Consider the following 57671-nt stretch of genomic DNA (forward strand, 5'->3'; position numbering starts at 1 on the left):
CATCAAAATTTACCTTGGCCGTTTATCCAACGTCAACTTATATAATTGTTTAATTTGTAATTTAAGAATTCTCCAACAAGGCGATAAGGGTAGGATCTCCCTGCATTTTAGCATGGTCTAGTGCGGTATGGCCCCTAAGATCCTTAATATTGGTATCCGCACCCTTATTTAAAAGAAGTTTTGCTATTTCTTGCCTGTTGAAGGTAGCCGCATAAATAAGGCAGGTGGCCCCCATGGTATTTCTCTCATTGATACTGGCACCTTCATCTATTAATTTATTGACAACATCCGTGTACCCCTTAAAACAAGCTCCCATCAGTGCCGTATTGCCAGAAGCGTCCTTTGCATCAATTTTTGCCCCTTTTTCCAACAACAGGTCTGTTATCTCATGCTGATCATAATAGGTAGATAGGATCAGCGGGGTGGAGCCCCTTTGATCCTTACTGTCCAACAAAAGGGGGTTCTTCTCCAACATGGCCCTTACCTCTGCAAAGTTGCCATTCCTTATTTCATTAAAAAAGAATTCGTTCATACTATCTTTCCTTTAGTTAAATGTATGAAAAAACTAGTAAAACCTTATTCTAAAATAGTACTTTGAAATTCAATCCATTACAAGCTTAATAAGTTACAAAAACGAGGAGACCTGTTAAATTTTATTGAATATTTTAATCATTCATTATTGAATTTTACCATTTTTGCGTATTTTACTTAAATAGTGATTTTTTAGTTTAATGTTCCCCTAAAATAAATAAGTTGGATACAACAGCGCACACCATACCCATTCAAGAGGCCCCTATTGCCTTAGCTACCGTGGATAGGAATTTTTATTTTGTAAATTGTTCTGACCAATGGTTTGAAGAGTTTGGCCTAGTACACAAAAACGTAGTGGGCAAGCCAATTCATGAAGTTATTCCCAACACCCCTGTACAGCTTAAAAGCATGCTGGAAAATTGTATGGCCACGGGAAAAATGCAGGAAGATGAATTGAGGCACCTGTCCCCAGGAGGTAGCAGTGCATGGTATAAATGGCGCATAAAACCTAGTAAAACAGACAACAATACTACAATAGGTTTAATAATAACCTGCTTAAACACCACAAAATCCAAAAGAGCCAAGGAATTGCTCAGGGACGCTGAAAATGTGGCCAAGATGGGGGGATGGGATCTGGATTTGATAACGAATACCGTCTATTGGTCCAATGTTACAAAATTAATACACGAAGTCCCTTTGGACTATGTGCCTAATTTGGAAACGGGAATAAACTTTTATAAGGAGGGAGAAAGCAGGGAGACCATAACCAAATTGGTAAACAATGCCATAATGCACGGGGAGCCCTGGGATACCGAGTTACAGTTGGTTACGGCAAAGGGTCGTGAAATATGGATAAGGACCAAGGGAAAGGCCGAATTTATAAACGGGAAATGCATCCGTGTTTTTGGCCTCTTTCAGGACATAGATGAACAAAAGAGAGCTGAAATTAAAAGTGGCCAAATCCAAGAGCGGTTGGATTTGGCTACCTCTGTTGCCCAAATTGGCATTTGGGAATACAATGTACATGAAGATATTTTGGAGTGGAATGAGCAAATGTACGAGCTCTACGGCGTTAAAAAGGAAGACTTCAACGGCGTCTATGACACTTGGAAGGCCTGTGTTCACCCTGAGGACAAAGCTCGGTGCCAACAGGAATTTGATATGGCTTTGGCCGGAACCCAGGAATTTAAAACACAGTTTAGGATAATACATCCGGATGGAAGTATCAAATACATCAAGGCCAATGCCGGACTTTTTAAGGATGCCGACGGAAACATTACTAAGATGGTAGGGACCAACTGGGATATCACCGATCAGATAAATGCCCAGTTGAGGTTGGATATAAACAAGGAATCTTTTAAAGGGTCTTTTGAATCATCGGCCGTTGGGATGGCTCTGGTAGCCAAGGATGGTTCCTGGATGGATGTAAACAACAGTCTATGCGTAAGTCTGGGATATACCCGCAAAGAACTATTAAGCCTTACCTTTCAAGACATAACCCACCCAGAGGACATAGACAATGACCTAAACCATTTACAACCTTTATTGGAAGGCAAGGGAGACAGTTACCAAATTGAAAAGCGATATTTTCACAAAACAGGACGTATTGTTTATGTGGTACTAACCGTTACAGCAGTTAAGGATATAGAAGGGAATTTATCCCATTTTATATCACAGATAATGGACATTAGTCCTAGAATAGAAGCTAAGAAGAAATCTGAGCAGTTCTTGGAAATTACCAAGAATCAAAACAATAGTTTGTTGAATTTTGCCCATATAGTTTCACACAATCTCCGCTCACATTCTTCCAATCTTTCTATGCTATCCAATTATTTATTGGAGGAAGAGGAGGAAAATGAAAGGAAAATCATCGAAAAAATGATCTTTGATGCCTCGGACAGTTTACACGAGACGGTGGAGCATTTGAATGAGGTGGTCCAAATCACTACTGGGGCCCAGGAACAGATGCGTGAGGTTAACTTAAACAACACCATAATGAACGTGGAGAAGAACATTAGTGCGCTACTAAGCGAAAAAAATGTTGAGTGTGATATTGCCGTTGACCCAAAACATAAGGTAAAGGCGGTACCAGCCTATTTGGATAGCGTACTATTAAATCTTTTTACAAATAGTATAAAATACAGTAGCCCCCAAAGAAAGCCAAAAATTACCGTGTCTTCCAAAAAGAAGGGTAAAAATATCATTTTGGATTTTAAGGATAATGGCCTGGGAATAAACATGGAAAGACACGGCGAAAAACTCTTTGGCATGTATAAAACATTCCACCAGCACGAAGATGCCAAAGGAATAGGACTCTTTATAACCAAGAATCAAATAGAAGCGATGGACGGTAAAATTGAGGTTGAAAGTGCCGTAGACAAAGGGACTACTTTTAGGGTCACCTTAAATGCCGAATAAATAAAATATAAACCTAACACTATTGCATTATGGGCAAATTTAAAAACAGTTGTATTATTGATGATGATCCCATCTCTGTTTTCGGTATAAAAAGATCTATGAAGGAGACGAACTTTACTGATGATGTGGTAGTATATACCAACGGCCAGGAAGCCTTGGATGGTTTAACAAAAATGCTTAATGAAGGTAAGAAATTACCATCCATCATTTTTTTGGACCTAAATATGCCCATCATGGATGGATGGGAATTTTTGGACGATTTTATAAAGATCCCCAATACCAACACCGAAAAAGTAATAATTTTTATTGTAAGTTCCTCCATGGATCCACGGGATATGATTAAAGCCCAAAGCTATAGCATGGTAAATAATTACATCCTAAAGCCCATTTTAAGAAAAGATTTGGTAAGATTAATGTCCGAGCTGGACATAAAACAACCTTAATGTTCTCCTGGGGTAAAATCTTCAGGGGCATTTAGCGGGCTGTTTATAGTCCCCTCGTCCCCTGAATCATTATATATCGTCCATTCAGAAAATGTAAATACTGGGTTGGCCTGCTTTATATCATTGTGCCGCAAGGCCTTTCCGTCCTCAAATTCATGATTGGTACCAGAGCCATCTTCACCTACAACACCAAAAACATCTATTATAGCGCCAAAAGGGTCTACCAACTCCAGGTTATCGTCCCCATTGGAATCTGCCGGACCATTGATAGAGACTCCCAAGTCTGGAGCGAAGCCGTAAACAGTCTCAAAACTGTTGGCATTTGGAGAGATCACAAAAGTACTTTGCCCTTCAATTACATTGCCCGAAAGGTCTATGGTTGAGCTTACATCCGTGTTGCTATTGGTATACCTTCTTAACGTCCAGCCCTTTAAGCTTAATGGCTCATCTTCTGCACTGTACAATTCTACAAATCTTGCGGCCGTATTGTTATCCGGATCGGCCAATTCCGAGATAAATATTTTTGTAGAAGTAAATTCATCTACTACATCCTCGCAGCGTATTTCCGTAAATTGAAGATCTGTAGTGTCCCGTACCACCAGCTGATACCCTTTGCCATCCTTTACCAATACCCCTGTTATGGTTCCGTTGCCCTGGGGTAAGGGCGTGCCTTGAAAATCGGAATAGCCGCTGTTTAATAATCGTAGTTCCTCACCGTTACAATTGACCAACGTTCTAATAGTTTCCTCTTTCTTTAATGCATAGGGCAACCCAACCTCATCGCTTACTAGTTCTACTGCCTCCAAACGAACCAAAGTGCCTAACATTGAATCGTTCAAATTCGCAAGAGTTGTAGGCAGGGGCTCCAGGACTACCCCTGAATTGCATGGGGTTACAAAATGCTTTTTTACGTTGGGAGCGGGGAGTCTGCCTACGGAGAGATTTCCAAAAACGTTAAATGCACTTCCCATGGTATACATGCCAATTCTTTTTCCTAAATACAACCCCTTGGTTTTAATCAATATCCTTGACCCCATCTCATAAAACAAATGAGCATCCCTGAGGTCTATTTCCAGTTGCAATCCCCCTGTTGGATTTGTTGGGCTATCTTGTATATATATAACTCCAAAGAAGTTTCCAGACCTATCGGAGGACACAATACAGCCTTCAACAATCCAATCTTCCTGAATCTGTACGGTTTTATCCACATAAAGGGCTTTAAGTTCGTTAAGGCTCATATTGGGACTAGGAACCGAATAACAATCCGGGGCAGGGGCGTTAAAATTTTTGTTCTTTACACAGGCCGATAAAACAATTAGCCCTAAAAGAAGAATACATACTCCACTACACTTATCCTTATAGTATCCCATAGTCGTAGTAATTACCTGTTTGATAAGCCCTCTGCCTAAATGCATTAAAAACTAATAGCAAAATTTATAAAATAGGTCCGCCCATAGCCATACCAGTATTTAGGAGCAAAAGAGGGTGTTCCACTTAAATTATCCTGCTGCAATTGTCCAAAATTGCCATTCCTGCTCTGTTCATACCCTCCGGTCCTAAAAACAGCATCAAATAAGTTGTTTACACTGGCAAAAACACTAATGTACCTGCCGTTTTTTAACCATGATTTCCCCCCTATCAGATTCAACAAATAAAAATCGTCCAATTGCTTTTGCGCCAATAGCTTCTCTACATTTTCGTCGGTAGCATCAGGAAAGGGAAGTCCGGTTTCGGGGTTTAAATAAAAACTTTGGGTGCGGGTAATGGTAGAGATCCCTGCATAGTTATTGCCCATATAATTTGCCGTGGCACCAAGCCACCAATAGTTGGGGGCCCTATATTCTGTCCCGATAGAAAAAGCTTTCTGTGGCCCTTGTGCCAATTTGTTGTCCTTTATCTTGGCCACTCCCAAATCTATGGTCCCTTCCGGGGCAATGACTTCCTCCTCGGCCCCTGCTGTGTCAAAATTAATGCTTACCAAGGGGTCACTGGCGTACAGATATTTCCCTACGGCCGCAACAAAAGATAACTTTACCGCGGAAGAAAGCTGGTATTCCAGCCCTAATTCCATGCCGAGGTGCAGTTTGTCCAGTTGGGTTAGCACCTCTTGCACAAAGTCGCTCCCTACCCCTGCATCAACAAAGAAAAAATTAACATCGGTAGTATTTTGAAAACGGGTGTAATAGCCCGTTACCCTTCCCTTGAGATCTGCCAGGCGCAAATGGTAATTTATATCGGTGGTAGAAATTTTTTCACTTTGAATATTTGGGACTACTAGGTTATTTTCCCTAGGGTTTATATATACATTTTGATAAACCGGGGGTTTGGTCAGATATGCCCCATTTAGGGATATCCAATGCCTTCCATTAAGTTTATGTGTATACCCTGACTTTAACCCGAAATTTGAAAATTGTATCTTTCCCCCTTGTCCATAAGAGGTGTTGAGGTAGCGTTGGTTCCTAAAAAGACCGTTTCTGCGATAATTGGTGGAAGTGTAATCAAATGTTAGGAAACCCTCCCATTTGGGATAATTGGCTCCCCATTGTACAAATGCGTTAAAGACCTTGGCCCCTGTATGATAATAATAGCCAAATTTATCACCGGCCACCTTCTCTATATTTCCATCCATGTCATTTTGGGTATTGGAGAAAGGGTCAATATCTGCATGGTATTCCGCTCCTAGCAAATCCTCTATTTCAGCATAATTATCAGAATCCAACTGCAGGTAATGGCTACCAAAATCTATTCGCAGCCTATCATTGAAACTAAAATTTCCTGTACTTACTGCACTCAATTGTTTATCATCCGAATTATCGCTATAATACACATAGGCTGCCCTTCCCTGGGTCATGGTATTGCTATTAGCCGTGTACAAACTTTCCCAATCTAGTTGGGGGTTATCCAAAAAAGCTGTCTTTGCCATATTGGCTCCAATAAAATTGGCTCCTATGGGGCTATTTATATAAAAGCTGGGCAAATAGCGGTAGTAGGTAGGATCCGGATTGGGGGCGTTATAGTAACCCAATCTACTTTTGGCAGTGTTTCCAAATTGATAGGACACTCCTGTGTTGAGCTGTAATTTGCCGGCATTATAATAATGATTCAGCATAACAAGGGGCTCCTGGATTTTTCGCTCCCTAGCATTGCGAATCTTATCATTTTGGTACCCCCAATAGGGATTATAACGCTTCCCCTGTAACTCATAGACCTCTTGGGTAATAGCCGAGGACCTCCCCCTTCTGTTAGATGTCCAAAGTGTGGTTAGATTGATACTGTGCTTGGGGTTCAATTGAAATTCCAAGGCCCCGAAGAAAGAATAGGCATCGTATAAACTGCCATCTATATAACCTTCCTTTGCCCATCTTTTGGAAGAAGATACACTATAGGCTATTCCCTTTTTGGAGACTCCTGAAGAGTAGGTAGCCATTATTCGGCCAGCATAGGTGCGATTGGAAGCTGAAGTAGAAAGTCGTAGCCCCTTACGGAACAAGGATGGTCTGGTAATAATATTGGTAGTTCCCAATATTCCTCCAAAGGCATAATTGGAAGGTTGCAAGCCATGGGTAAATACCTGATTACGGGTGACGTCGTTTAATCCTCCCCAGTTGTTCCATTGTGGCCTGCCATCTACCAATTTATTCATGGGTATACCATTTAGCAATATGCTGCCGTTTTCGGATCCGTAGCCTCTTACCCTAAAAAATGCCTGGCCAAAATCGAATGCAGCCCTGTTGAGAAAGATGTCCCTACTTGCTTGTAGCATTCCGGAGGTCATGGAAACACTTTCGTCTTCCAATAACTCGGTTTCCGTTAATGTAATTAGGTTATCGGTCTTTTCTTGAAGCACGTCCCTTTCAAGATAAATTATGCCTAAATTCAAATCTGTGTTTTGGACCGTAATCGGCATACTTTTGGTAATATAGTCTTGGGCTGAAATGGTTAAGATATAATTGCCGGAACGGTTTAAGGTAATTTGAAATTGCCCGGTAGAAGAATTAGTCCGGACAGGAGCAAAACCTGTAACTTTCACCTTGGCAAGGCGAACCATTTCCTTGCTGGCCAAATCCTTTACAATTCCTATAAGCTTTTGTTGTTGCTGTGGAAATACACAGAAACTGTTGAGTAGTAAGAAGGGTATTGCTAAAGCGTTTTTCATTGATCAATATGAAATATTTTAACAATTTTTATGTAATATATTAAAATTTGACCGTATATTCTTAAATTACCGAGAGAAAAATATGAGTTCCCTTGCTTTTTTTAGAACTAAAATGTAATCCATGAGGAAGCTCAACACCCTATTGGCATTCTTTCTAATTGTTGGTTACAACTTGGCCCAGGAGGGCAAAACCTATAAAATTAGAACTATTGCCTTTTATAACCTTGAAAACTTATTTGACACCTTGGATGATCCCGAAATCTTTGATGAAGACCGTACCCCAGAGGGCAAGGATGTATGGACCCAGGAGCGCTATAATCGTAAAGTGGACCATATGTCAAGAGTCTTGTCCCAAATAGGGGGTGAGGCCACTAAAACCTCACCTGATATCATTGGCATCTGTGAAGTTGAGAATAGACAGGTAGTGGAAGATTTGGTAAACCATCCCTTTTTAAGGAGTAAGAACTATGGAATTATTCATTTTGATTCTCCTGACGAGCGCGGTATAGATGTAGCGCTTTTGTACAAAAAGGAATCTTATATCCCTTCCTCGTTCAGCAGTCACCGACTTCTGCTGTACAATTCTGAAAATTTTAGGGACTACACTAGGGACCAATTGGTAGTTGGAGGCTATATGGACGGGGAGGAGATACATTTTATTGTTAACCATTGGCCTTCCAGAAGCGGGGGCGAGGCAAGAAGCAAACCCTACAGAATAGCCGCAGCCAAACTCAACAGGCGGATCATAGACTCTATTTTGAGCATTAGCCCCAAAGCCAAGATCATTGCCATGGGCGACCTGAATGATGACCCTGTGGACGATAGCTTAAAAAAAGTTTTAAAAACCAAGGGGAAACAGGCTACCCTGACACAGGACGATCTATACAATCCTATGGAAAAACTTTTTAAAAAAGGTTGGGGATCTTTGGCCTATAGGGACCAATGGAATCTCTTTGACCAGATATATTTTACCGCCAATTTTGTACTGGATTCCTATGCGGGATTTCGGTTTTGGAAAGCAGGCATCTTTAGTCCGTACTACCTTTTGGACCAGGATGGAAAATACAAAGGCTACCCCCTGCGCACCTATGCGGGCGGAAGCTACAAAGGTGGCTATAGCGACCACTTTCCCGTATATATTTATGTAATAAAGGAGGCGAAATAAGGTTTTACTGCGGCAGTACTACCTTTATATTTCTCCATTTCACCTTAATACCCCCTCCATCATGGATCTGCAGGGCAATGGAACCTTTGCCGTCCCCTATTTTCTTGTCAGTAATACTTACCATTTCCGTTCCATTGAGCCAAGAGGTTAAATTGTCCCCGGAAAGTTTTATTTTCATGGTATTCCATTCACCTTCTTTTAGCACCTTATCCTTTTTAGGATCTGGCTTAATTAACCAACCTCTGCCATAGGATTCATAGACACCACCGGTATTGTGTCCGGGAGGGGCAACTTCTACCTGCCAACCGCTCACTTTGGTACCGTCTACAGTAGAGCGTACAAATACGCCACTATTGCCATTGGCCTCTTGCTTAAATTCTAGGGTAAGTTCAAAATCGTCATAATATTTATCGGTGGCCAAATATCCATATTGCTTGTCCGGACCGCTTTCCGAAATCAATAATCCATCTTCCACGTACCATTTTTCTGTACCGTAAATGGTCCAACCCGTTAGGTCTTCCCCATTAAATAGGGACATTTCTTGCGCTATTGCCGGTAAGGCGAACAGTGCCCAAAGAACTACTACTATATTTTTCATATTGGTCATAATTTTGATTTATTAATTCAAGGTCAAAGCCATTCCTCTCCATGCCATTCCAGGATGGAACAAATTCTTTACCCCCTATAAACTTTGTATTCCAGGTGTTAGTTGAGCCACTGTGCCCAAGGGATGCGACTAAGGATAAGCAACAATCCCAAACCGTAAAAAATGGTTATGGTCTTAAACTTCTTTGGACCCTCCATTACCTTTTTATGCTTGGACCAACCTATGGTAATGAATACCAAAGCAATTATATTGATAAAGGGATGCTCCACGGCCAGCAAACGGGAAGCCGAGTTTAGTCCGCCCATTCCCAATGTCTTTATAGCATTTAAGCCATTGGAAGACACAAAATAAAGTACCAGTCCCACAAGGAGTTGTAGATGGGATAAAATAAGGGCAAAGAGGCTTATCCTAAAATCTTTGGCCAAGGTAAAGTCTTTTTTTCCTGTCCAACCCAAGATGCCATTGGCTACTGCTAAAAACAGTACCGCCAATACCACGTAAGCAAAGTAAGAATGTAATGAGAGTATCCATTGATGCGCTAATCCGTAATCTTCCATAGTTTTGTTTTAATGTATAAATGTAAGGATTTTTGGGAATAAAAAAACCGAATTACTCCCTATAAACTCCACAGTTTAAAACTAGAAGAAAAAGCGCAAAAAATGTTGGGCGTTAAATGGATTAACATCAATTAATTAAGGGCTATTGAATAAAAAAAAAGTTTATAGATCTATAATGCCAGTTCCTAATTCATCATAAATGGTTTTTAATTATTGTTATATGTAGGTTTTTACTTGACTCCTCCAAATGCTCCAAAGCACATGTTTTTATGCAAAATTTCAGTTTTTTTAAAGCCTACTTTTTTCATTAGTTCCAACTGATAAGTCATTGACCTTGGAGAGTCTTCTTTTTCTATATAATCAAACACTTTTCTTCTATAACCTTTCCCATCTACACTTTCTAAATAATCTCCATACCGTTCCCAGGTGTACTCATTTACAGCATTTATTTCTTGAGTTATCAAATCTGAAATCATTAAACATCCACCTGGTTTTAATAAACTATATAATTTATTAAATGCAGTTTCCCAGTCTTTGTCATCTCTTAAATGATGTAAAACGGCCCCAGCCAATATAATATCGAAACTATTTTCTTTCAAATCTATTTTCCGAAAGTCTCCCTGAACTGTTTTAACTGGTTTATTCGTTTTTCCCGACACTCTTTCCCGTGCTTTATCCAGCATAGGTTTACTCAAGTCTACCAAAGTGCAGTTAAGATCAGTAATTTTAGATAACATCTTTAAACTATAATTTCCTGCACCACAACCAATGTCCAATAAATTTTGAGCGTTGGGTTTTATTCTTTTTGCGGCTTCTGTTGAAAGTTCTAGAGATATTTTTGCATCAATTGTGGCTACTTGACCAGTATCTAAATTTGAAAATCTTTCTACATCTTTATCAAATCGTTCTTTTATTTCCCTGATGGATGATTTCTTCATTGTTATAAGTTGTTATTTGCTATTTCAAATGTATTATTCTTTTAATTACCTTAAAAAGACTTATTTTGTCATCTAATGATACTTTTAAGGTATAGTAATGGAGTTGAGGCATATAAAATATTTTATAGCAGTAGCAGACGAATTAAACTTCACAAAAGCTGCTGGGAAGCTTTGTATTTCCCAACCACCACTAAGTAGGCAAATAAAGGAACTTGAAAATGAACTTGGAGTTAGGTTGTTTGAAAGAAATAATAAAAAAGTAACTCTAACAGAAGCAGGCAAGTATTTTAAAAATGAAATAGTTTCTCAATTACAAGGTTTAGAATCGATAGTTTTAAAAACTAGAAAAATTTCTGAAAATGTAAATGGTGAATACAGTATAGGATATATTAGTTCCACCTTTTCAGTTAAGATTTCTGAACTTGTTCAGTTCTTAACTGAAAAATATCCGTTTTTAAAGATAAAATTATACGAGGTATCTTCAGCCAAGCAGATTTTGGCCTTAGAACAAAATAAACTGGATTTAGGAATAATAAGGGCTCCTTTAATCTCTACTAAAATTAACTCTAAATTATGGTTTAAAGACTCTTATTCACTTGTTTTTAATAATAATTTAATTAAAAATGTAGAAGGTTTAGCGGAAGTGAAAGACCAAGTTTTCGTGTTTTTCAACAAAGATTATGCTCCTGTTTATTACAATTCTCTTGTTCAAATTTGTTCACAATACGGGTTTATCCCAAATATTGTTCACGAATCCAATAATATTAATTCCATAATTCAATTAGTAAGAAATGGATTAGGTGTTTCTATAGTTCCAAGTAGTATAAAAAATTGTCATAGATACTCTGAATTGTCATTTTTAGATTTAGGCAGTACTCTCACGACCGATGTCTTAATTACTACACCTAAGAAAGTGGAATCAGAAATATCTGATTCAGCTATATCATTTTTATTGGAGTGATTTAAAATTTACACATAACCTAAGCATATAGACTACCAATTATCAAGTTGCTATTAATATGGCACGAGAATGTTGCCTGTCTGACTGGATAGGCAGGCTGGCTACAGGTAACTTTAATGAGCCTAATACAAACCCATTTAAAGTTATTTTTTAGTATTGCGTTAAGACTTATCCATCAAACTCACATATTCCTCCAAAATTGGTTTTGCCTTTTCTATATCAGAATTTTTTATTTTTAAGCGTATGGTGTCCGTGGTTCCTCCATAAAAACCAGCTAAATTTCCTGAATTGAAGTCGTTTTGAACTATTCCATAAACTCCGATCGATTCTAGTTGATTTTTAAGACCAATAATAGCAACTTCGGTTCCCGAATAAAAATCAACGTATTGATTACCATTTTCCATTTTAAATGTTTTTATTTTCAATATACTCTATACCCTTTTCTTTCAAGTATTAATTTACACCCCATAAGATAAATAAAATTGATAATAAGGATGATACCTTAACTCGTTTTATAACTGAAGATTCCACTCTTCACTATTTGGTAACATCTTTTGCCCCTATAAAAAGATATAGGCATGGTCTTGCCAATTGGATAATAGTAATCGTACGGCACCGGTAAGATGCCAGCCTGTCAGGATAGGTAGGCTAACTCCAGCTGGGGATTCTTCTTTAAACTGTTACTTTTTAGAACCCGCTTTTGAGCCTGAAGAAGAAACTTTTGAGCTTCCTCCAGATTTTCCTGGTGAGTTACTTCTTCCTCCACCGGAAGGTTTACCCGATGTTGATGGCCATCCGCCTGCATTTCCCTGTCCAGATTGTCCAGTTTTTCCTTTTCCCATAATTCAAAATTTTATTGATTTATATTATGTTTCTCTATTTTTAAAATTCGTTTGCAGTCCAAGGGTTGTATGAACCAAAATTCCATATACAGCCTTCAGTATCCTTGCATGTATAGCCACGTCCACCGTATTCTTCATCTTTAATTTCTATTAGAATTTTTGCTCCCGCAGCAACGGCTCTCTTATAATGTTCATCAATTTTCTCAACTACAACATAAGATGCTTGAGTGTTATTTCCGTTGAGGCTTTCGGGTGTATTTACTAATTTTCCATATTCGTTTTCATTTTCAGAACTTAGCATAATCATAGAATTACCATATGTCAGTTGCGCGTGCACAATGGTATTATTCCTTCCTTCCACTATAAGATGTTTTTCAAATCCGAATGCGCTGCAAAGCCAGTCAATTGTAGTTAGGGCATTTTTGTATCGCATTGTCGGGATAATGTCTGCTTTGTTTTCCTTCATGCTTTTTTGATTCGTTTTCTACAACTTTAAGTTACAGAAAAGTGGTTGCTTTCTTCCTAACCTATTCTGGAAAGTTCAGTTTTTAATTTGCACAGAACATAGGTACAAAGTGGCTCCTTTAACAGTTACCATGACGCACTATTAATCGTTTAATTTCCATAAAAGTTTTTATAGTATACAGCGGAGGGAAAACACCAACCAAGTGTTTGTTTACATCTTCTCTAAGATAACGAAAATTGATAAAAAGGACAATATCTGAACAAGTTTTATTGGCATTATTTCCCGTCTTTCTTAACTGGCAGCCATCGTTTTCACATATAAAAAACAGACATCTGGACGGTCGATCATGAAGTTGCTATTGTTATGGCACATGCAAGATGCCTGTTTAATGGGATAGGCAGGCGCGCGCCAGCGGAGGGTTTGTATATAGCAACAGTCCCTTATAATTGTAGATTACTGGATTTACACTAGTGACTTTCTATGAAGAACGGGACTAGTCTTTTCATAGGATACATTGTTAGCTGCTGGACTATCCGTCTTCTATTTATTGCCGTCAATTAAATCCAATTCCATAAACAACAAATAATTCTTAAATTCTGCTGGAATTTCCATTTCTGGATAAGGTTCAATGTCCCGAAATCCAAAACTTCTATATAAAGAGTGAGCAGCTTCCATAAACTTCGGGCTGTCGAGTCGAACTTTCTTGTAACCAGCTTTTTTCGATTCGACTAAAAGCCCTTCAAGTATTGCTCTTCCTGCACCAATTCGTCTGAAAGTTGGGTCAACAAACATCCGTTTTATTTCTCCAATTTCGGAACTTATGCTTTTAAGGCTTCCAAGTCCGCATATTTTAGTTTCACAAACAGCTATCATTAGTTGTCCGTGAGGTGGTTGAAATTTACTGATTTGTTGTATATCTTGTTCAACCGCTTCTTTTGGATTATGAGGATGAACACCATAAAGTTCTTGCATTTTGTCATTACCCCAAACCAAATAGTCAAACCATAATTTTCTAATACTCTCAATATCGTCAGGAAATCTAGCACATCTTACTTCGACATTCGATTTTTTTGTCATAGCTACTGTTTTTCGGTTTTGTCTGTTCGCCTTGCAGACAATGTAGATATAAAGTAACTTCTAACTATATTTCCATATTGTTATTCTACATTGTTACCCTTAAGCACTACTAATCTTTAATAATTAAATTAATATTCTCTTTGGAGTGCAGCGGAGGGAATACTACAACCAAGCGTTGGCTTATGCCCATCTAAGATAGTGATTTTATGGAGGTTTATACAGCATACCGACTAAGTGAAAAAAACAGCCAAAATACAAGGCGCTGCGTGCTTGCCACAGAAGAGCCGTTGTAAAACCTTTCTCAAATGCCATTATTTGACGCCCAACCAATGCGGTATCTCTTGGGGCCATAGGCTATTCTAAACTTTATTTCTTAAATTAAGACCTCAAATATAACCACCAACTATTCCAGTAGAAATGAAAAAAAATCTCAGCAATATTTTTGCGGTCTGTATCCTAACCCTTACTTGCACCACTTCTTTAACATCCCAGGACCTCCCCAATATTCTATGGATTACCAGTGAGGACAACAGTGCCCTTTTAGGATGTTATGGAGACCAATTTGCCTCCACCCCACATTTGGACAACTTAGCAAAGGAAGGTTTTTTATATACCCATGCCTATGCCAATGCCCCGGTATGTGCCCCTGCACGTAATACCATTATTACTGGCATTTACGCCAATTCCGGAGGTCACTCCAATATGCGCAGCTATTACCCTAGGGGCCGGGAAGTTGAATTCCTCGTGGAGGCAATGAGAGGCCTAGGCTATTATTGTACCAATAACAACAAAACAGATTATAATACCAATGTAGGCACTGAAGTTTGGGACGAATCCAGTTCCAAGGCCCATTATAAAAATGCACCCCAAGGAAAACCCTGGTTTGCCATATTTAACACTACCATAAGCCATGAGAGCAAAATACACCAACAATTACCGCTGAGTGAACTTGGCCCCGATCCTAAAAAAGTACCTATTGCACCCTATCATCCTCGTACCCCGGATATGGAAAGGGACTGGGCACAGTACTACCATCGCATTCAGCAGATGGACTCTTTTGTAGGGGAACGCCTAAAAGAATTGGAAGCCTCCGGCATGGCCCATAACACTATTGTAATGTACTATGCAGACCATGGCGGTGTATTGGCACGTAGCAAACGATATGTATACGAAACGGGAACAAGGGTCCCCCTTATTGTCCGCATACCTGAAAAGTATAAAGACCTTTGGCCAACTAAGCAACCTAACGCCAAAGTAGACCGCTTGGTGAGTTTTGTAGACCTGTACCCCACCCTGTTAAACATTATAGGCAGCCCTATACCACACCGCCTACAAGGGACACCTTTTTTGGGCAACAATACTGGACCAGACCCACAGTACGCCTATATGTTCCGTGACCGTATGGACGAATGGTATGATATGAGCAGGGCCGTTAGGAGCAACAAATACCGTTACATCCATAATTATATGCCTCATCGTATATATGCCCTGCCTATAGAATATTTGTTCAGGGCCAAATCCTTGCAGTCTTGGAAAGCAGCTTATGAAAATGGGGAATGCAATCCAATTCAGCGTGCCTATTGGAACCCCAAGCCTGTGGAAGAATTATATGATACGGAAAATGACCCTTGGGAAATAAACAACCTTGCAGAAGATCCAAAATATGCCGATATCTTGACAGAAATGCGCAACGCCAACCACAACTGGCTGGTCAACATTAAGGATACTGGTTTTATGCCCGAGGACGAGCGAAGTATCAGGGCCGGGGACAAGGCCATTTACGATTACTTTCAAAGTGGGGAAGTGAACATTGGCAGTATTATAGAAGCAGCAGAGATTGCCTCTTTTGGCAAAGTAGAAAACAAGCAAAAGATGGTAACCTTCCTAAATTCTTCAGAATCCGCTATTCGGTATTGGGGTGCAATGGGGCTATTGCTCCTTGGGGAAGAGGGAGCCTCCGAAATAGCAGCCTTGCAAAAAGCTGTAGGCGACCCATCGGTGAGTGTTGCCGTGGTAGCGGCCGAGGCCCTTTACCAATTAGGGGAAAAGGAAGAGGCCTACAAAGGCTTTTTAAGGGCTTTAAAAACGGATAGGGAGTTTGCCCAGACACAGGCCATGAACGCAATTTATTTGATAGATGACAACAGCCAAACCCTACAAAAGGAAGTCCTTGCAGTTCTGCGAAGAATGAAAAATCCAGACCGCAAAAGCTACAACTACAGGGCGGCCATGAACTTGTTGAACAAATGGGGTATTACACAGTCATAGAACCAAAATTAACTTTTTGCGAAATAATTAATGGAAAGAAGCATCAGGCAACTAGCTGTACAGCAAATATGTTTGTAATGGTATTCAAAAGAAATTCTTGTTTAAAATAATTGAAGATCATGCTGTAAATGATTTGAAACAGAAGAACTATTATTTTTGAATTCTAAGGAAATTGCGTTTAACAATATAGGTAATGAAAATAGAAGAAAAGCTAAATCAGTTGGGTGTTGTTTTACCCGAACTACCACCTAGGGGTGCTGGCAACTATGTATCTTGGACCATTTCCAACAATACTATTTATACTTCTGGCCAATTACCCTGGAAAAATGGCAAATTTGGGGATTTGGCCTATGCCGGTAGGGTAGGCAGCCAATTGGATATTGCCCAAGGCTATGAGTGCGCCAGAATATGTGCCATTAACGCTATAGCCCAATTAAAGGATGCCGTAAAAGACCTGGACAGGATTGGCAAAATTATTAGGTTGGATTGTCATATACAGGCCGCGGAAGGGTTTAAAGAACATTCAGATGTCCTGGATGGCGCTTCAGATGTTTTCAACCAGGTCTTTGGGGAAAAAGGCCTCCACACCAGATCGGCATTGGGCATTAATCAGTCTCCCATGGATGCCCCAGTTATAGTATATGTACTGGCGGAAATAATATAGACTTCTATTGATAGTAGCTTCAGTTTAAAATACAGCTCCTAAAGACCCTACCCAACATACCCCTTTTGGTTTTAAATTTATCTAGATTTTAAGCTTTTTAGGGTACAGGTAAATTTACCCAATAGCCTTCAATTACCCCAAAACAATGGAAATCTATTGCTAATTTCCTTCCATCCCTATTAGGAAGCCATAAAAATTTGTCTTCCAATCTTAACAACACCCCAAACTAAGTTGTCTATATTTTTAAATGGCATTTTATATTAAACCAAAAAAAATTCCCAATTATTTTTACCGACCTCCCCTCTATTGACCCTATAAATCGCAGTATCACAAAATCCACAAAAAAGAGTTCAAAATTATTTTTAGCAATATGAAAAATCATACTTCCGAAAAATGACATAAAACCATTTTCACCTCGTTTTATTATCATATTATTAGTGTTTTTTGCTAAATGATGAATTAAATTTACTGAAAGCAATATTTAGAAGGACAAAACAGAGATTAATGCAATGAAAAGCTTGTTAAAATCGGACTATTGAAGGTCTCTACAATCTAAAATTGAACAATATGAAGGATAGAGTAGATGAAATGGATTTCAAAATTTTAAGCTTATTGGCAGACAATGCACAAATGCCCTATACGGAGGTTGCCAAAAAGGCCGGGGTTTCACCTGGCACCGTTCACGCCAGAACAAAAAAAATGAAAGATCTGGGGCTGATAAAGGGAGCCACCCTTAGTTTGGACTATAGTAAGATTGGCTGGAAAATGACTATTTTTTTAGGAGTTTTCTTAAGGGAAAGCATTATGTACAAGCAGGTTATTGAGGCTCTGAAAAAAATTCCTGAAGTGGTGAAAATACATCACAGTACAGGCAAATACGATATTTTCGTGAAAATGCATGCTAGGGACAGCATGCACTACAGGGACGTGTACCAAGATACCATACTGTCTATTGTAGGAATAAAAGGTATAGAAACATTTATGTCGGTCGAAGAAAATATGAGCCGCCATATTCTATTTGATTAATTCAGCAATACAGGGAGGCCAACCGCACAAGATTAATCCTCCCAAGTCTTTGTTCAATTACAACCCATCCCTTCACTAATTCCCCCTACAAGGCACTACATATTTTTTAATTCGGCCACCAACTCTGTCAATGCGGCCTTTGCATCTCCAAAGAGCATAGAAGTCTTGGAGTTGTAGAACAGTTCATTCTCTATTCCTGCATACCCTGCATTCATACTCCGCTTGTTAACAATAATATGTTTGGCATTTTCCACATCTAAAATAGGCATACCAAAAATAGGGCTCGCCGGATTATTGTGTGCAGCTGGATTTACCACATCATTGGCACCAACCACCAAAACAATATCGGTATTGGCAAACTGTGGGTTTATATCGTCCATTTCCACCAGCATATTGTACTCTACATTGGACTCTGCCAATAATACATTCATATGCCCGGGCATACGTCCAGCTACAGGATGGATAGCATACTTTACACCAACCCCTTTTTTAGACAGTATTTCTTCCAACTCATGAATTACATGTTGTGCCTGGGCAACGGCCAAACCATATCCAGGAACTATGACCACATTGTTTGCATAATTCATCATAATGGCCGCATCACTGGGATTGGTATTCTTAATAGACCCCATAGTTTTGTTTTCACCCGCTGCAGCGGCAGTTGCACCAAAAGCCCCAAATATCACAGATCCCAAGGTCCTATTCATGGCCTTGCACATGGCCACGGTTAAAATAATCCCTGCAGAACCCACCAGGATACCTCCTACCAGCATCACCATATTGTTGTACAAAATCCCTGTAATGGCCGCGGCAATACCTGTCAGTGAATTTAATAGCGAAATAACCACTGGCATATCGGCGCCCCCAATAGGGAGCACAAAGAGAATTCCATAAACCAGGCCGGTAGCCAAAAGTCCGTACAACAACAACTGGCTATCCACCCCTGTAGCCACCATAAAGGCCGCAAAAATGACAATACCAATAACCACAATATTGTTTATACTATTGTAATAGGGTATCCTTACCACACTTTTTAAGGTACCGTTTAATTTTCCCCAAGCAATTAAACTACCGGAAAAGGTTATGGCGCCGATGATAATCCCCGAAACTATGGTTGTAGCCTGGGTGGCATCATTCACATTTTTACCGTATTCCACCAATCCTATCAATGCGGCACTGGCCCCTCCGAAACCGTTGAACAATGAAACCAGTTCGGGCATTTTGGTCATTTCTACCTTTATGGCAATGAGCCAGCCAATAATAGACCCCACTAGAATGGCAGCTGCAATTAGCATATAAATCAGTGGAGAAACCTCCAAATCATGGACCAAAACAGTGCCTATAATGGCCAAACCCATTCCTGCAGCCGCGATAAGATTTCCCTTCTTGGCCGTTTCTGGGTGCCCCAGCATTTTAAGGCCAACAACAAATGTAACCGTAGCGATCAGATATATAATATTCAATAAAATCCCCATTATTTTTTTCTTTTAAACATTTGTAACATTCTATCGGTAACGGCAAAGCCCCCCACAACATTCAAAACCCCCAACACAACAGCAATAAAGCCCAAGGACAAAGCCACATAATCTGTAGGGTCTGCATGCAACATCACCAATATGGCCCCTACGATCACCACACCACTCAAGGCATTGGCACCAGACATCAATGGGGTATGCAATACAGCTGGAATACTTTTTATAACCTCTACACCTACAAAAATGGCAAGGATAAGGATATAGGTAATTTGTAAGTTGTTATCTATAAATTCCAAAAATTCGTTCATTGCTTTTAAGTTTTAGTTTTTTCTGATTTCTCCGTCGTGGACAATCAAAGTTTCATCTGTAATTTCTTCCTCCAGATCCCACTCAAAAGTAGTTTCCTTGGTTAGGTGCATAATATAATTGTAGATATTTTTTGCGTAGAGGTCACTGGCGTTAGTAGATACACTTCTGGGATCTATACTGGTCCCTATTACCTTAACACCATTTTCAACAATGGTTTTATTGTTTTCGCTTATTTCACAGTTTCCACCTTGTGCCGCCGCCAAATCTATGATTACGGCACCGTTCTTCATCTGCATCAACTGTTCCCTAGTAATGAGTACGGGTGCCTTTCTACCAGGTATATTGGCCGTGGTTATAACCAGATCTGCTTGAAACAAAGATTTGTTCACCGCTTCTTTTTGCTTTTTTGCATACTCTGCCGAAGCCTCCTTGGCATACCCTCCTTCCGATTGTTCTCCTTCATTATCTACCGAAATAAATTTTGCTCCCAGGGATTCTGCCTGCTCCTTGGTCTCGGACCTTATATCTGTGGCCTCCACCACCGCTCCCAATCGCTTGGCAGTTGCAATAGCCTGTAAGCCGGCAACGCCAATACCATAGATAAGCACTCTTGAAGGCGCAATGGTCCCTGCCGAAGTCATCATCAAAGGAAAGATTTTGGTCATTTCAAAAGCTCCCAAAATCACGGCCTTATAACCGGCCAGGTTGTTCTGCGAACTCAATACATCCATATCTTGTGCCCTGGATATCCTAGGTATGGCATCCATGGAAAAAGCCGTAGCGCCCTTATTTGCAATGGTCTGGATTAATTGGGGGTTGGACTTATGGTACAACTTACTGATCAGGATCTGTCTTTTGTCTACCAATTTTAAATCTTCCTCGTCAAAAGGGTTGATCTTTAGGAGAACTTGCCCCTCGTGAAAAACAACTCCTCGCTTCTCTACAACTGCATCCACCTCTCTATAATCCGAATCCTTAAATGAAGAGTGCTCTCCCGCTCCCTCCTCTACCAGAATTTCAAATCCTGCGGCTATTAGCTGCTTTGCAATGTTGGGGGTTATGGCAACCCGTCTTTCACCATCAAAGGTTTCTTTTAATATGCCTATTTTCATTATGGTCTGTGGTTTGGTTAAATGTGGTTTTGTATTCGCCTAGATGTACACAAAAGCCTCAAAACTAGCGAATAAGTAAATTATTTAGATCTTTTTGTGAGAAAGTTGACAATTTTTCTGTCAATTGTTGAATAATTTACAATTCATTCCTCGTGTCATGGTTCTTGATATTTTCCTGGCCCTTTCTTTTATGTCATTAATTTTGTATGCATTACATATTTCAATATTAAGATTGTTTTTGGATATGGGCATCCTGCAGTGTCTGCCCTTTTCCATTAAGGCCTTAAGGACCCATGCAGCTCCACCGGAGTGGTAGTCGTCAAGGTTGTTTTAAACTAATATGCCACCGCCGTTGCCTTAAGCCTGTTCTGCCATCCGTTGTATAATTATAGTAACTGGGCCATTAGGAATAAACACCTTTACAAATAGGCTTTTCTAGCGCATATGTACAACTCACCCATATGATATTCATCATTTTAAGCCATATGCTTTCATGCTATCTTTGAGTTAATGGGCCTTATAATTGTTTATGGATATGAATAATGCATCAACAAAATTTAAAGGATTAAAGCAATTTTTTATTGAAGTTGGTGACCTCTCCTATTTTGCCGGCCGATTCTTTAAAGAAGCCCTAAAGCCTCCCTTCGAATTTAAGGAACTCTTGCGCCAGTGTTATCAAATGGGCAATCGTTCCCTGGTTTTGGTTGGGGTAACAGGGTTTATTATTGGCCTGGTCCTTACCTTGCAGTCCAGACCTACCTTGATACAGTTCGGTGCCGTTTCCTGGATGCCCAATATGGTTGGTATTTCTATAGTACGGGAAATAGGACCTGTTATCACCGCCTTGATCTGTGCCGGTAGGATTGCCTCCGGTATTGGAGCGGAATTGGGCTCTATGCGGGTAACGGAGCAAATAGATGCCATGGAGGTTTCAGGAACAAATCCATTTAAGTATTTGGTGGTGACACGGATTATGGCCACTACGCTTATGCTTCCCATTTTGGTGATTTTTGGGGACTTGGTCGCACTATATGGATCTGCATTGGTAGAGAACTTTAAAGGCAATGTTTCCTTTCTCTTATATTTTAATACCGTGTTTGATGCCTTGGCCTTTGGCGACCTGATTCCGGCAACGGTAAAATCCTTCTTTTTTGGTTTTGCCATTGGATTGGTAGGATGTTATAAGGGGTATTATTGCAAAAAAGGAACAGCAGGGGTAGGTATTGCCGCAAATACCGCAGTGGTTACCGCCTCCTTGCTATTATTTTTTGTTGATTTTATAGCCGTATTTGTTACAGACATTTTTTATGACCTTTAACATGATAAACCACGACCACACAGTACAAAGAAAGGTAAACGCAATTATGGGAACCCCAGTAATTGAAATAAAGGACCTATACAAAAGCTTCGGCGATAATCATGTGCTCAATGGTTTTAATCTGACCTTGATGGAGGGAGAGAATTTAGTGGTCATGGGGAAGTCCGGATCTGGAAAATCGGTAATGATCAAATGTCTCGTAGGCCTTGTAAAACCGGATAGCGGTACGGTGAAGGTACTGGGTAAGGAAATTAATGAATTAGACCAAAAGCCTTTGGACGAATTGCGATCGGATATCGGTTTTCTTTTCCAGGGAAGTGCCCTTTACGACTCCATGACGGTCCGGGAAAATTTGGAATTCCCCATGCGCAGACACAAGGAACGCCTAGGAGCGGTAAGCGATACCGAACCATTGGTAAGGGAAGCTTTGGAAAGCGTAGGGCTGGCAAAGGCCATAGATCTAATGCCGGTTGAACTCTCTGGCGGCATGAAAAGAAGGGTAGCCCTGGCCAGAACACTGATACTAAAACCCAAAGTTATCCTTTACGACGAGCCCACTAGTGGACTGGACCCTATAACTTCCAAGGAAATTATAGAACTAATGCGCTCTATTCAAAAAAAATACGGCACTTCTTCCTTGATCATTACCCACGATGTGGATTGCGCCCGTGTAATATCGGAACGGATGATCTTATTGGTAGATGGCATTAATTATGCCGAAGGTAGCTTTGAGGAACTGTCGCGGGCCACCGATCCGAAAATAGAGGCTTTTTTTAAAAAATAAGGTTATGGCAAAGACAAAATTGGAAAACTTGAAACTTGGAATATTTGTCATCTTCGGCAGTGCTCTGTTGGTTGTGGCCGCTTATTTAATAGGCAACAGGCAAAATATGTTTGGCAAGACCATCCCCATAAGTGCTATTTTTAAAAATGCCAACGGACTCCAAAATGGTAATAATGTTCGTTTTTCGGGTATCAATGTAGGAACGGTGAATAAAATTGAAATGCTAAACGATACCAGTATTAAAGTGCATATGATCATAGCCGAGAAAATGCAAGATCATATTAAACAGGATGCCATTGCCACCATAGGCTCGGATGGTCTGGTAGGCAGTATGCTCATCAATATTGTTCCTGGCTCTGGAATGTCGCCCCACATTGGCCCGGGAGATGAATTACAGACCTATAGCAGGGTGGCCACACAGGATATGCTCAATACCCTTAACCAAACCAATGAAAATGCTGCATTGCTCACCCAAAACCTACTTATGGTTACCCGCTCACTAACCCAAGGGAACGGGACGCTTGGCCGATTATTAAATGATTCCCTTATGGCAAATGAACTATCCAATACCATTACCAATTTGAAACATAGCAGTAGAGAGGCCAATGAAATGATTGGCCAATTAAACCAAATGGTAGGACATATAGACCTAGAACAAAGCACTGCAGGGGTTTTATTGACCGATTCCATTTCGGGCAAAAAAATACAGAACATAATTGCCCATTTAGAAAGATCGAGCATAGCCCTGGAAAAAATGTCGGCCAATCTCAACGCCACTTTCAGCGAAATTGAACAGGGAAAGGGAGCTTTAAACTACTTGGCAACCGATACCGTTTTGGTAGATCAACTGCAGGCCAGCATGAAAAATGTTTCGGAGGGTGTCAAAAATTTTAATGAGGTTACGGAGGCATTGAAATACAATTTTTTAACAAGGCGTTATTTTAAAAAACTTAACAAGAAAAAAGAAAAAGAAAACAAGCTATCGCAAGAACCGCAATAATAAATGGCAATGACAGCTGTACTAAAAGGCAATCCGCAACCCAGCAATCCAAACTTTCAAATTATGAAAACCCCCTGTTTATATAAGAAATGTGGGTATTGTTGCCATGACCCTGATGCCTGATTTTAAGAAAACAATAACGCTCACTTTTTTTCATTCTGCCCCTATAATTCTAATTTCACTCAACAAAAACGAAATATCATGAACGATTTAAAGAATAAAGTAGCTTATATTACTGGTGGTTCCAAAGGAATAGGATTTGGGGTAGCCGTGCAATTATTGGAGGCAGGCATGAAGGTTGCTATCAGCGGAAGATCATTGGAATCTGCAGAAAAGGCCGCGAAGCAACTGGGGCCGGAAGATAGGGTATTGGCCATTGCCTCTGACGTATCCAAGATGGCAGATGAACAGAAAGCAGTACAGAAAATATTGGAAAAATGGGGATCCTTGGACGTGGTCATTGCCAATGCTGGTGTAGGACATTTTGCAGCTGTAGACGAAATTTCCGATATTCAATGGCATGAAATGATAAACACCAACCTCAATGGAGTATTCCACACGCTTAAGGCTTCAGTAGAAGCTTTAAAAGAGTCCAAAGGCTATTACATTACATTGGCGAGCTTGGCAGGTACCAACTTCTTTGCCAAGGGAGCGGGTTATAACGCTACCAAATTTGGGGTTGTTGGTTTCACCCAAGCCGCTATGTTGGATCTAAGGCCCTATGACATTAAGGTTTCTACCATAATGCCAGGTTCCGTGGCCACCCATTTCAACAATAATGAGCCTTCTGCAAAGGACGCATGGAAAATACAGCCTGAAGACATCGGGGAGTTGGTGTTAGACCTTTTAAATATGCATCCAAGAACCCTACCTAGTAAAATAGAGGTACGGCCAACACGACCTGATAAAAAATAATCCCTAAACCTCTTTTTCTACAAATGGTATTTGGGGATTAGCAATTTCCAATATCAGGGTTTTTAGGCAATGCATAAAATGGGCAATAGTTTCTTGGGTAATCAAAATATCCTTGTTTCTACTGCCCTTTTTTTCCTTTACGGCAAAATTGAGGAGTCCGCCACTTAAATTTTTAAACGAAATAATCCCTGCTTCTATAGTATCTATGGGGCGACTGTCGTTGTACATCGCCGCATAACACAGCAACTGAAAGGCTTTACTATAATCATAATCGCCAATACAATCTTCCCAGTCCACTATTTCCACATTAGGACTGGTAACCTTGCCTGTCTTGTAATCAATAATTCTAAGTCTTCCGTCTTTTTCATCAATCCGATCCAGTTTTCCCTTTAACACCACCGGAAAATCCAGTTCTGGAATGTTTATGTTGATACGCAGCTTCTCTTCAATACCTAAAATCTTGATCTTATGCTTTTCAACTTCCCTCAACTCCAATTTTAAAAAATTTTCCACATAGCGCACAACAACATTAAAGGCGATCAGATTTTTGCCCCGACTAATATCGCCATCCGCAAAACTCTTGGCGAAATGTCCAGTTACTGTCGATTTCACTGCGGCTATCATTTGCTTGATGATGGTGGCATCCAAATACCTGCCCAGAAAAGGCTTGTAGAGGTCCTCCAAGGAATCGTGAACAATTGTCCCAAAGGTATTATGGGCAACAGTTTCCTCAACTGCCACTACATCATCTATTCCCAAAAGGTTCCGCTTGTAGAAGTCCAATGGATTTCTAATATAGTTGCTAAGGGAGGTTGGTGAAAAACCATTACCGGCATGCTCCTTTACCAATTCCATAAGGCCAGAATCCTTATCTATGCTCTGTAGGGATTTTACAGAAGGGACAATTTCCGGGGCTGCAACTATTTCGGTGATACTCCCCAATATATTCCCATCTGTTAGGAGCTGAGTAAGCAGTCTGCTTTTCTCTCCCCCTTCCAAGGCATCGGGTTCTGTATTATAAACCAAATAAACGTTTCTTGCCCGTTGTAAAAGTCGATAAAAATGATACGTATACACAGCATCCTTCTCCTTGTAAGTGGGAAGCTTGTAGTATTTTTTTAGGTCGAACGGAATAAATGAATTATTGGCCTTTCCCGAAGGCAATATACCTTCGTTAACAGAGGTGAGAATAACCGTTTCAAAATCCAACACCCTGCTTTCCAACATTCCCATTATCTGCAAGCCCTCCAATGGCTCGCCTTGAAAATCAAGGGTTTCGTTACGTATCAACTCGGCATATAAACTTTCCAGGGATTTTAGATCGTTCACAAAGGAATACTCATTTACCATCTCCCTAAGCTGATTAAAATGGGTATGGAATTTATACAAATACTCCAGCCCCAATGCATCTTTTAGCTCCAAAAACCTATCCCGTAATAATTGGATAATGCGTTCACAGCAATCAATAAACGTATTACTGTTTACCGCCTCTCTAAAAAACAACAATTCCAATAAATCCTGGTTTCCCTGTTCTATAGACTGTAAGTTCTTGGTGGTAATAAAGGCCCAATTATTCTTTTTAATTGCCTCGCTCAACATAAAAGCCGTATTGCGGCCATTCTCCGTGCAAAGGATTTGTATATATGGATGCGATAAAAAGTCTAACAATTGTTGATAATACCAGCCCTGTTGATCTTTTTTTATATGAACGGAGAAATATTGGGAGAACAAACTTGCAAGTGGCGTATTTTTTAAGGGATAGCCCATGGTAATATTTACGCTATCTATTTCGGTTGGTATTGCGTTCAGCAAGGGGTTCAGCAAGGTCTCATCCCCGAGGACCACGGCAGTTTTTTTTAGATCGGAATTGCTGTGGGCTTGCAGTTCCATCAACAGCTTCCCCACGTATTTGGTTTGGGAAACATTCTTGGGCACTCCTACAATCCTAATATTCTTTGAAGACAGATAGTTACTCTCCACCCCCTTCAATGTCTTGCCCTTAAGCCAGTCCCATGTATTTTTGTGTTGCCTAATAAAATATCCTGCATCATGAATGGGATCGTCCAAAAAGTAAGGATCTATATCCCAAAAAATGTCGGCATTTCCTCCTTTAAGAATTTCCTGAATGATATAGGATTCGGCCGTATTTAGGGCATTAAAGCCTATAAATATATGTGTTTTGTCTGCCGTTTGTGTAATGTACTCCTTTAACTGTTCACAGGCCGTCCGATAGATCAAGCCCTGATGTCCAAGCCTTTTGGCTTTCAATAAATCATTAAAAGTGTTGTACAACAATTCCAGACCGTTCCAGAATTGGATGTAATTTTCAACCATCTCGGACTTTTCCTTCTGCAGGGACCAATGACTCATTTCCTGTATGTCGGCCAAATAGGAAAAGATATCCTTGGAATCTATTAAATACCTGTCTATTTCATTAAAATCCTGTAATAAGGTCTGGCCCCATTTGGAGAAGGTAGCAAAACTATCCTTTTCCATGGGCCCAACGGTCATATAGGCTTGGTACAGGGTAAACAGCTGTTCCATATTGGAAGCCCCTTGAAGGTTGCTGATCTCTTCTACAAAACCCTCTATACTGGATATTTTGGGTGAAAACATGGTTTTATTCCCTGTTTTGGCCAAAGTGGTCCTCAGTATTGTGCCTGCCCTTTTACTGGGAAGAACAAGAATTAAGTCATCAAAGGAGTCGTAGGTACCCAATAAATCATGAACTACCTTTTGTAGAAAACTCTGCACAAGTCTAGGGTTTAAGAATTAAGTGGCAATAAAAATTGGGATAACAACCCATTCCAGGATCACCATACCAAAAATAAAAAAAGCCCCGCAATTGCGAGGCTTTTAATTATGTTTTAAAATTATCCGGGAATTACTTCACCAAGTTAATTTCAACTCTTCTGTTTTGAGCTCTACCAGATCTAGTGCTGTTAGAGGCTATAGGCTTATCTTCACCGTAACCTATAGCAGATAATCTAAACTCTTCAATACCTTTTTCAACTAAGAAAGTCTTAACAGAAAGTGCTCTGGACTCTGAAAGTTTTTGGTTCAAAGAAGAACTACCAACGCTATCTGTATGACCTTCTACCGTAAATTTAGAATTAGGGTACTCTTTAAGGATAGTGATAATATCAACCATTACAGAAGTAGACTCTGCTTTGATAGAAGACTTACCAGTATCGAACAAGATAGTTCTAGCGTATTCGTTCAATTGCTTTTGAACTTCTTCGGTAACTTCAGGACAACCTTGGTTAGCAACAGTTCCGGCAACATCTGGACAAGTATCATCTTTGTCCAAAACACCGTCTCCGTCAGTATCAGGCCATGGGCATCCTTTGTTTGCAGAAGGACCTGCTTCGTTAGGACAAGCATCATCTTTATCGGCAACACCGTCACCGTCAGCATCTGGACAACCAGCTAAGGCAGCAAGACCAGCATCGTTAGGACAAGCATCGTCCTTATCGGCAACACCGTCACCATCAGCATCTGGACATCCGTTCATTTCCTTGGAACCGGCTTCATTAGGACAAGCATCTTTACTATCCTCTATACCATCGCCATCAGCATCTGGACATCCGTTGAACATTTCCAAACCAGCAACCTCTGGACAAGCATCGTCTTTATCGTATACTCCGTCACCATCTGTATCAGTACCACCAAATTTGATAGCAAGACCGGCCATATGTTGGAAATGCTTAGCCAAGTAATCTTCAAAAGCATGCTTATAAGAAGACTGCAAGGTTAAACCAATATTTTCTGTAAACCAGAAGTTAAGTCCAATACCTCCATTAACGGTTCCGGCACCAACTTCATCAATCCAAGTATAACCACCACCTATTTCAATGAATGGATCAACAACTGTATTCTGTAGGAAATTATATTTGATTGTACCATCAACAGCATAGTGCGACAAGTCGTCCACGCTTACATCTCCCAATTTGTCAATTCGGTTCAAAGAACCTCTTGCTCCAATAGAGAAACCACTACCTACATATTTGGATACCCCAACATAGGAAATAGAAGGAAGAATGTTCCAATGGTCCGTTGCATTAAAGAACTCATTTCCAAAGCTGCTAACATCTTCGGTAGGGAAAACGTCTATTGCGTTTGCTCCGAAACTTACTTGCCATGGGTTATTCTCGTCCTGCGCTTGTACGTTGTTAAAACCTACAAATAGTAAGGCAACAACCAATAATTTGCTAAGATGTTTCATGTTCAATTTTTTTAAGTTTAAGTGTTTATTAGCTACAAATGTAGGTTGTTAAAAACTATTAACAAAATTGTTCTGTTAATTTTTTTAACGCATTTCGTGCGAAAAAAAGCGCATTTAAACGACTTTTAGTTTCTTTCCAACCTCAATAAATGCTGCGATTGCAAGATCCAAATGTTCCTTTTTATGTGCTGCTGATAATTGAACGCGTATCCTGGCCTTACCCTTTGGAACCACTGGATAAAAGAAACCTATTACGTATATCCCCCTTTGCAACATCAATTGGGCCATTTCTTGTGCCAGTTTGGCATCATGGAGCATTATGGGGACAATTGCAGTGTCCCCGTCAATAATTTCAAAACCGGCCTTTTTGATTCCTTGCTTAAAGTACTGGGTATTGTACGCCAGTCTATCACGTAGTTCGGTATTGTTTGCCAACATATCAAAAACCTTAATGGAAGCACCTACTATAGCGGGTGCCAGGGAATTGGAGAATAGGTAGGGTCTTGAGCGCTGTCTTAGTATTTCTATTATTTCCTTTTTACCGGTGGTATAGCCACCCATTGCCCCACCAAGGGCCTTGCCCAGGGTACCTGTAATAATATCTATTCTGCCCATGACCTGCTTTTCTTCCAGGGTACCCCTACCGCTAGGCCCAATAAAACCAGCCGCATGACATTCATCGATCATAACCATAGCATCGTATTTATCGGCCAGATCGCATATTTTATCAAGCGGGGCTACCAAGCCATCCATAGAGAACACCCCATCGGTTACAACTATTTTAAATCTGGCTCCATCCCTATCTGCCTGCTTTAGTTGCTCTTCCAAATTGTCCATATCGCTATTGGCATACCTGTAACGCTTGGCCTTGCACAAACGAACTCCGTCAATTATGGAAGCATGGTTCAAGGAGTCGGAAATAATGGCATCTTCCGGTCCCAATAAGGGTTCAAAAACACCGCCATTGGCATCAAAGGCAGCCGCATATAGGATAGTATCTTCTGTACCATAGAAATCAGCTATCTTTTTCTCCAGCTCCTTATGTATATCCTGAGTGCCACATATAAACCTTACCGAAGACATTCCAAAACCATGGCTGTCCAAGGTATCCTTTGCCGCCTGTACTACCTCTGGATGGGACGAAAATCCCAAATAGTTGTTGGCACAGAAATTAATAACCTCCTTGCCGCCCGCTATTTTAATTACCGCATCCTGTGGACTCACAATAATGCGTTCCTCTTTATACAGACCAGCCTCCTTTATAGCTGCCAATTCCTCCCCTAAATACTCCTTGATCTTTCCGTACATAATTTAAAGTTAGATTGATTTTTGATCCTTAATAAACTCCTTGGGCCACCCCCGTCCTATTACGCCTTCTGTAGGGATTGTATCAGAGACCTTATTATAAATAAAAGCTTCACAAAAAATCTCCGGAAGGCTTTCTGGGGATCCCGCATAACACTTCATTAACCAATGGCCCGTTCTATATTTAACCTTTTTATTGAATTTTGTCTACCTAAACGAAGTCCAACATAATTTCTTCATTAATATAGACAATAATCCTGTCTTGGATTACCAGACCCATTTCTTCCAAGGCATCCGAATAGGAATACAATTGTTCATGATAGGATGGGCTTTGCTTTCCGGTCTTATAATCCAGAATGGCTGCCCTGTTTTCCCTGATCACAATCCTATCGGGGCGTAGCACCTTCCCCTCTTTGGTAAGGATATCCTGTTCATTTTTTACCTCGTTCCCTTTGGCAAAATAATGGGCAAGTTTAGGATGCTCTGTAATGGACCTGAGCTTGGCTATCATCCCTTCACCCTCTTCCGGCCTTATATCGCCATTGGCAATAAGAAGATCTATGGTTTTCCCAACATCCTCCCCGGTCTCTATAAGTCCCATGGCGTAATGCAATAGGTTGCCCGTACTAATTGCTGTCTCCCTTTGGGTGTCCCACAGAGATCCTGTTTTGGTCAAAATCCTAAATTCGGGTCGCTCTTTGTGCGTATATAGGTGGGGAATCTTTTGTTGCTCCTCTTTTTTCAGCCCTTCCTCTTTCTGGCTGTCCAGCTTACCAAATTCATAACAGTCCCTGCTCTCTTCCCATAACCCTTTTTCCTTTAAGTAGTGTATAAAGAGTCCGGAGTAAAGATTGGTCTTGTGCCCCCCTTTGCTGGTCAAATCCTTTTTACTCACCACGTACAGGGCCTTGACCGCTCTTGTAAGCGCCACATAGAGGATATTAAATGCATCCAGTTCCAATTTATGCTGCTCCTCATTGAAAATGGCCTCTGCCTGCGGTCCATAGGATAACACTTCCTGTTTTTTATTGATCAGGACCTCCTCAAAGCCGTTAAACTGTTCCGGAGGTACGGACAGCCATAGCTTGGGGTCTATTTCTTCATAAATATTGGTGTTGGCAAAGGGAAAAATTACAATTGGAAATTCCAGTCCCTTGGATTTGTGCACTGTCATAATATGAACGGCATCCACATTTTCGGGAGCACTTATACTTAATCCGTCCTTTTTTTTCTCCCAATATGCCAAAAACACCTGGGCATTGGAACCCTCTCTTTGCTCCACTTCCAGGGCAACATCCAAAAAATAAGTAATATAGGCATCAGAGTTATCGGCCAGACCAAACTTTTTTACAGCATACTCCAAGGCGTCATAAACCGAGGATTGTTGCATAATATGCGGATTAAATCCGTATGTTTCCCTTAACAAACCGCTAACATCCCCAAGGTTCTCCTGTATAAATTGATGTTTGTTCTTCCCAGCTTCGCACAAGAAATTGAGCATATCAAAACACCGCTCCAAATCATTGGGCTGCAGACTAAAATGCAATAAGTTGATAAGGAACCTCACCTTGGGATTGCTATTTAACAACAGTGTTTCCGAAGAAATAATAGGGATTTTCCTTTGCATCAGAAAATCGGCTAAAAGTACACCGTGCTTTTTCTTCCGGGTAAGGATACAAATATCCTTTAGGGCATGGTTTGTTTGCAAGACCTGCTCCAAGATAGTGACCACCCTATTGCAGTAGGCCTCGTCCTCTTCCTCTTTATCAATAAAGGAAAGTTGCACCAACCCTCCTTTTTTATGGTTGTACTGCTGTTTGTTGCCTTCCATGAACAAGCGGTTATATAGTTCGCTTTCCAGGAATGGGCTGGTAACTGTAAAAAAATCGTTGTTAAATTTTATAACCTCTTCATGGCTGCGGTAATTGGCAGGAAGGTTGGCCGTTGCAGCAGGAAATACAAAGGGGTTCTCCTTTAGATCGATAAGATTTAGGAACTGCTCTGCTTTACCGCCCCGCCATCTATAAATGGCCTGTTTGGCATCGCCCACCAATAATAAAGAGCCTATTTTTCCCATGTCGTCCTGACTCTCCAGGGCATTCCCTATTAAAGGGATTAAGTTGTTCCACTGCATTTGGGAGGTATCCTGAAACTCGTCCACAAAATAGTGGCGGTATTTCTCTCCAATACGTTCATAGATAAATGGAGCTGGCTGCCCCTTTATCTCTTTGGAAATAATACTATTAAATGATGATATGGGCAACAGGTCCTGCTCTAGCTCCAGGTTCTTTATTTCTTGTTGAATGGCATTGATGACGGTAAGGGGTACAATATTGCCATATACGTTCCTAAAGAGGGAAAGGGCCAAATGGTTATCCTTTATTTCATTGAACAAATCAATAAAACGGGGATGAAGCCCATCCAAAATACTTTTGATGTCTTGTGGACAGGACTTCGCGTAAAGGGGATCGGAATCAAATTTTTGTTTCCAGCCGGCTGCAAAGTCAATGTTTAGATCGCCCGAAGCTATTTTCACCATAAACTTTGGAAAATAGCCCGATTTAAAATTATTGAACTCCAAACCATTGTCCTGTACTATAGTAAGTATATCCTTGGCCCGGTCAATAATTTTCACTTCCAGCTCGGAAATTTGACGTATGAGATCTTTTTTTAAAGCCAAAAAATCATCAATACGCTTAGTTTCCAATTTATTTAGGTGTTCGGCATGATTTTCATTAAAGATCAGCTTCCCTATTTTTTGAAGGTCAAAGCCAATATCCCAGCTCTTATCGTCATCAATTTTTTCCAGGGCGAAGTCTATAAGCACTTTTGTTAATTGGGCATTACTGCCCGCCCTATTGATGAGTCGAGCTATGGCTTCGTCCAACAATAGATTGGTATCCATTACCACATCAAAATTTTGTGGAAGTTTAAGGTCCTTGGCAAAAGTTCTTATTAATCTGTGGGTAAACTTATCAATAGTAGAAACATCAAAAAATGCGTAGTTGTGTAAAATCTCCTTTAAGACCTGCTTGGATCTTTTACTTAAGGTAGCCACATCTACTCCCAATTCTTGGGATATATCCAAAAGCATGGGGGGCACATCCTCATCACCCAATGTTTCCCCAAAAGTAAAAAGGCTGCCTAGGATTCGTTGCTTCATTTCACCTACGGCCTTATTCGTAAATGTAATGGCCAGGATGCTACGATAATTCCTATTAAAATCAGAAGACAGTATAATTTTCAAATACTCCTTGGCCAAGGTATAGGTCTTGCCGGAGCCAGCGGAGGCATTATATATTTTATAAGGAGCGTCCTGCACGTTGTTTTAGTCGCAAATTAAGCAATATTGAACAGTTCTTAACAAATTATTAGTTGTATTTATATCATAAAACCGTAATTTTGAAAAACAACATTTTTTAACATAAAAACGAAACATTATGGCTTTTGAATTACCAAAATTACCTTATGCGTATGACGCTTTGGAACCACATATTGATGCCAGAACAATGGAAATACACCATACCAAGCATCACAACGGGTACACTAACAATTTAAACAATGCTATAGCCGGAACGGATTTGGAAAACAAATCAATATCCGATATACTTACCAATTTGGATATGTCCAACGGGGCCGTAAGAAATAATGGAGGTGGATTCTTTAACCATTCCCTATTCTGGGAAATCATGTCGCCCAACGGCGGTGGAACTCCTACTGGCGATTTGGCCGATGCCATCTCTGCTGCATTTGGATCATTTGAATCCTTTAAGGACGCCTTTTCCAAGGCTGCTGCAACAAGATTTGGTTCTGGATGGGCTTGGTTATGTGTGCACAAAGGAGGCAAATTGGAGATTTGCTCTACACCCAACCAGGATAACCCAACCATGCCCGAAACTGGCTGTGGTGGATATCCAATTTTAGGTTTGGACGTGTGGGAACACGCCTATTACCTAAACTATCAGAATAGGAGACCAGACTATATCAATGCATTTTTCAATGTAGTAAACTGGGATAAAGTAACCGAATTGTACGAGGCCAATAAATAATACCCCATACAATTGGGCATGTACGTTAAACAAGCCACACATTTTGGCTGCAAGACATATGCATTGAGCATAGACCTTCTGTCCTAAATATAATAAAAGGGTTTTTTAGCGTATAAACATACCCGCCCGCATATAAAAAGTCCGCCTTTTAGAAATTAAAAGGCGGACTTTTTTTTAGATCAATTCCAAAAGTAATGGGCTAATTGGAAAAATAAAATTAACTACCTAAAGTTCGTGTTCTGTTCATTTTTTGCATCGCCCAAAAAAAGCGACCAGGGCCGAATAAGCAAGGTACGGTGTACCCTGATTAGGAGGAGCCAGCTGTAGCCGAGGCTAGGCTGATTTTAAATTTCTATAAATCTACGCACTTTCCACGGCCACACTGTCCAGGCCGCTTTCACTTGGGTGAAATGCTCTTTGGACACCTGCCTGCCGGCGAGGCAGGGCTTCCTTTGTCCAATGTGGAAACCACTTGATTTTGAACGAAATTGAAAATAGGCCGGTTTTAGTTCCTACAACCCAATAGCACTGAATCTTGACTTCGAAATTACTTGTCAGATAAATCTACTTCCGTAATAGAGAGGGCGTGGCTGCAAAGAAATATTGAAGACTTGGAAATAATTCTGGCCATGGCATTGCCACATAAAAACCCCAGATCTTAAGGATCTCATAGCTAAGAAGAATCTTTTCTCCTGCCTAAAGACGACAGACAAGTTTGATTGGTTCGTGACTGGTTATTTTCTTAAATATAAATTCATGAACTAAATCGAAGATTCACGGATACCTATAATAACAATGCAGACCACCGGAGCCAAATGAATGGATAATTTTGTGGTTATAAAATTGAAAAGGGTAGAGAAGTCTCTACCCTTTTCGTCCCAAATCTTACCATAAACTTAACCTACTTATGCTATGGCGCTACTAAAATACTGGTATTGTGAGAAATAACAAAAAGATTTATGAAATATTATCTGTCAATTTCTACACTATGATTGTTAACAAATCCATGTAACACACTTAAAATATTGATATTCAGCAATAAAAAAGGCGAAGCCACGCTTCGCCTTTTTTCCCCAAATCTTACCATGAACTTAACCTACTTATGCTATGGTCCTTCAAAAGTAAAGTAAAGCCGAGCTCACAAAAAAGGTTTTAGACCAACTTCCCATTAATAGGTTGAAATACTTTACAGCTGTCATTACCCCTAATTCTTGTTCAATTTCCAATCCCTATTGATCCTCTCCAAAAATATTTGCGGTATGGAATTGTAAAACTGGGACTACCTCCTTCTGAAACCAAGGGTTTTTGGCCTGCCAAAACCTATTTCTTGGGGAGGGGTGGGGCAATGGTAGGAATTGCGGCAAATAATCTTGAAAAGAACGCACGGTCTCGGTCAGGTTTTTCTTGGCCCTATTGCCCAAATAATACTTTTGGGAATAGGCACCTATCAATAGGGTCAACTTTGCCTTGGGCATGTTATTAATAAGTGTATTATGCCACATAGGGGCACATTCCGACCTAGGAGGCAGGTCACCACCCTTCCCCTTTCCTGGGTAACAGAACCCCATAGGTATTAGGGCAACCTTGGTTTCATCGTAAAATTGTGAATTGGATATATTAAGCCATTGCCGGAGTTGTTTTCCGCTGGGGTCGTCCCATGGAATCCCGGATTGATGCACTTTGCTTCCCGGAGCCTGCCCTATAATAATTAATCTAGCACTGGGATGGGCCGAAACAATGGGTCTTGGTCCCAAAGGAAGATGGGCTTGGCAGTGTTGACAATCTCTTATTTCCGATAATAGTTCCTGCATTATTTTTTTCCCCCTACCACAATCACGATCTCCCCCTTGGGCGGCGACTTGGTAAAGTGCTGGAGCACATCGCCAACAGCCCCCCTAATGGTTTCCTCGTACATTTTGGACAATTCCCGAGAAACCGAAACCGGCCTATCGGCTCCAAAATACGTTACAAAATGGGAAAGGGTTTTCACCAACTTATGAGGGGATTCATAAAAAATCATGGTCCTATTTTCCTCGGACAAAAGTGTCAGCCTGGTTTGCCTACCCTTTTTTACGGGCAAAAAACCTTCAAAAACAAATTTATCATTAGGAAGGCCACTATTTACCAAAGCCGGTACAAATGCTGTGGCGCCCGGAAGGCATTCTACAGCAATATCATTTTCAACACAGGCCCTGGTCAATAAAAAACCTGGATCGGATATGGCCGGTGTTCCGGCATCCGAAATCAAGGCTATGTCCCCACCAGTCTGCAACCGCCTAACAATTCCATCTACGGTTTTATGCTCATTGTGCATATGATGGCTTTGCATAGGGGTGCTAATATTATAATGGTGCAATAATTTACCGCTGGTACGGGTATCCTCGGCCAGAATAAGGTCTACTTCCTTTAAGACCCTGATGGCCCGTAAGGTAATGTCCTCCAAATTACCAATAGGTGTTGGTACTATATATAATTTCCCCATGCATATAATTAAGGCCCTGTTTTACATTTAAAACAGCTGATTTCTGCCAAAAGTAATGAAAATCCCGGCACAGGTCATATAAAAGCCAGTAGTCTTTGGTTAGGCAAATTTCCTTGCAATCACGCTCATAAACCTTGCTTCATACTCTTCCTTGCCTTCCCAATTATTGTAATCTGGTTTTACCATGTTCTCAATAAAAGAAATAGAGCGTTCTTCACTGTCTATGGTACTCAACTGGGACAATACCCGGTTATAATCTTCCATATTATTATTGAACAGATGTTTTACAAAGGCCAAACGGTCATTTAAATCCACCTTGATTACCTTTTTGTGATTTGCATCAACAGCCTTGGCACTGGCAACCGGTTTGGCCACCTTCTCCTCTTTGGGCATAAATAAGTCCTTGTCATTCTTAATTAAATCCGGCTTGTTGGTGAACTGGGACAAAACTTCCTCAATAGTGGTAGAACTTGGCATTTCGGACACCATATCCTTGATGGTATCTATACCCGGAGTAATAATATCCTCCTCGTGCGGGTTACTTTCCGGAACCGACGAATTTGCACTCAAAACCGAATTGGCCATGGTTTCAAATTTGGAGGCAATGGCATTTTTAGACACATCAATCTCCACTTCATTGAGTTTTTCCTCAATATATTTTAAAACCGCCAACTTCTCATATAACTCCCTGGCCGAGTCATACAAGGCAGGGATATCGTTCATATTTCTGGAAGTAATAATATCTGTAGACAACTTTCTCAACTCTTCTTTTAGTCTCTTTTTCATACGCTTAATCTTTTTAACTGAATAAAAATAAATTAAAAATGTAGAACTCAAGTTGCGGCAGGGCCATCATCTTGTAATTCCAATCCTGTTATTATATTTCCTATAGAATGTATTGCTGAACGCCACATTTTTGCCAAAATCATCCACGGCCTGTGGCAACACCTTCTTTTTATCCTTCCAAAGCGCTTATTTTAAACACATTGGACCAAGAATACCAGGCCCATTAACTTTTACCAACATTAATGCCAGAAGGATTATTTTTTTAATAATTTTATGCTTCCTATAAAATAAACGAAAAACAAATTACTTTCGTCTAAAATTACAAAATGTTTCTCGAAAATACTGTTAACCCTAAAGAACAATTCGGTTGGATCGAAGTAATCTGTGGTTCCATGTTCTCTGGTAAGACGGAGGAATTGATCAGGAGGTTAAAACGAGCCCAGTTTGCCAAGCAGAAGGTAGAAATATTTAAGCCAATGGTAGACAAAAGATACCATGAGGAAATGGTGGTATCACATGATGCCAATGAGATTAGATCTACCCCGGTCCCTGCTGCTGCCAATATACGCCTACTGGCCGATAATTGTGATGTGGTAGGGATTGATGAAGCCCAGTTTTTTGATGACGAAATTGTTACGGTCTGCAATGATTTGGCCAATAAAGGGATCCGCGTTGTAGTGGCCGGACTGGATATGGACTTCAAGGGCAATCCTTTTGGCCCCATGCCCGCGCTAATGGCCACGGCAGAATATGTAACTAAAGTCCATGCCGTATGCACCCGAACCGGAAACTTGGCAAATTACAGCTACAGAAAGGCCAACAACAATAAATTGGTCTTTTTAGGTGAGACAGAAGAATATGAGCCCTTGAGCAGGGCTGCTTATTACAAGGCCATGTTAAAGGAAAAAGTAAATGCCCTGGAGGTAAACTCCGAGGAAATTATACCCCCTCAAAAAAAATCCAATGACTAAGGTTGGCGAAACCGTTCTGGAAATAGACCTTAGGGCACTGGAACACAATTACCGTTATTTGAGATCCAAGATTTACCGGGACACTAAGTTTTTAGGAGTGGTCAAGGCCTTCGCCTATGGTAGCGATTCCGTTGCCATTGCCAAAAAACTGGAAACGCTGGGGGCAGATTATCTTGCAGTAGCCTACACGGCCGAGGGCGTGGCCTTAAGAAAAGCAGGGATTAGCCTGCCCATTATAGTGTTCCATCCCCAACAGCTGAGCTTTTCTAGCATTATAGAACACTGCTTGGAACCCTGTCTTTATTCCAAGACCATCTTCACCACATTCTCAAAAATGGCAAAAGACCTGGGTCAAAAAAATTACCCGGTACACATAAAATTCAATACCGGGCTTAATAGATTGGGCCTTGGGGAAAACGATATTGATTTTATTCTGCAATCCCTTAATGAAATGCCGCAATTAAAAGTAAGTTCCCTTTTTTCACATTTGGCAGCTTCAGAAGATGCATCGGAAAGAGACTTTACCATGGCGCAGATAGGGAAATTTGAAAAAATTAGTACGGCCATACTTAAAGAATTGAATTACGCTCCCATGCGCCATATGTTAAATACCTCTGGAATAATAAACTATCCAGAAGCGCAGTACAACATGGTAAGGAGCGGTATTGGTCTCTATGGCTACGGAAACGAGCCGGCAGAAGACAAAAAATTGATACCTGTGGCTACCCTAAAAACGGTCATATCCCAAATACACACAATTGGGGCCAACGAAAGCGTAGGCTATAACAGGGCCTATAAGGCCAAGAACCCAAAAGTAACGGCTACCCTTCCTCTGGGACATGCAGACGGAATAGGTAGACAATACGGCAACGGAATAGGCCATGTTTGGATACAGGGTAAAATGGCCCCCTTGATTGGCAACGTATGCATGGATATGATTATGATAGATATAACGGGAATTGATTGTAAGGAGGGGGACGAGGTAATTGTTTTTGGTAAAGAATTAAGCGCAGAGCAACTGGCCTCATCAGCAAATACCATTACCTATGAACTCCTCACAGGCATATCGCAACGGGTAAAAAGAATTTATTTGGAATAATAAAAATATATTCTCCTTATAACATGGAAATACAGCCCTAAAAGATGCACTGGGGACAAGTATTTTTTTAACACTTCCTTGTGAATTAGTTTTTTTAGTTAAATTGCAGATACTAATAATCACAAAAAACACTAATTATGCTAAAAGAGTTTAAGGAGTTTATCATGACCGGCAATGTTATAGATTTGGCGGTTGCGGTACTATTAGCTGGTGCTGTAGGTGCAGTGGTCAGCGGATTTGTTAACGATATCATGATGCCGATAGTAGGCTACTTTACCGGAGGCGTAGATTTCTCGGATATGCAATATGTACTTTCAGAAGCTGTTGTGGCTGCAGACGGAACGGTTGAAAAACCCGAAAGTGCCATACGTTATGGAGCTTGGATAAACACCCTTATCAATTTGGTCATTGTTGGGTTTGTACTATTCGTAATTGTTAAGGCTTACAATAAAACCAAGAAACCAAAAGAAGCAGCTCCCGAAGCTCCAAAAGGACCAAGTCAGGAAGAACTCTTGACCCAGATCAGGGATTTACTGAAAAAGCAATAATTTATAGAAGCATCTTGGGTCTTGCCCAACACCAAGACCTTAACCGTTACACTACCCAACTAACCAACCAAAAGCCGTCAACTAAGATACAATGTCTAAGTTGACGGTTCTTTTATAAGTAATTGTGATATATATAACATTTTGTTATATTATTAATATATATTCCTTTTTTGCTTGTTTACTGCCCTATAATCAGTACATTTGCCAACTGAAATTATAATCGTATTTAAAATGAAAGTAGCTGTAGTTGGAGCAACAGGAATGGTTGGGGAAGTGATGCTAAAAGTATTGGCAGAACGTAATTTTCCATTGACCGAACTATTGTTGGTAGCCTCGGAAAGATCCGTGGGAAAAAAATTAACGTTCCAAGGAAAGGAGCACACTGTAATAGGTCTAGACACTGCTGTTGCGGCCAAACCGGACATAGCAATATTCTCTGCTGGTGGCAATACCTCTTTGGAATGGGCACCTAAATTTGCAGAGGCCGGCACCACGGTAATTGACAACTCCTCGGCATGGCGAATGGATCCCACCAAGAAATTGGTTGTTCCGGAAATAAATGCCTCAGAACTTGGAAAGGATGATAAGATTATTGCCAATCCAAACTGTTCTACAATACAGATGGTATTGGCACTATCCCCACTACACAATGCATACAAAATGAAACGAATAGTAGTTTCTACCTATCAGTCCGTTTCCGGAACTGGGGTTAAGGCTGTTCAGCAGTTGGAAAATGAGATTGCGGGTGTAGAGGGAGAAATGGCCTATCCTTACCCTATAGGCAAAAACGCTCTTCCACATTGTGATGTTTTTCTGGAGAACGGATACACCAAGGAAGAAATGAAATTGGCCCGTGAACCACAGAAAATATTCAATGACAGTTCTTTTTCGGTTACGGCAACGGCAGTACGTATCCCAACAGCTGGTGGGCATTCAGAATCAGTGAACGTAGAATTTGAAAATGATTTTGAACTTTCCAACGTCAGAAAATTGCTGAGCGAAACCCCGGGAGTGGTTGTTCAGGACAATACAGACACCAACACATACCCCATGCCTATCTACGCCCATGGAAAGGACGACGTCTTTGTGGGAAGGATCAGAAGGGACGAAACCAGACCCAACACCTTAAATATGTGGATCGTGGCAGACAACTTACGAAAAGGTGCTGCTACCAATGCGGTACAGATTGCGGAATATTTGGTTGAAAACCAGTTGGTATAAGACACAAAACACATTTCTATAGTGAGTGCCCTACCCCTGTCCGACACGGAACAAAAGGTAGTGTATAAGATGTTAAAACCTTTGTAATACTGCATTACAAAGGTTTTTTTTGAGCTAATTTTGGGACAATAAGTTCCTGTTTATAAAGAAATCCATTGTACTCCCATTGGTCGCACCATTTTTATTGGCCTGTGGGAACAACCGCAAAAAAAGCCATCGTTTTGAAATACCCTATTACCAAGAAAGTTGATTCCATAGACACTTATTTCACCACCAAAATCCATGACCCTTATCGCTGGCTAGAGGATGATAGGAGTAAGGATACCGAAGAATGGGTCCGCCAGCAAAACGAGACCACTTTTGACTACCTTAACAAAATTCCTTTTAGAAAAGAACTTCAAGAGCGACTGGAACAATTATGGAATTACGAGAAATTGGGAAGGCCGTTTAAAGAAGGGAATTACACCTATTTCTTTAAAAATAACGGGCTGCAGAATCAGGATGTATTATACCGCCGCAACGATAAGGGTGAGTTAGAAGTATTCCTGGACCCTAATACCTTCTCCAAAGATGCCACCACTTCCCTGTCCGGAATCAATTTTTCCAAGGACGGCTCTATTGCGGCATACTCCATTTCTGAAGGAGGAAGTGATTGGCGCAAGGTCATAGTGATAGATGCCAAAAACAAAACTGTTTTAGAAGATACCTTGGTAGACATAAAGTTCAGTGGCATCTCCTGGAAGGGAAATGAGGGGTTTTATTACTCCAGTTATGACAAACCCCAAGGCAGCGAACTATCGGCCAAAACAGATCAGCACAAGTTATATTATCACGCTTTGGGAACACCCCAAAAAGATGACGTAGTGGTATTTGGGGGTATTCCTTCTGAAAAACACAGGTATGTGGGGGGCTATGTTACAGAGGACGACCGCTTTCTGGTTGTGACCGCCGCGGTCTCCACTTCTGGAAATAAGCTATTTATAAAAGACCTAGACCACCCCAACAGTGAATTGATCTGCATTCTTGACCAACCTGATACCGATAGCCACATTATTGACAATGCTGGCTCTAAATTATTTATTGTTACCAATAGAAATGCCCCCAACAAAAAAGTAGTTACCGTGGATGCCAACAATCCAGCTCCTGAAAATTGGGTAGATCTAATTCCAGAAACCGATTGTGTTCTCACCATTGCCAAGGGAGGGGGATATTTTTTCACCGAATATATGGTAGATGCCATTTCCAAAGTATACCAATACGACTACGACGGAAATAAAATTCGCCAAATAACATTACCGGGCCTAGGTAGTGCGGCAGGATTTAGTGCTAAGAAAAAAGACAAGGAAATCTATTTTTCCTTTACCAATTACAACACCCCACAGTCTATATATAAATTGAACGTTGATCCTGGCGACTATACAGTATATTGGAAACCGGAAATTGATTTTGAGCCTACCGATTACGAGTCCAAACAAGTATTTTACAACTCCAAGGACGGCACTAGGATCCCGATGATCATTTCCCATAAAAAGGGATTGCGTTTAAATGGCAAGAACCCCACCATCCTATATGGATATGGGGGCTTCAATATAAGCCTTACCCCTGCTTTCTCCATAGCCAATGCCGTTTGGATGGAGCAAGGGGGCATTTATGCAGTTCCCAATTTAAGAGGAGGAGGTGAGTACGGAAAAGGTTGGCACGACGCCGGCATAAAAACAAAAAAGCAAAATGTTTTTGATGACTTTATTGCAGCAGCCGAGTATCTATTGGAAAACAACTATACCTCTAGCGATTTTTTGGCCATCCGAGGCGGCTCCAATGGCGGTTTGTTGGTAGGTGCCACCATGACACAAAGACCTGACTTAATGAAAGTAGCGTTGCCCGCCGTAGGCGTTTTGGATATGCTAAGGTACCATACTTTTACGGCTGGGGCCGGTTGGGCATACGACTATGGCACTTCTGAGGAGAGCCAAAGCATGTTTCAATATCTAAAGGGGTACTCCCCGCTACATAATGTACGTACGGGTACATCCTACCCCGCCACCCTGATCACCACTGGCGATCACGATGATAGGGTAGTACCGGCGCATAGCTTTAAATTTGCTGCCGAACTACAGGAAAAGCAAAATGGCAGTAATCCTACCCTTATCAGAATTGAAACCAATGCCGGACATGGCGCCGGAACTCCGGTAAGCAAAACGATAGCCCAATATGCCGATATCTTTGGATTTGCCCTATACAATATGGGCTTTAAAGCTTTGCCCAACCCGAGTGTGGCAAAAAAAAACAAGGATTAGTATAAAAAAATCGATAATTTTGTTAAAAGTCCCTTTCTTTTGGAATCGGACTTTTTTTATCCCCTGTATTCAGCATTATAGTTTTGGCCTATGTTAACAATTAACTCCCTTTCATTTTCTTATGACAAAACACCCATCTTAAAGGATATTAACTTTAAGGTGGCCAAAGGTGAGCATATTTCCATTGTTGGGGAAAGTGGATGTGGTAAAAGCACCCTGCTTAAAATAATCTATGGCCTGCTCCAACCAAATAAAGGACAAATCTTTTGGGGAGACACCCAGGTAATGGGCCCTGATTACAATCTTGTTCCTGGGGAATCTTATATGAAATACCTTTCCCAGGATTTTGACCTCATGCCCTTTACCACTGTGGCAGAAAATGTGAGTCAGTTTTTATCCGTATTTTATCCGGAAGAATTAAAGGCCAGAACCCAAGAGCTACTGCAAATGATAGACATGCTTTCCTTTGCCGATGTAAAGGTAAAAAACCTTAGCGGGGGCCAACAGCAGCGGGTGGCCCTGGCCAGGGTCTTGGCACAAAAGCCCGAACTTCTATTGCTGGACGAGCCTTTTAGCCATATAGATAACTTTAGAAAAAATCAATTGAGGAGAAACCTCTTTGAATACCTGGAAAAGGAAGAAATCAGTTGTATTACCGCTACCCATGACCATCAGGACGTACTTCCCTATGCCCAAAAGATTATTGTTCTAAAGGATAGGGAAATTATGGTAGAGGCCAAAACAGAGGATCTCTACCACAATCCAAAAAATATTTATACGGCCGCCTTATTCGGGGAGGCCAATCTTATTCCCATCAGCATTCTTAAATCCTATGGTGAAACGGAACGTAAAATCATTGTCTACGCCCATGAATTTAGGATTTCCAACAAGTCGGGCATTCCGGTCAAGGTAGAAAAATGTTATTTTATGGGCAGCCATTACCTGGTCCAAGCCAAATCCGACGAACACATCATACGCTTTCATCACCACGAATCCATGGAAGTAAACAAAGAGCTGTTTCTTAATATTGCCCTGGAAACCATCAACCAGCGCCTTAAACCATAATACAGGGATTTGAACAAAGAGGGCATCATACAAGAACTTAAATTTAAGGCGGTGAGGAGCAGTGGCGCCGGCGGCCAAAATGTAAATAAGGTGTCTACCAAGGTAGAATTATCCTTTGAACTGGAAAAATCTACCAACCTTAGTGAAATTGAAAAAAACAGACTTCTCAAAAAACTTGCCCATAAATTAACCAAGGAAAAGGAACTGATCTTACAGTGCGAGGAAACCCGGAGTCAACACAAAAACAAGGAACTGGTCATAAAAAAATTTCTTAAGATCCTTGAGACCAACTTAAGGGTCCCCAAAAGGAGAATAAAGACAAAACCTACGCGGTCGGCCATAGAAAAGCGCTTAAAAAGCAAAAAGCGTGCGGCCCAAAAGAAAGCCAATAGGGGCAAACCCGATCTGGATTAGTGAATTTCCAAAATTTTAATTTCCCTTGAATTAAAAATAACAACATCGCCCTTGCCTTTTCCCAAAAGCAATTTTCCAATAGGTGTGTTGGGTGCGATAGCATAGAACGAAACGCCATCTATTTTTAATTCGCCGGCACTGATTCCCAAATAAAAGTTTTGTTCAGGGGTGTACACCAGATTGCCCAGTGCAATGGTTGAATTACCACTACTAAGCGGTACTTTTTTAAACAATTCCTGCAGCAACTGTACCTCGGCCAATTGCTTGCCCAGCTTTTCACGTTCTAATTGAATCATGGCCCTTCCCGTTTCATGCTTATCCCCTGCACTGCTTTTGGTCTCCGAATTTAAAGCCTCCTGAAGCGCGGCAATATTCTTCTGAATTCGACTTAGACGATCCTTAATATAGGCCTGACAGAAGGCATAAAGTTCTTGTTTTACAGAATTGTCCATTTTACTTATTACCGTTTAATTTATTACAGGCTATTAACTATAGCCATTATGTCTATTTGGCCAAATAAGCCAATTCCTTACCTACCATACTGCCAATGGCGATACCCATGCCCCCCATGCGCACGCCACAAAACACCCTGTTCGAAAGCTGCTTTACAATGGGTTGCTTTTGCCCGCCAACGCCCATAATGCCACTCCATCGCCTATCTATTTCTACAGGGGTATGGGGTATAATAATACTATGCAGCATTTCTTCCAACCGCTGCTGTATCTTGGTAGACACACCAAAAACCGTGGTTTCCTCTCCCTTAAAATCCAAATTCCTTCCACCTCCCAACAAGATGCGGTCTTCAACGTTCCTGAAATAATAGTAGCCCTCATCCAAGTGAAAGGTCCCCTTAAGGTTTAAATTTGGTATAGGTTTGGTTATTAACACCTGAGCCCTGGCCGGTTTTACCTTTTCAGGAATTAATTGGGAGGCAAATGCATTGGTAGCCACAAATAAATGCTTTGTCTTAAATTGGAACCTATCGGTCTGCACCTCAACATGGTCCAATTGCTCTAAATAGCTTTCCACCTCAATGGAATTTAAAATGCTTACCCCGCTCTTCTGTACCTTATGCAGTAGGGCCTTCATCATTTTCCCGGTATTGATCTGCCCTTCGAACGAATTGGAGATGTAATTCTGCTGTACCCCTTGAAAATTAAATGTATTGGACTGCACCTTAAATGGAGCTGCATTAAAAATGGGTTTCAACAAAGAGTTTGCCTCTTCCAAATTATCTAAACATTCTTCATATAGATGCTGATGATCTTTTAAAAAAACTTCATGCCCTCCATAATTTTGAAAATCCATAGGGCCATCTCCAAGATTCTCTCTAAGCAATTTAATGCCCTCATAGCGTCTTTTTACCAATTGCCGAACATCATCACTAGTATGGCTCTTTAAGTCTGCCAGGATCTCCGAAATACTACCAAAACAGGCGAATCCCGCATTTTTTGTGCTGCCCCCTTGAGGCAGCAGGCCTTTTTCCAGGGTCAATATTTTGGCCTTGGGAAACTCTCTTTTTAAGTAGAGTGCACAATTAAGCCCTACTATCCCACTACCCACGATAGTAAAATCGACATTGGACAACCAGGTTTTATATTCCCAATAGCTTAGGTTCATATAAGGCCAACGTTTTAATAATTAATAAAAGTCAGACATCATTGGTATTAAGATATTATTTATACTCCTATGCACAAAGAGGACTGCCTATATAAACTCAAAAAGCGAAGTAAACTGTTCTTTATATTCCAGTTTACTTCGCCTTAATCCAAAAAATAACTTTCTTCTTACAATCCGATTATTCCTCGGGCTGTGGAGCCATCTCAAAATCTTCCATAAATTTGGTGGTGTAATTTCCGGCCAAATAATCTGGATGGTCCATAAGCTGTCTATGGAAAGGAATAGTGGTTTTAATTCCCTCTATTACAAATTCGTCCAAGGCGCGTTTCATTTTATTGATAGCTTCCTCCCTGGTTTGAGCCGTAGTGATAAGCTTGGCGATCATGGAATCATAATTTGGAGGAATGGTATAACCGCTATAAACGTGTGTATCCAATCTAATACCGTGTCCTCCTGGGGTATGAAGCGTAGTAATTTTCCCGGGGGAAGGCCTAAATCCGTTATAGGGGTCTTCCGCGTTTATCCTACATTCAATAGAGTGAAGTTTGGGCAAATAATTTTTACCTGAAATAGGTACTCCCCCGGCAACTAGGATTTGCTCGCGAATAAGGTCATAATCTATTACCTGTTCCGTGATGGGGTGTTCTACCTGAATTCTGGTATTCATTTCCATAAAATAGAAGTTTCGGTGTTTATCTACCAAAAATTCTATGGTTCCCGCTCCTTCATACTTAATGTATTCGGCAGCTTTTACCGCTGCTTTTCCCATATCATCCCTTAATTTATCGGTCATAAATGGGGAAGGTGTCTCTTCTGTCAATTTTTGATGTCGACGTTGAATGGAGCAATCCCTTTCCGATAGGTGACAGGCTTTACCATATTGGTCGCCCACTATCTGAATTTCGATATGGCGGGGTTCCTCTATCAATTTTTCCATATACATGCCCCCGTTGCCAAAGGCTGCAGTGGCTTCTTGCACCGCACTCTCAAAACTTTTTTCCAGGTCTTCTTCCTTCCAAACGGCGCGCATACCTTTACCTCCACCCCCGGCAGTAGCTTTGATCATCACCGGGTAGCCCATTTTTTTGGCTATTTTTTTGGCGTCTTTTACGTCCTTCAACAAGCCGTCCGAACCTGGAACGGTAGGAACACCGGCCTTCTTCATGGTTTCCTTGGCGGTAGCCTTGTCGCCCATCTTGTCTATATGCTCTCCCGTGGCCCCAATAAATTTTATATCGTGCTCCGCACAAATTTTGGAGAATTTGGAATTTTCAGAAAGAAATCCGTAGCCAGGGTGAATGGCATCTGCATTGGTGATTTCTGCCGCAGCTATTATATTCGGTATTTTTAAATAGGACTCGCTACTCGGCGCAGGACCAATACAGACTGCTTCATCCGCAAAACGTACATGAAGACTTTCCTCGTCTGCCTTGGAGTATACCGCTACCGTTTTAATACCCATTTCTTTACAGGTCCTAATAATACGCAGCGCAATTTCACCCCTATTTGCAATAAGTATTTTCTTAAACATCTTTTGAAATTTTAAATTTTGTAATCTAAATTTTAAATGATTCTGAGCAACCCATGTTTAGATCCCCAACATTTAGCATTTAAAACTTCTTATGATGGATCTACCAAAAATAATGGCTGATCAAATTCTACCGGTGAACTGTCATCTACAAGAACTTTCACAATTGTACCCGAAACTTCGGATTCAATATCGTTGAACAATTTCATGGCTTCGATCACACAAAGTACATCTCCCTTATTAATTGTATTACCAACCTCAACGAAAGCCGGCTTATCAGGTGAAGGTTTTCTGTAGAAGGTACCTATTATAGGTGATTTTATGGTAATATATTTTGAACTTTCATCGGCTTCCTTCTTTACCTCTACCTCAGCGGCAGGTGCAGTGGCAGGTGCTGCAGGCACTTGTTGTTGCATTGGCGCCCCCATAGGGATTTGTTGTACATAGGTGGTTGGTTCGGAAGAGCTACCAACAGATCCGGTACGGATGGTTATCTTGATATCTTCCATCTCCAATTTTACCTCACTAGCCCCAGATTTGGCCACAAATTTAATTAAGCTTTGAATTTCTTTAATATCCATAGAATACGTTTTAGTTTATAGGTTGCGTCTAATTTATGAATTGTATGCCCATTTTAAATAAATAGAGCCCCAGGTGAAACCGCCTCCAAAGGCGGCAAAAACCAAATTATCCCCTTTTTTTAACCGACTCTCGTAGTCACTTAAAAGAAGTGGTAAAGTTGCGGATGTAGTGTTTCCATATCTTTGTATGTTCATCATCACCTTGGAATCGTCCAATCCCATCCGGTTAGATGTAGCGTCTATAATTCTTTTATTGGCCTGGTGTGGCACCAACCAGTCCACATCTGAGTGGGACAAATTATTGCGCTCCATAATCTTGGCAGCCGAATCGGCCATATTGGTCACGGCAAATTTAAACACCGATTTCCCATCTTGATAAATAAAGTGCTGTCGATTTTTAACGGTTTCCTCAGAAGCGGGAAGCAAAGAGCCACCGGCATCCATCTTTAGGAAATTTCTTCCTACCCCATCAGACCTAAGATATTCGTCCTGTAGGCCAAGTCCCTCTTCATTGGGTTCAAACAATGCCGCTCCGGCACCGTCTCCAAAAATAATACAGGTAGTTCTATCGGTATAATCTATTATAGAGGACATTTTATCGGCCCCTATAAGCAATACTTTTTTATATCTTCCAGATTCAATATAGCTAGAGGCAGTAGACATTCCGTACAGAAAACTGGAACAAGCCGCTTGCAAATCGTACGCAAAGGCATTTGTAGCCCCTATTTCAGAGGCCACATAGGCCGCTGTTGCCGCGACCATCATATCAGGTGTGGCAGTGGCCACAATGACCATATCAATCTCTTTGGGATCCAATTTACGTTTATCCAAAAGCTGTTCGGCAGCCTTAATTGCCAAATAGGAAGTGCCCAGACCCTCCCCTTTCAAGATTCTTCGTTCTTTGATACCTGTTCTGGTGGTAATCCACTCATCATTGGTTTCAACCAAAGTTTCCAAAATCTTATTGGTCATTACAAAATCTGGTACGTATGACCCTACAGCCGTAATTGCCGACGTTACTTTGCCCATCTAAATTTGATATTTATCAATAAATCTTCAAAAACACTTGAAAATTTGTGAAAATTAGTGATTTTCTATGACTTTGAGTCGAAAAACGAGCTGTTTTTGACTTTAATATCATCTTCATAAAAAAACTCCCACTCTTAAGAAGTGGGAGTCCAGATTATATTGTACTAGCCTAAATTATGCTACTGCTTCCTCGGTTTTGTCAATCAAAACCTCTCCACGGTAGTATAATTTACCTTCATGCCAGTGTGCCCTGTGAAACAAGTGCATTTCTCCAGTTGTAGGATCTTGGGCTACAGTAGGAGCTACTGCCTTGTAATGCGTTCTTCTCTTGTCTCTTCTGGTTTTGGAAATTTTTCTTTTAGGATGTGCCATTATGAAACTTATTTATCCGTTAATAATTTTTTTAAAGCGTCCCATCTGGGATCAATATCTTCTTTATTTTCCTTTGTCTCTTTTGGTTGAAGTTCTTCCAGCCTGTCCAACACCTTTGATTTTAAAGTGCCGTCCAAAACCCCTGGATGCGTCTTTTTCTGAGGTACCGACAATACTAACATCTCATAGGCGTATTGCGCAATATTGATCTGGAATTCCCCATGGGGAATTATCAATATCTCATCATTTTCGTCATTATACTCCTCCCCAAATTTAATTACCAGTTCCAAATTGGCCTCTATGCCTTGGTCATATGGTTCGCTGGTGAGGTCACAATTCACGTTTACCGTTCCCTTGGCCTGCATCTCCAACTCCATCATGGTACTCAATTTGTTCAGGGTAACATGCAAATTGATGTTAGCGCCATTAAACTCATCATACTCAAAAGACTCAAAGAACTTATTATCAATGGTATATTCAAACTCGTGTTTTCCCTGTTTCAGTCCTGAAAAAGGAATATCATACTCCTTAAGCTGCATCATGTTCCACACTGGTTTTAACGTACCCGCCAATATAAAGGCGGGTGCAAAGATACTATTATTTTATAAAAAGGCAACAATTGGGACGAAATAAATATTTTCTTCCCAAAATCCCGTAAATCACTGAAAAGACGCACTCTAAACCCTACCCAATCCAAGGGCAACAGTATTATCTTTTCATCTTCTGTTTCTTTAAAGGGTTCGCAATGAGCCCTTTGTATTCCTGTCGGTTTTTAAAGATATGTAAGGCCGCAAACACAGCTTCTTTAAAAGAGCTATGGTCTGCCTTTCCCTTTCCTGCTATTTCATAGGCCGTTCCGTGATCTGGAGATGTCCTCACCTTGTCCAGTCCTGCGGTAAAGTTTACCCCTTTACCAAAGGACAGGGTTTTAAAGGGTATAAGTCCCTGATCGTGATATGCGGCCAAAATAGCATCAAAATTCCTATAATTATCAGAACCAAAAAAGCTGTCTGCCGAATAGGGCCCAAATACCAAATGCCCCTTATCAGACATTTCCTTGATTACCGGTTTAAGCACCTCATCGTCTTCCTTCCCAATAACCCCACTATCACCGCTATGGGGATTAATGCCCAAGAGAGCTATCTTAGGTCTTCTTATCCCAAAATCCATCTTTAAGGAATTCTCTATAGTCGTAATCTTGGACCTAATTAGTTTTGGGGTAATAGAAGATGCCACATCCTTTACAGCGACGTGATCTGTAAGCAACCCTACCCGTAATCCGTCCGAAACCATGAACATGAGACTCTCGCCGTTCAGCTCCTGAGCCAAAAAATCGGTATGACCAGGAAAATTAAATTCCTCAGATTGAATGTTGTTCTTATTAATAGGAGCGGTCACCAACACATCTATTCCGTCATTCTTTAAAGCATCCACTGCTGCCCGGAGCGACTTTAAGGCGTACTTGCCACTCTCGGCAGTTGCCTCTCCATACTTTATAGGAGTGTGCTCCTTCCATACATTAACCACATTAATCTTGCCATCTATAGCCTTTGTGGCGTCATGTATCCCATTAAAATTAATATTCAAGCCCAAATCCGATTTTTGTTGGGAAATGGCCTTATTGGAAGCAAAAATAATGGGCGTACAAAAATCAAGCATACGGGAATCTTCAAATGTCCTGAGTACTACCTCGCACCCTATACCATTTAAATCCCCTATGGATATCCCCAATTTTATCTTTCCAGCTTCCTGCATATTCTGTATTCGTTTAATATGAAATAAACCTCTAAATTTACATCACAAAACTACTTAATTAAAACGACACATGTTTACTGGGATTATTGAAACTTTGGGAGAAGTAAAAAAATTGGAACAAGAAGGCGGAAATCTGCACCTGACCATAGCATCCCCTATTACCCAAGAATTAAAAATAGACCAAAGTGTAGCCCATAATGGAGTATGCCTAACCGTGGTAAAAATAGAAGGCGACCAATATACCGTAACGGCCATAGAAGAAACATTGCAAAAAACCAATTTAGAGGATCTGCAAGTAGGGGAAGGGGTAAACTTGGAACGGGCCATGGTACTTGGCGCAAGATTGGACGGACATATAGTTCAGGGGCATGTAGACCAAACCGGACAATGCGTAAAAATTGAAGAAAAGGACGGTAGTTGGTTTTTTACCTTTGAATATGATCCCCAATTAAATAATGTGACCATTGAGAAAGGCTCCATTACCATAGATGGTACCAGCTTAACGGTTGTGGATTCCCAAAAAAACAATTTTAGCGTAGCCATTATTCCATATACCTTTGAACATACCAGATTTAAAAACTATAAGGTGGGCACTAGGGTCAACTTGGAATTTGATGTGGTAGGAAAATATGTTTCCAGGTTATTGGAGCTAAGAAATTAGCACCTTGAAAGGCAACATTTTTGCATGTCATTACTTTAAGTACTTGGGTGTACAAGGCTACCTTATAAAAAATCTATCATGATGCTTTACACCTTATTGGGAGTTAGCCTGCTCTTTATAGGCATTGGATTTCTGGTTACCGAAAACAATGCCAAGTACCTCTTATCTGGCTACAACACCTTGGACGAAAAGGAAAGAAAGCGTTTCGATTTAAAAAAATACCTCCCTTATTTCAGAAAATCTCACATTGCTCTTGGGTCATCATTACTAGTACTGGGCCTCTTATTGCACTACGGAATAAGCGAAACGGCAAGCGGAATATTTCTAGGGGTCTACCCCATTTTAGCCTATATTTACTTTATACTAAAAAGCAATACCTATTGGACTGGCAAGCAAAACAGATGGAATAAAATTGGCATTTATATCCTTATAGCTACTCTTGCTCTTATAATAGGTCTGCTAGCATTGGGGTTAATGGAAAGCAAACTGCAGATAACCCACAATGAAATTGAATTCCGAGGGGTATATGGGGAAACCCTTGGGGCACGCGATATAAAATCTGTTGGCCTTACCAATACATTGCCGAAAATTACATCCAAATCCAACGGATTTGCACTAGGCGAAACTAGGAAAGGGTATTTTAGAACCCAAGACGGTGAGGCGGTAAAATTGATCCTCAATTCCAACATCAAACCCTATCTACTTATTACCAAAATAAATAATGAAAAGATTTACTTTTCTTCCAAGGACAACTCCAATAGGCCATACTTCCATCAATTGGAAGAATCCCTACCCCATACTATTGAATTCCATGATTTGGATTAATGCCGTAAATGAAGAGTTGCCATCTAATATGGCAGCGTCCACATCGGCATAAAAAAAACGCTAAAACCTTACAAATAATAGCCCTAAACCTTAATATAGATCTTTTTTCTATTTAGAAGATAGCCCAGGAAAACATAAAAAGAGACCACTGTGAGGCCATATAGTAAGGATGACGTTTCCATTGGCAAGGAATCTTGAACATAAATACTTTTAAACAGCCAAGCGTGCAAGGAAGTACCTTCACTTAGTTTTATCATTCCCATTATCTTGGCGGTAAAGCTGGAAAGAAAGTACAAAACAATGGCATTGGAACCAGCGTATTTAAAAATACTTCCAAACTTAATTCCCTTTACATCGGAGATATAATAGATTAGCGCCAGTACAATATTGGCCCAGCCAGCGGTTACCAGTACAAAGCTACTGCTCCATAGCGCCTTATTTATAGGAAAAACCATATCCCATAAATACCCCAAGAGCAATAGTGCAACCCCTATACCAAGCAAAAGGAATTCTTTCTTCAACCTCTTGGAACGCAAAATAAGGCCCGTAAAAATACCCAATAGGGCGGTCCCAATAGATGGCAAAGTACTCAGCAGCCCTTCCGGGTCATAATCAGATTTGTAACTGTGGGAGCCAAACACCTGAACATCCAAGTAGTTGGCCAAATTGTTAGGAGCCCGTTCAAAGGTAGGTGCCATTCCGTTTACCGGAACATAGCCCAATAACAACCAATAACCCACCAATAGAAAGACACAAAGACCAACAAGCACCTTCCAATTAAAATTAAGAAACAGAATGGAAGCAAAGAAAAAAACCACCCCTATACGCTGAAGCACCCCAGGGAACCTAATATTATCAAAATCCTTAAAGAAAGGAAAATGAATAGTAAAAGCCCCCAAGAACAACCCCAACCCTATTAGTTTTAGGGCCCTTACAGATATTTTTTTGTACGTATTCCCATCTATGGGTTTATTTTGATAGGCAAAAACAATGGAACAGCCTACAATGAACAAAAAGAAAGGGAATACCAAATCGGTAGGGGTATACCCATGCCATTTTGCATGTAGAAAAGGGGCGTATACATTAGACCATGTTCCAGGGGTATTTACCAAAATCATCAACACAATGGTAATACCCCTAAAGATGTCTACCGATACAATCCTATTCTGTATATTCATGGCTCCTATGTTTATTGCCTACTAATCCATACTACTATAATATATGGTCCTTCATCTTATTCCATGCCCTGGCCAACAAAAAGCCCGATACTATTGCCACAACCGTTAATATGAGCGCATTGGTTGTTTTACCATAAATCCAATAGCCCGTAGCAAACATGCATGAATAGATTAATATACAGCCCAATACCATGGCTGTTATCCCGGAAGGAACACTCCATTTTTCCTTGGTATTCACAATCTCCACATTATCTTTTTCAGCATCCTTGATTACCTTGGACCAACCTGGACCTCCTGGCTGTATTTTTTTATAAAAGCTCTGTAATACTGTCTTGGACTCGGGCTGGGTCATAAAGGTAGCCCCCAACCAAATCACAGTGGTTACCACCACTACAAATGGATATTCGGACCAATCAGGAAGCAATCCGGTTTCTGCATCAAATAAGAAGGTACCCACTGCTGTTAATTTTAGGACTATAGATATAATTCCCGAAGCAAACATGGCGGTTATCTCACTCCATGCGTTAATTCGCCACCAGAACCATCTAAGGATAAAAATGAGGCCTGTTCCTGCCCCAAAAACCAACAACACCTCAAATAACTGCAATGCATTTTGTAGCAACAGGGCCAAAGTGGCACTAAATACCATTAGTACAACTGTGGAAATCCTACCTACGGCCACCAATCTTTTTTCAGTCGCTTTTGGGTTTATCTGTTGTTTATAAAAGTCATACACTATATAAGAGGAACCCCAGTTTAATTGGGTTGAGATGGTACTCATATAGGCCGCAATCAAAGAGGCCAATACCAATCCAAGCAACCCGCTGGGCAACTTGGTCAACATGGCCGAATACGCCAGGTCATGCCCCAATTTGTCTGCAGCAACGTTTGGAAAGGCCTCGTGTATACTGGCCACATCCGGATATACTACCAAGGAGGCCAAGGCCACCAATATCCATGGCCAAGGACGCAAGGCATAGTGCATAATATTAAAGAAAAAGGTAGCTCCAATTGCGTGGTTTTCATTTTTGGCCGCCAACATACGCTGGGCTATATAGCCTCCACCTCCTGGTTCCGCACCAGGATACCAAGAACTCCACCATTGTACTGCCAAGGGAATAATAAATAGGGTTATTAAAGCACTGGTATTACTAAAATCAGGAACAATAGCTAGTTTATCGGACACGTGTTCATTGGCCATTAACGCATGTATACCACCCACTTCAGGAAGGTTTACCAAGTAATAGGCGGCTCCTATAGCGCCTCCCATAGCAACAAAAAACAATAGAAAATCGGTATACACCACACCTTTGAAACCACCTAGTGCACTAAAGGTTACGGTAATTAAACCGGCACTTATAACGGTGACCCAAGGCTCCAAGCCCAACATGATACCACCTATCTTAATAGCGGCCAAGGTAACCGCAGACATGGTAATCACATTAAATATTACTCCTAGATAGACGGCCCTGAACTTCCTTAAAAAACTAGCAGGTTTACCCCCGTAGCGAAGTTCATAAAATTCAAGGTCCGTATTTACGTTGGACTTTCTCCAAAGTTTGGCATATACAAAAACGGTAAGTAGACCTGTTAATAGAAAGGCCCACCATACCCAGTTTCCGGATACGCCGTTAGTACGAACAATATCCGTAACCAAATTAGGGGTATCGGTAGAAAAGGTGGTTGCCACCATAGACAATCCCAATAGCCACCATGGCATGGTTCTTCCAGAAAGGAAATACTCGGACGAACTAGCGCCCGACTTCTTGGAAACATAAATTCCGATAAACAAAACAATTGAGAAAAAAACGATTATAAAACCGTAATCCAGTGTACTTAATTCCATTAGTTGCGAGGGTATAAAAAAATTAAGATTTAAAGATAAATTTTTTTGGGATACTTTTGCCTTTTCATCGCTAAATGTTACAAATGCTTCTCTTAACAACATCAGATATCACTACAACAGCATGGATCTTGGCCTTGACCGCCGCTTTTGTCATCGGAATTTCCAAAGCCGGCATCAAGGGAATTGCCATTATAAATGTTACTTTAATGGCATTGGCCTTTGGCGCCAAGGAATCTACCGGGCTGGTTGTCCCCTTATTGGTATTGGGCGATGCCTTTGCGGTTATTTATTACAACAGACACGCCCAATGGAAATACATAATTGCCTTTTTGCCCTGGATGATTCTGGGAATTTTGATAGGAACGGCCATTGGAAAAGATTTGCCGGAGACCATCTTTAAGATCGGTATGGCCATTATTATCCTAGGAACCGTTATTATGATGTATTGGTGGGATAGGAAGAAATCCAAAAATGTTCCCACACATTGGGCCTTTGCAGGTTTTATAGGTACCATGGCGGGTATTACAACTATGATAGGTAATTTGGCGGGAGCCTTTTCCAACATTTATTTTTTGGCCATGAGGTTGCCAAAAAACGAATTTATAGGTACAGCCGCCTGGCTCTTTTTTATCGTTAATATCTTTAAACTGCCCTTTCATATTTTTATATGGAAGACCATCACCCCTGAGACCTTGCTTATCAACCTTAAACTAGTACCCGGAATTATAATGGGGATTATTGTAGGAATCCGATTGGTGAAACTCATTAAAGATCAATTTTAT

At 40.7% G+C, this 57671-nt stretch carries 52 protein-coding genes (1 of these 52 only partly in view); 22 read left to right on the plus strand and 30 right to left on the minus strand.

Annotation, left to right across the window (positions count from 1 at the left end; genetic code table 11):
* Positions 1-61: 61 nt before the first annotated feature.
* The gene (locus EHW67_RS05785; protein ID WP_126161407.1) at positions 62-532 is read right to left on the minus strand and encodes an ankyrin repeat domain-containing protein; all 471 of its coding nucleotides are present in this window, start codon (positions 530-532) and stop codon (positions 62-64) included.
* Positions 533-753: 221 nt separating this feature from the next.
* On the opposite strand from EHW67_RS05785, the gene EHW67_RS05790 reads away from it, so the two are divergent.
* Positions 754-2949 (plus strand): PAS domain-containing sensor histidine kinase, encoded by a 2196-nt coding sequence (locus EHW67_RS05790; RefSeq protein ID WP_126161408.1) that lies wholly within the window; start codon positions 754-756, stop codon positions 2947-2949.
* A 29-nt stretch (positions 2950-2978) separates the two neighbouring features.
* Positions 2979-3392: a response regulator gene (locus tag EHW67_RS05795; protein WP_126161409.1), complete on the plus strand. Its 414-nt coding sequence runs from the start codon at positions 2979-2981 to the stop codon at positions 3390-3392.
* Here EHW67_RS05795 and EHW67_RS05800 read toward each other — a convergent pair.
* Together EHW67_RS05800 and EHW67_RS05805 are read right to left on the minus strand one after the other, a co-directional pair.
* Positions 3389-4762: a DUF5689 domain-containing protein gene (locus EHW67_RS05800; RefSeq protein ID WP_126161410.1), complete on the minus strand. Its 1374-nt coding sequence runs from the start codon at positions 4760-4762 to the stop codon at positions 3389-3391. The two genes, EHW67_RS05795 and EHW67_RS05800, sit on opposite strands and share 4 nt — an antisense overlap.
* Positions 4763-4806: 44 nt before the next feature.
* Positions 4807-7548: a peptidase associated domain and porin domain-containing protein gene (locus EHW67_RS05805; protein WP_126161411.1), complete on the minus strand. Its 2742-nt coding sequence runs from the start codon at positions 7546-7548 to the stop codon at positions 4807-4809.
* A 121-nt stretch (positions 7549-7669) separates the two neighbouring features.
* Here EHW67_RS05805 and EHW67_RS05810 point away from each other — a divergent pair, with 121 nt between their 5' ends.
* Positions 7670-8713, plus strand: coding sequence for an endonuclease/exonuclease/phosphatase family protein (locus tag EHW67_RS05810; RefSeq protein WP_126161412.1), 1044 nt, complete (start codon positions 7670-7672; stop codon positions 8711-8713).
* Between the two features lie 4 nt (positions 8714-8717).
* Here EHW67_RS05810 and EHW67_RS05815 read toward each other — a convergent pair whose 3' ends face one another.
* The 3 genes from EHW67_RS05815 to EHW67_RS05825 form a co-directional block, all read right to left on the minus strand.
* Positions 8718-9311, minus strand: coding sequence for a 3-keto-disaccharide hydrolase (locus EHW67_RS05815; RefSeq protein ID WP_126161413.1), 594 nt, complete (start codon positions 9309-9311; stop codon positions 8718-8720).
* A 107-nt stretch (positions 9312-9418) separates the two neighbouring features.
* Positions 9419-9877, minus strand: a complete 459-nt coding sequence (locus EHW67_RS05820) for a hypothetical protein (protein ID WP_126161414.1) — start codon at positions 9875-9877, stop codon at positions 9419-9421.
* A 230-nt stretch (positions 9878-10107) separates the two neighbouring features.
* Entirely contained in the window at positions 10108-10815 is a 708-nt protein-coding gene (locus EHW67_RS05825; protein WP_126161415.1) for a class I SAM-dependent methyltransferase, read from the minus strand.
* Between the two features lie 97 nt (positions 10816-10912).
* Between EHW67_RS05825 and EHW67_RS05830 the strand changes: the two genes are divergently transcribed.
* Positions 10913-11776, plus strand: coding sequence for a LysR family transcriptional regulator (locus EHW67_RS05830; protein WP_126161416.1), 864 nt, complete (start codon positions 10913-10915; stop codon positions 11774-11776).
* A gap of 161 nt (positions 11777-11937) precedes the next feature.
* Here the strand turns inward: EHW67_RS05830 and EHW67_RS05835 are convergent, their stop codons facing one another.
* The 4 genes from EHW67_RS05835 to EHW67_RS05845 all read right to left on the minus strand — a co-directional run bounded on the left by EHW67_RS05835 (position 11938) and on the right by EHW67_RS05845 (position 14161).
* Entirely contained in the window at positions 11938-12180 is a 243-nt protein-coding gene (locus EHW67_RS05835; protein ID WP_126161417.1) for a DUF2007 domain-containing protein, read from the minus strand.
* A gap of 276 nt (positions 12181-12456) precedes the next feature.
* Positions 12457-12618: a hypothetical protein gene (locus EHW67_RS20335; RefSeq protein ID WP_158285079.1), complete on the minus strand. Its 162-nt coding sequence runs from the start codon at positions 12616-12618 to the stop codon at positions 12457-12459.
* A 40-nt stretch (positions 12619-12658) separates the two neighbouring features.
* Positions 12659-13084 carry a VOC family protein gene (locus EHW67_RS05840; protein ID WP_126161418.1) on the minus strand — a complete coding sequence of 142 codons (426 nt, stop codon included), beginning with the start codon at positions 13082-13084 and terminating at the stop codon, positions 12659-12661.
* 540 nt (positions 13085-13624) lie between these two features.
* The gene (locus EHW67_RS05845) at positions 13625-14161 is read right to left on the minus strand and encodes a GNAT family N-acetyltransferase (RefSeq protein ID WP_126161419.1); all 537 of its coding nucleotides are present in this window, start codon (positions 14159-14161) and stop codon (positions 13625-13627) included.
* 417 nt (positions 14162-14578) lie between these two features.
* Here EHW67_RS05845 and EHW67_RS05850 point away from each other — a divergent pair, with 417 nt between their 5' ends.
* The 3 genes from EHW67_RS05850 (at position 14579) to EHW67_RS05860 (ending at position 18119) form a co-directional block, all read left to right on the plus strand.
* Positions 14579-16429, plus strand: coding sequence for a sulfatase family protein (locus tag EHW67_RS05850; RefSeq protein WP_126161420.1), 1851 nt, complete (start codon positions 14579-14581; stop codon positions 16427-16429).
* 193 nt (positions 16430-16622) lie between these two features.
* The gene (locus tag EHW67_RS05855; protein WP_126161421.1) at positions 16623-17093 is read left to right on the plus strand and encodes a RidA family protein; all 471 of its coding nucleotides are present in this window, start codon (positions 16623-16625) and stop codon (positions 17091-17093) included.
* 567 nt (positions 17094-17660) lie between these two features.
* On the plus strand, positions 17661-18119 hold the full coding sequence (locus EHW67_RS05860) for an Lrp/AsnC family transcriptional regulator (protein ID WP_126161422.1): 459 nt from the start codon (positions 17661-17663) through the stop codon (positions 18117-18119).
* A 95-nt stretch (positions 18120-18214) separates the two neighbouring features.
* On the opposite strand, the gene EHW67_RS05865 is transcribed toward EHW67_RS05860, so the two are convergent.
* From EHW67_RS05865 to EHW67_RS05875, 3 genes are read right to left on the minus strand one after another with little or no spacing between them, the layout of a single operon-like run.
* A complete protein-coding gene (locus EHW67_RS05865; protein ID WP_126161423.1) occupies positions 18215-19594 on the minus strand; it encodes an NAD(P)(+) transhydrogenase (Re/Si-specific) subunit beta in 1380 nt (459 codons plus the stop codon).
* Positions 19594-19902: an NAD(P) transhydrogenase subunit alpha gene (locus EHW67_RS05870; protein ID WP_126161424.1), complete on the minus strand. Its 309-nt coding sequence runs from the start codon at positions 19900-19902 to the stop codon at positions 19594-19596. The genes EHW67_RS05865 and EHW67_RS05870 overlap by 1 nt, the downstream gene beginning before the upstream one ends.
* A 12-nt stretch (positions 19903-19914) precedes the next feature.
* Positions 19915-21015: a Re/Si-specific NAD(P)(+) transhydrogenase subunit alpha gene (locus tag EHW67_RS05875; protein WP_126161425.1), complete on the minus strand. Its 1101-nt coding sequence runs from the start codon at positions 21013-21015 to the stop codon at positions 19915-19917.
* 535 nt (positions 21016-21550) lie between these two features.
* Here EHW67_RS05875 and EHW67_RS05880 point away from each other — a divergent pair.
* From EHW67_RS05880 to EHW67_RS05895, 4 genes are all read left to right on the plus strand, one after another.
* Entirely contained in the window at positions 21551-22333 is a 783-nt protein-coding gene (locus tag EHW67_RS05880) for an MlaE family ABC transporter permease (RefSeq protein WP_126161426.1), read from the plus strand.
* A gap of 46 nt (positions 22334-22379) precedes the next feature.
* Positions 22380-23117 (plus strand): ABC transporter ATP-binding protein, encoded by a 738-nt coding sequence (locus EHW67_RS05885; protein WP_126161706.1) that lies wholly within the window; start codon positions 22380-22382, stop codon positions 23115-23117.
* Between the two features lie 4 nt (positions 23118-23121).
* Positions 23122-24117: an MlaD family protein gene (locus EHW67_RS05890; RefSeq protein WP_126161427.1), complete on the plus strand. Its 996-nt coding sequence runs from the start codon at positions 23122-23124 to the stop codon at positions 24115-24117.
* Between the two features lie 201 nt (positions 24118-24318).
* Positions 24319-25032: an SDR family oxidoreductase gene (locus EHW67_RS05895; RefSeq protein WP_126161428.1), complete on the plus strand. Its 714-nt coding sequence runs from the start codon at positions 24319-24321 to the stop codon at positions 25030-25032.
* 3 nt (positions 25033-25035) lie between these two features.
* Here EHW67_RS05895 and EHW67_RS05900 read toward each other — a convergent pair whose 3' ends face one another.
* From EHW67_RS05900 to EHW67_RS05915, 4 genes are all read right to left on the minus strand, one after another.
* Positions 25036-27786, minus strand: coding sequence for a PD-(D/E)XK nuclease family protein (locus EHW67_RS05900; protein ID WP_126161429.1), 2751 nt, complete (start codon positions 27784-27786; stop codon positions 25036-25038).
* Between the two features lie 130 nt (positions 27787-27916).
* A complete protein-coding gene (locus EHW67_RS05905; RefSeq protein WP_126161430.1) occupies positions 27917-29257 on the minus strand; it encodes an OmpA family protein in 1341 nt (446 codons plus the stop codon).
* A 114-nt stretch (positions 29258-29371) separates the two neighbouring features.
* The gene (gene kbl / locus EHW67_RS05910) at positions 29372-30565 is read right to left on the minus strand and encodes a glycine C-acetyltransferase (protein ID WP_126161431.1); all 1194 of its coding nucleotides are present in this window, start codon (positions 30563-30565) and stop codon (positions 29372-29374) included.
* Between the two features lie 208 nt (positions 30566-30773).
* Positions 30774-33884, minus strand: coding sequence for a UvrD-helicase domain-containing protein (locus EHW67_RS05915; protein WP_126161432.1), 3111 nt, complete (start codon positions 33882-33884; stop codon positions 30774-30776).
* 118 nt (positions 33885-34002) lie between these two features.
* On the opposite strand from EHW67_RS05915, the gene EHW67_RS05920 reads away from it, so the two are divergent.
* Complete coding sequence (locus tag EHW67_RS05920; RefSeq protein ID WP_126161433.1) at positions 34003-34611, plus strand: superoxide dismutase; 609 nt, start codon at positions 34003-34005, stop codon at positions 34609-34611.
* 1229 nt (positions 34612-35840) lie between these two features.
* Here the strand turns inward: EHW67_RS05920 and EHW67_RS05925 are convergent.
* The 3 genes from EHW67_RS05925 to EHW67_RS05935 form a co-directional block, all read right to left on the minus strand.
* The gene (locus EHW67_RS05925) at positions 35841-36422 is read right to left on the minus strand and encodes a uracil-DNA glycosylase family protein (RefSeq protein WP_126161434.1); all 582 of its coding nucleotides are present in this window, start codon (positions 36420-36422) and stop codon (positions 35841-35843) included.
* The gene (gene rsmI / locus EHW67_RS05930; RefSeq protein ID WP_126161435.1) at positions 36422-37093 is read right to left on the minus strand and encodes a 16S rRNA (cytidine(1402)-2'-O)-methyltransferase; all 672 of its coding nucleotides are present in this window, start codon (positions 37091-37093) and stop codon (positions 36422-36424) included. The genes EHW67_RS05925 and rsmI overlap by 1 nt, the downstream gene beginning before the upstream one ends.
* A 99-nt stretch (positions 37094-37192) precedes the next feature.
* Positions 37193-37879 (minus strand): hypothetical protein, encoded by a 687-nt coding sequence (locus tag EHW67_RS05935; protein WP_126161436.1) that lies wholly within the window; start codon positions 37877-37879, stop codon positions 37193-37195.
* Positions 37880-38205: 326 nt separating this feature from the next.
* Here EHW67_RS05935 and EHW67_RS05940 point away from each other — a divergent pair, with 326 nt between their 5' ends.
* From EHW67_RS05940 to arfB, 7 genes are all read left to right on the plus strand, one after another.
* Positions 38206-38850 (plus strand): thymidine kinase, encoded by a 645-nt coding sequence (locus EHW67_RS05940; RefSeq protein ID WP_126161437.1) that lies wholly within the window; start codon positions 38206-38208, stop codon positions 38848-38850.
* Entirely contained in the window at positions 38843-39949 is a 1107-nt protein-coding gene (alr, locus tag EHW67_RS05945; RefSeq protein ID WP_126161438.1) for an alanine racemase, read from the plus strand. Before EHW67_RS05940 ends, alr begins: the two co-directional genes overlap by 8 nt.
* 137 nt (positions 39950-40086) lie before the next feature.
* Positions 40087-40497 (plus strand): large-conductance mechanosensitive channel protein MscL, encoded by a 411-nt coding sequence (mscL, locus tag EHW67_RS05950; protein ID WP_126161439.1) that lies wholly within the window; start codon positions 40087-40089, stop codon positions 40495-40497.
* 231 nt (positions 40498-40728) lie between these two features.
* Positions 40729-41718: an aspartate-semialdehyde dehydrogenase gene (locus EHW67_RS05955; protein ID WP_126161440.1), complete on the plus strand. Its 990-nt coding sequence runs from the start codon at positions 40729-40731 to the stop codon at positions 41716-41718.
* Positions 41719-41939: 221 nt separating this feature from the next.
* Positions 41940-44015, plus strand: a complete 2076-nt coding sequence (locus EHW67_RS05960) for a prolyl oligopeptidase family serine peptidase (protein WP_126161441.1) — start codon at positions 41940-41942, stop codon at positions 44013-44015.
* A 90-nt stretch (positions 44016-44105) separates the two neighbouring features.
* Positions 44106-45080: an ABC transporter ATP-binding protein gene (locus EHW67_RS05965; protein ID WP_126161442.1), complete on the plus strand. Its 975-nt coding sequence runs from the start codon at positions 44106-44108 to the stop codon at positions 45078-45080.
* Between the two features lie 9 nt (positions 45081-45089).
* Entirely contained in the window at positions 45090-45494 is a 405-nt protein-coding gene (gene arfB / locus EHW67_RS05970) for an alternative ribosome rescue aminoacyl-tRNA hydrolase ArfB (protein WP_126161443.1), read from the plus strand.
* Here arfB and EHW67_RS05975 read toward each other — a convergent pair.
* From EHW67_RS05975 to pdxA, 8 genes are all read right to left on the minus strand, one after another.
* Complete coding sequence (locus EHW67_RS05975; protein ID WP_126161444.1) at positions 45491-45946, minus strand: 3-oxoacyl-ACP synthase; 456 nt, start codon at positions 45944-45946, stop codon at positions 45491-45493. The genes arfB and EHW67_RS05975 overlap by 4 nt on opposite strands.
* A gap of 52 nt (positions 45947-45998) precedes the next feature.
* Complete coding sequence (locus EHW67_RS05980) at positions 45999-47114, minus strand: NAD(P)/FAD-dependent oxidoreductase (protein WP_126161445.1); 1116 nt, start codon at positions 47112-47114, stop codon at positions 45999-46001.
* A gap of 178 nt (positions 47115-47292) precedes the next feature.
* Positions 47293-48645 (minus strand): acetyl-CoA carboxylase biotin carboxylase subunit, encoded by a 1353-nt coding sequence (gene accC / locus EHW67_RS05985; protein ID WP_126161446.1) that lies wholly within the window; start codon positions 48643-48645, stop codon positions 47293-47295.
* Between the two features lie 89 nt (positions 48646-48734).
* Positions 48735-49223, minus strand: a complete 489-nt coding sequence (gene accB, locus EHW67_RS05990) for an acetyl-CoA carboxylase biotin carboxyl carrier protein (RefSeq protein ID WP_126161447.1) — start codon at positions 49221-49223, stop codon at positions 48735-48737.
* Positions 49224-49256: 33 nt separating this feature from the next.
* Positions 49257-50252: a beta-ketoacyl-ACP synthase III gene (locus EHW67_RS05995; RefSeq protein ID WP_126161448.1), complete on the minus strand. Its 996-nt coding sequence runs from the start codon at positions 50250-50252 to the stop codon at positions 49257-49259.
* A 174-nt stretch (positions 50253-50426) separates the two neighbouring features.
* Entirely contained in the window at positions 50427-50624 is a 198-nt protein-coding gene (gene rpmF, locus EHW67_RS06000) for a 50S ribosomal protein L32 (protein ID WP_031445940.1), read from the minus strand.
* Positions 50625-50632: 8 nt separating this feature from the next.
* Positions 50633-51166, minus strand: a complete 534-nt coding sequence (locus tag EHW67_RS06005; protein WP_126161449.1) for a YceD family protein — start codon at positions 51164-51166, stop codon at positions 50633-50635.
* A gap of 166 nt (positions 51167-51332) precedes the next feature.
* On the minus strand, positions 51333-52379 hold the full coding sequence (gene pdxA / locus EHW67_RS06010) for a 4-hydroxythreonine-4-phosphate dehydrogenase PdxA (RefSeq protein ID WP_126161450.1): 1047 nt from the start codon (positions 52377-52379) through the stop codon (positions 51333-51335).
* Positions 52380-52449: 70 nt separating this feature from the next.
* Between pdxA and EHW67_RS06015 the strand changes: the two genes are divergently transcribed.
* On the plus strand, positions 52450-53040 hold the full coding sequence (locus EHW67_RS06015) for a riboflavin synthase (protein ID WP_126161451.1): 591 nt from the start codon (positions 52450-52452) through the stop codon (positions 53038-53040).
* Positions 53041-53118: 78 nt separating this feature from the next.
* Positions 53119-53865 carry a DUF3784 domain-containing protein gene (locus tag EHW67_RS06020; RefSeq protein WP_126161452.1) on the plus strand — a complete coding sequence of 249 codons (747 nt, stop codon included), beginning with the start codon at positions 53119-53121 and terminating at the stop codon, positions 53863-53865.
* An 83-nt stretch (positions 53866-53948) separates the two neighbouring features.
* Here the strand turns inward: EHW67_RS06020 and EHW67_RS06025 are convergent, their stop codons facing one another.
* Together EHW67_RS06025 and EHW67_RS06030 are read right to left on the minus strand one after the other, a co-directional pair.
* Positions 53949-55043: an acyltransferase family protein gene (locus EHW67_RS06025; protein ID WP_126161453.1), complete on the minus strand. Its 1095-nt coding sequence runs from the start codon at positions 55041-55043 to the stop codon at positions 53949-53951.
* A 34-nt stretch (positions 55044-55077) separates the two neighbouring features.
* The gene (locus tag EHW67_RS06030; RefSeq protein ID WP_126161454.1) at positions 55078-56889 is read right to left on the minus strand and encodes a sodium:solute symporter family protein; all 1812 of its coding nucleotides are present in this window, start codon (positions 56887-56889) and stop codon (positions 55078-55080) included.
* An 83-nt stretch (positions 56890-56972) separates the two neighbouring features.
* On the opposite strand from EHW67_RS06030, the gene EHW67_RS06035 reads away from it, so the two are divergent.
* A protein-coding gene (locus tag EHW67_RS06035; RefSeq protein ID WP_126161455.1) for a sulfite exporter TauE/SafE family protein crosses the window boundary here: on the plus strand, positions 56973-57671 show its 5' portion. 57 nt of this gene lie beyond the right edge of the window; the window shows 699 of its 756 coding nt (coding positions 1-699); the start codon lies at positions 56973-56975; the stop codon falls past the right edge of the window.

It is taken from the genome of Arenibacter aquaticus (genome assembly GCF_003957295.1).
In the GTDB taxonomy this organism is placed as follows: Bacteria; Bacteroidota; Bacteroidia; order Flavobacteriales; family Flavobacteriaceae; genus Arenibacter; species Arenibacter aquaticus.

What these genes read in the sequence shown, in the direction of transcription:
- EHW67_RS05860 (WP_126161422.1), top strand. Translation starts at nt 17,661, where the DNA reads ATGAAGGATAGAGTAGATGAAATGGATTTCAAAATTTTAAGCTTATTG.
- EHW67_RS05870 (WP_126161424.1), bottom strand. Translation starts at nt 19,902, where the DNA reads ATGAACGAATTTTTGGAATTTATAGATAACAACTTACAAATTACCTAT.
- EHW67_RS06025 (WP_126161453.1), bottom strand. Translation starts at nt 55,043, where the DNA reads ATGAATATACAGAATAGGATTGTATCGGTAGACATCTTTAGGGGTATT.
- EHW67_RS05925 (WP_126161434.1), bottom strand. Translation starts at nt 36,422, where the DNA reads ATGCAGGAACTATTATCGGAAATAAGAGATTGTCAACACTGCCAAGCC.
- rpmF (WP_031445940.1), bottom strand. Translation starts at nt 50,624, where the DNA reads ATGGCACATCCTAAAAGAAAAATTTCCAAAACCAGAAGAGACAAGAGA.
- EHW67_RS05890 (WP_126161427.1), top strand. Translation starts at nt 23,122, where the DNA reads ATGGCAAAGACAAAATTGGAAAACTTGAAACTTGGAATATTTGTCATC.
- pdxA (WP_126161450.1), bottom strand. Translation starts at nt 52,379, where the DNA reads ATGCAGGAAGCTGGAAAGATAAAATTGGGGATATCCATAGGGGATTTA.
- EHW67_RS05825 (WP_126161415.1), bottom strand. Translation starts at nt 10,815, where the DNA reads ATGAAGAAATCATCCATCAGGGAAATAAAAGAACGATTTGATAAAGAT.
- EHW67_RS05935 (WP_126161436.1), bottom strand. Translation starts at nt 37,879, where the DNA reads ATGAAAAAGAGACTAAAAGAAGAGTTGAGAAAGTTGTCTACAGATATT.
- EHW67_RS05940 (WP_126161437.1), top strand. Translation starts at nt 38,206, where the DNA reads ATGTTTCTCGAAAATACTGTTAACCCTAAAGAACAATTCGGTTGGATC.
- EHW67_RS05785 (WP_126161407.1), bottom strand. Translation starts at nt 532, where the DNA reads ATGAACGAATTCTTTTTTAATGAAATAAGGAATGGCAACTTTGCAGAG.
- EHW67_RS05865 (WP_126161423.1), bottom strand. Translation starts at nt 19,594, where the DNA reads ATGGGGATTTTATTGAATATTATATATCTGATCGCTACGGTTACATTT.
- EHW67_RS05905 (WP_126161430.1), bottom strand. Translation starts at nt 29,257, where the DNA reads ATGAAACATCTTAGCAAATTATTGGTTGTTGCCTTACTATTTGTAGGT.
- rsmI (WP_126161435.1), bottom strand. Translation starts at nt 37,093, where the DNA reads ATGGGGAAATTATATATAGTACCAACACCTATTGGTAATTTGGAGGAC.
- EHW67_RS05880 (WP_126161426.1), top strand. Translation starts at nt 21,551, where the DNA reads ATGAATAATGCATCAACAAAATTTAAAGGATTAAAGCAATTTTTTATT.
- EHW67_RS05835 (WP_126161417.1), bottom strand. Translation starts at nt 12,180, where the DNA reads ATGGAAAATGGTAATCAATACGTTGATTTTTATTCGGGAACCGAAGTT.
- accC (WP_126161446.1), bottom strand. Translation starts at nt 48,645, where the DNA reads ATGTTTAAGAAAATACTTATTGCAAATAGGGGTGAAATTGCGCTGCGT.
- alr (WP_126161438.1), top strand. Translation starts at nt 38,843, where the DNA reads ATGACTAAGGTTGGCGAAACCGTTCTGGAAATAGACCTTAGGGCACTG.
- EHW67_RS20335 (WP_158285079.1), bottom strand. Translation starts at nt 12,618, where the DNA reads ATGGGAAAAGGAAAAACTGGACAATCTGGACAGGGAAATGCAGGCGGA.
- EHW67_RS05815 (WP_126161413.1), bottom strand. Translation starts at nt 9,311, where the DNA reads ATGAAAAATATAGTAGTAGTTCTTTGGGCACTGTTCGCCTTACCGGCA.
- mscL (WP_126161439.1), top strand. Translation starts at nt 40,087, where the DNA reads ATGCTAAAAGAGTTTAAGGAGTTTATCATGACCGGCAATGTTATAGAT.
- EHW67_RS06005 (WP_126161449.1), bottom strand. Translation starts at nt 51,166, where the DNA reads ATGATGCAGCTTAAGGAGTATGATATTCCTTTTTCAGGACTGAAACAG.
- EHW67_RS05855 (WP_126161421.1), top strand. Translation starts at nt 16,623, where the DNA reads ATGAAAATAGAAGAAAAGCTAAATCAGTTGGGTGTTGTTTTACCCGAA.
- EHW67_RS05980 (WP_126161445.1), bottom strand. Translation starts at nt 47,114, where the DNA reads ATGAACCTAAGCTATTGGGAATATAAAACCTGGTTGTCCAATGTCGAT.
- kbl (WP_126161431.1), bottom strand. Translation starts at nt 30,565, where the DNA reads ATGTACGGAAAGATCAAGGAGTATTTAGGGGAGGAATTGGCAGCTATA.
- EHW67_RS05885 (WP_126161706.1), top strand. Translation starts at nt 22,380, where the DNA reads ATGGGAACCCCAGTAATTGAAATAAAGGACCTATACAAAAGCTTCGGC.
- EHW67_RS05955 (WP_126161440.1), top strand. Translation starts at nt 40,729, where the DNA reads ATGAAAGTAGCTGTAGTTGGAGCAACAGGAATGGTTGGGGAAGTGATG.
- EHW67_RS05840 (WP_126161418.1), bottom strand. Translation starts at nt 13,084, where the DNA reads ATGAAGGAAAACAAAGCAGACATTATCCCGACAATGCGATACAAAAAT.
- EHW67_RS05850 (WP_126161420.1), top strand. Translation starts at nt 14,579, where the DNA reads ATGAAAAAAAATCTCAGCAATATTTTTGCGGTCTGTATCCTAACCCTT.
- EHW67_RS06020 (WP_126161452.1), top strand. Translation starts at nt 53,119, where the DNA reads ATGATGCTTTACACCTTATTGGGAGTTAGCCTGCTCTTTATAGGCATT.
- EHW67_RS06030 (WP_126161454.1), bottom strand. Translation starts at nt 56,889, where the DNA reads ATGGAATTAAGTACACTGGATTACGGTTTTATAATCGTTTTTTTCTCA.
- EHW67_RS05830 (WP_126161416.1), top strand. Translation starts at nt 10,913, where the DNA reads ATGGAGTTGAGGCATATAAAATATTTTATAGCAGTAGCAGACGAATTA.
- EHW67_RS05920 (WP_126161433.1), top strand. Translation starts at nt 34,003, where the DNA reads ATGGCTTTTGAATTACCAAAATTACCTTATGCGTATGACGCTTTGGAA.
- EHW67_RS05975 (WP_126161444.1), bottom strand. Translation starts at nt 45,946, where the DNA reads ATGGACAATTCTGTAAAACAAGAACTTTATGCCTTCTGTCAGGCCTAT.
- accB (WP_126161447.1), bottom strand. Translation starts at nt 49,223, where the DNA reads ATGGATATTAAAGAAATTCAAAGCTTAATTAAATTTGTGGCCAAATCT.
- EHW67_RS05800 (WP_126161410.1), bottom strand. Translation starts at nt 4,762, where the DNA reads ATGGGATACTATAAGGATAAGTGTAGTGGAGTATGTATTCTTCTTTTA.
- EHW67_RS05845 (WP_126161419.1), bottom strand. Translation starts at nt 14,161, where the DNA reads ATGACAAAAAAATCGAATGTCGAAGTAAGATGTGCTAGATTTCCTGAC.
- EHW67_RS05875 (WP_126161425.1), bottom strand. Translation starts at nt 21,015, where the DNA reads ATGAAAATAGGCATATTAAAAGAAACCTTTGATGGTGAAAGACGGGTT.
- EHW67_RS05805 (WP_126161411.1), bottom strand. Translation starts at nt 7,548, where the DNA reads ATGAAAAACGCTTTAGCAATACCCTTCTTACTACTCAACAGTTTCTGT.
- EHW67_RS06015 (WP_126161451.1), top strand. Translation starts at nt 52,450, where the DNA reads ATGTTTACTGGGATTATTGAAACTTTGGGAGAAGTAAAAAAATTGGAA.
- EHW67_RS05810 (WP_126161412.1), top strand. Translation starts at nt 7,670, where the DNA reads ATGAGGAAGCTCAACACCCTATTGGCATTCTTTCTAATTGTTGGTTAC.
- EHW67_RS05820 (WP_126161414.1), bottom strand. Translation starts at nt 9,877, where the DNA reads ATGGAAGATTACGGATTAGCGCATCAATGGATACTCTCATTACATTCT.
- EHW67_RS05965 (WP_126161442.1), top strand. Translation starts at nt 44,106, where the DNA reads ATGTTAACAATTAACTCCCTTTCATTTTCTTATGACAAAACACCCATC.
- EHW67_RS05995 (WP_126161448.1), bottom strand. Translation starts at nt 50,252, where the DNA reads ATGGGCAAAGTAACGTCGGCAATTACGGCTGTAGGGTCATACGTACCA.
- EHW67_RS05895 (WP_126161428.1), top strand. Translation starts at nt 24,319, where the DNA reads ATGAACGATTTAAAGAATAAAGTAGCTTATATTACTGGTGGTTCCAAA.
- EHW67_RS05795 (WP_126161409.1), top strand. Translation starts at nt 2,979, where the DNA reads ATGGGCAAATTTAAAAACAGTTGTATTATTGATGATGATCCCATCTCT.